Genomic DNA, 57,671 nt, shown 5'->3' with positions numbered 1-57,671 from the left:
TTTTGTCATCCAAAGATTACTTGAGCTATTAGCAAAAAACTGAAGTGCCTTGCGGGACATAAGTTTTAGGTTAAGTTTTACGTTAAGTTGACACTTATGCACACATGTGCGCCCCGACGATCTCAAAATTAAAGTCGAGATAAGTTTCCACAGATGAACTCAAGGCAGTAGCTCTGGGTAGTTCATAGATTAGAATAGGACTTGCTCATGAGGTATTAATCAACCTCTCAAGTTGAAGCTTGCACTGCGATTATGACTGATCTACCACCCAACGCTCAGAATCCCGAAGAAAATGCTACTAACGATGTGGCACAAGAATTACTGCGAAAGCTCAGGCAAAAACAAGGCAACTGGGTGGAATGGGGAATGGCGATCGCCTCGTTGCTAAAAATCGGTTACAATCCCCAAGAAATTTTTGAGGCGACTGGATTTGAGCCAATTCAACAAAATCAGGTGGTTGTTGGTTCTCAAGTTTACAATTCTTTGGAAAAGTTTGGAGCTTCCTCAGCAACGCGATCGCACTATGCCACACGCGGCAGTGATATTTTATATGAACTGCGTTTGCTTACTCAAGAAGAACGCGCCAGCGCCGCCGAACTCATTTTCCTTCAGAAAGTCGATGCCGATGAGGCGCGGGAAGTGGCCAAAGCCATTAAAGAGTTCTCCTATTTCCGCCTTTTACCAGAAGGGTTTTCTGCCCATCCTGGGGATGCAGTTGCTTACCAAGTTTGGAAACGGGCACGCCAAAATACAGATTTACAACAGCGATCGCGTCTGATCGCCAAAGGTTTACGCTTTGCTCACACGCCAGAAGCAAGGAAAAAAATCGAACAGCTACTAACTGATTTTACTACTGTTCCCCAGCGTCCAGCTCCAATTTTACCTTTTTACCGCCTGGAATCTGAAGAACAATTACCCCGAATCGTCCCGGTAGTAGGCGAGTTGCCATTGTCACGGCAAGACTTGCAAGCTGTGCCTATAGTCACAGAAATTGAACCATTTCGCATGGTGAAGTTTTCTGGAGAGCAAGCTTGGGTACCGTTACCAGGTTGGCAAGTGCTGTTGGCGGCAGAAGATCCAGTGGTAATTATCGCCAATAGCGATCGCTTCCCTATCCAAAATCAAAGCCGAATAGAACCCGTTGTAGTAGTGATAGATCGTGCCCAACGAGAATGGGATGTCTCCAATTACTTTGTCGTTGAAAATGGTGGTGAATTAGATTTTCAGTGGTTTGAAACTGAGCCGGAAATTCCTCTACTAGGACAAATTATTATCATTGTGCGTCCTAAGAAAATTCTCGATGAAGAATTAACTAAGGATTCCTGGCAGATTGACGAATAAATTCGATTTATTACAAAATTCAACTAAATTTTGTAATAACTTTTAAGAGAACGCACTGGATCAATAATCTCAACAGATGTTAAGAAAGTAGAACGGTGTTAATAATTAAAGGTTTGTAGTAATCGGCTTTAGCCCGACTTTGAAGGCTGTTGGCGTTGGCGGAGCCTCTCGTAGAGAAGCGTTCCCGCAGGGTAGCCCTCTCTAGGAGCCAACCTCTATTTTTTAATATTACTTAACATAGTTTGATTTATTCTCGCTTACTTAACTTATCATGAGAGCCAAATGCTTAAGAAATTAAGCATTCTTTGTGTGATTTTAGATTTTGCGGTATCTTCATATTTTACAAGCAGAATTATTCAGCCAAAAACAAATTCCTGGTTTTTCGATTTAGTTTCTTAACGAAATAGAATTCTGCAAAGCGGTACTAGCCTGTAATTTTGCCTTGTTCTAGGAGTTCGTCAAAAGGGGCAATTACTTAAATCGGCTTTGTGCGTATCATCATTATTGAGAAATTAAGGAGATAAATAACATGGCAATTACTTTTGGCAAGGATAGCATCCAGTCTTCTGTCACCTATACACTGGGTGCCAATTTGAAGAACTTGAAGCTACTCGGAACTAACCCGATCAACGGCACAGGTAACAATCTTAACAATTTCGTCTTTGGTAATAGTGTTAACAATACTCTGAATGGAAGAGGAGGCAATGACACCCTAGATGGTAATTTTGGTAATGATACCCTCAATGGTGGCGACGGCAATGATAGTCTCCAGGGCGGGCCGGGCAATGACTTACTCAATGGGGGTAATGGAAACGATATCCTCATCGGTGTTTATCCTGGTAGTCTGCTTCCACCTGGATTAGGGGAGCTTGATACGTTGACTGGCGGGGCTGGGGCAGATACATTTGTCCTGGGCGACGCTTTAAATGTTTTCTACGACGATAACAACGTTACAAATCCTGGTTTTGGGGACTTCGCTACTATTACTGACTTCGACTCTAGCCAAGATCGAATTCAACTCAAAGGAACTCCACAGGACTATCGTTTGCAAGCTGTTGGAGGTAACACACGAATATTCTCACAGCAAGGGGGACAGGCAGATGAGATCATCGGTATTGTGCAAGGGAAAAACAATCTCCAACTTCGTAGTGATGACTTCCTTTTCTATGAGCGGGAAAATGCTGGAGAAAGTACAAACAATACACTGGGGAATGCTGAAGGGTTAGGTACCTTGTCATCAGGCTCAAAAGTAAATATTTCAGGCGAGGTAGCAACACCTCAATCGGGGAGCAATCCCGATGTTGACTTTTTTACATTTTATTTACCAAATTCAGCAACCATCACTATCAACACAGTGACATCGGGAAAGGCAGTTATCGGACTGTTTAAGGATTATGGGACTTTAGTGACTACTCAAAAATCCTCATCAATCACCGGGTTACTGGGTGCAGGTACGTATTCCATTTCAGTGAGTAAAGATTCTTTCTTGCCTCAAAATAATGGAACTTTCTTTGGTACTAACTCTGAACCTGATTTTTCCTATACGCTAGGAGTCAGTATTAAATAAGAACGTGATCAACTTCAGAAACTACTGACGTCAGAAGGCAGATTCCAGGATACTTTTCCTGCTGAGTAGGGGGACACGTTGTTGTGTCCTCCCCAGAGCAAACACATCTAAATGGTGACAAAATAGGAAGTAGAAGTGGATTTAAAGTAGTATATATAAACTATATAATTTGTTGCGATCGCAAATAATGCTATTCTTATTCAGTAGACATAGGAGTGAAAATGACGTAGGGACAATTCATGAATTGTCCGTACTAAGGATTTCAAGCAACGCAGAATTAATTTTCACCAGATGTCTATTAGAGAATGAAGTCTGCCAAGCGTGAAACTTCAGCCTAAAATCAGAACTACCGACCACTTTGTACAGATGGAATATCTAAGTGCGATCGCTTATTCCTAACCTGCAAGAGAAGATTCTCGCAATTCGCAACAATCTACGCCCTGGACAGCAACAAATGGCTGACTGGCAATCTGGCCCTTTGGCTATTTCTGCGGTTCCTGGTGCAGGTAAATCTACTGGTATGGCGGCGGCGGCGGCGATCGCGATCGCACGTCAATATGAACGTTCATCCTCCCGCCGCCACTTGGTAGTTGTGACTTTTACTCGCTCGGCTGCTGCCAATATTAAAGCGAAAATTCGCAAATTCTTACGAGATGATTTATCGCTACCTCAGATGGGCTTTTTTGTCTATACCCTACATGGTCTAGCGTTGAACATTGCCAGCCGCCATTCTGATTTGTCAGGTTTGCAGTTAGAAAATGTCACATTAATTACACCAACTCAAAGTCACCGCTTTATCCGAACTGCTGTAGAGCAATGGATTGCAAATAATCCTGGAATATATTTGCGGTTATTAGAAGGTCATCAATTTGACGGAGAAGAGACAGAAAGATTGCGTCGCCAATCGGTGTTGCGAACAGAAGTATTACCGGAATTGGCTAATACGGTAATTCATGAAGCAAAAAGTTCGGGGATATCGCCAGAATTATTGCGGGAATGGAGTAAACAAACCACAGATGAATATGCAATTTTGAGCGTAGCGGCGGGATTGTATGAGCAATATCAAAAGTTAATGCGATCGCGTGACTTCATCGACTATGACGATATGATTTTAGCCGCACTGCGCGTTTTAGAAAACGACAGCGCCCGTCACATTGAGCAAAATCAAGTATTCGCCGTCTTTGAAGACGAAGCCCAAGATTCTAGCCCTCTTCAGACGCAGCTGTTAGAAATTTTGGCAAGTGATGGGGGAGATGATTCTTCACTCCTAACTCCTAACTCTTCACTCCTAACTTCTAACTCTTCACTCCCTAGTAGAGACGCGATTAATCGGGTCTCTCCTCACTCCCGACTCAATTTAGTAAGAGTTGGCGACCCTAACCAAGCGATTAACTCCACATTTACCCCGGCTGATCCGATTTATTTTCGGCAATTTTGCGAAGAGTGCGATCGCATCCAACGATTGGCAACGATGGATCAAGCTGGTCGTAGTACTAGAATTATCATTGAAGCTGCTAACTTTGCCCTCAAATGGATCAATAATCAATCCTTAGCAAAAACGAATAACGGACAACAGATTTCTGACAACCGACAAGTACCATTTCGCTTGCAGACAATTCGCCCTGTTGAAGTTGGTGATCCGCAAAATAACGCCAACCCCGCACCAGTAGGACGAGGACTGGAACTTTATACCCCGCGTGACATTCATCACACCGTTGAATTGTTATCTCAAAGAGTAATCGAGTTATTTGGCGAAGATCCAACACAAAATAGTGCAGCGATTTTAGTGCGAGAAAATCGCCAAGGACGATGGTTAGCAGAGGCTCTGACACCTGTGTGCAAAGAGCATAATATTACACTTTACGATGTGGGAGAACGCGATCGCCGTTCCCATGTTCCCCAAGAAATTTTAGCATTACTGCAATTTTGCGATCGCCCCCACTCCCCCGATTACCTCAAAGCCGCACTAGAAGCATTAGTACAGCGCCAATTAATACCTACCCAAGACCTCAACGCCCTTGCTAGTCTCCCAGAAGAATTTTTGTATCCTGGCCCCCTAGCAGCACCCCAGCCAGAAACAGTCCAAAAAGCTGCACGCTTGTGTCGCAATTTACTTCGCGCTCGCTTGGAATTGCCCCTATACCAGCTAATTTCCTTTCTCGCCTTGACCTTAAATTACGACCAGGCAGAATTGGCAACTGCTGACAAACTCGCAGAACGGGTAAACCAGCAGATAGCTGGTAATAGTTCGATGGGTGGAATGCTGTCAGCTTTAAGTGAAATCGTCAGTTCCGAACGATTTGAACCAGTGGAAACCGAGGATTCGGAAGAGCGTTACACTCGTCGCGGTCAACTGACCATTATTACCATGCACAAAGCCAAAGGGCTAGATTGGGACTATGTGTTTCTTCCTTTTCTCCACGAAAACTTGATTCCTGGGAGATTTTGGGTTCCTCCTCAAAGCCAATTCTTAGGGGATTTTACCTTATCAGAAGTAGCCCGCGCCCAAATTCGGGCTGCTCTCCACGGAGAATCTACCATACCAGATGTTACACAAGCATGGGAACAAGCAAAGCATTTGAAAACATCTGAAGAGTACCGTTTACTCTACGTTGCGATGACACGAGCCAAGCGTCTGGTGTGGATGTCAGCAGCGCTCAAAGCCCCCTTTACTTGGAGTAAGCCGGATAATTTACAAGAACAAGCGCCTTGTCCGGTGTTTCCGGCATTAAAGCGCCAATTCCCTGAATGTGTGATGAATTTAGCAGTAATGACCAAACAAGCGGGATCAAAACTTTTAAGAAATTGATTGGAATTTACAGTTATATCATGTCCCCATAATTAGTTATGCTAACCACAGTCATTACACCCCACCCCTAACCCCTCCCCGCTTGCGGGGAGGGGAGACAAAGCGTAGCTTTGGCGGGGTGGGGTTATTCGGGTTTAATAAGCAATCAAGCAGACATGATATTACTAGCGATCGGATTGTGAATATTTGTACGAAATAAGCTATTTAAAGTGAAAGTTGCCGTTTGAAAATTGGTGTTATAGATTGGTGCTGAGATTTTAATCAGTAATTTATTTACCAATGAAAACCCAACAGTTGACAACGACACAAGAAAATAGACCCACCAAGACTAAAAAACAGTCTTTTCCTGGTATGAATATTGGTACTCCTAAAGTACCATTCCGCCAATGCAAGAAAACAGCACAACAGTATGAGTTACTTAGTGACTGGGAACACGCGAGTTAAATTAGTGAGATACTTTTAGACCAACTTAGACTATAGTCTCGGCATGTGTGCGACTGCCGGTATCTTGTCGGACATTAACTGAGAAACTATTGAAAATTAGGAGTGCAATGGTTTTTTCGGTCTATTGCCATCAGCCAACAATCTGAGTATTCCCCTTCATGTAGCTCATGGGCGGGCAATAGCTTTACTTTCACAAAACCACATTTTTCATAGCAACGGATAGCGCGAAGATTGTCAACATGAGGATCTATGACAATTTTATCAGCTTGTCGCTGTTCAAAAAGATAACTGATAACTGCTGACAAGATTTTTGTACCAATTCCCTTGTTCCAATAGTCAGTTTCGCCTATGAATAAATCAATTGCATACACATAATCAGTTTGATCGAGATGATACAATTGTCTATCGGTTTGCGATAAGTCATTGAGCGCACAATACTGCAAATAACCAATGGGAATATTTTCATAGGAGAACAGACACGGAACAACCGGCTCATCTCCACTGATCATAGGTTTGTACGTTTCTATAATTCTTTCTAAATCAAAAGGATTATCTCTTCCTTCATAAAATTTCAAAACTTGGGCATCAGTTAACCATCTTGCCATCAACTCATAATCATCCATTTCATCTTGCATTAGACGAATAGCTATTTCGTCTTGTTGAATTAGCATATTCTGTCTATATTTTTCTAGCCAGTATTTAAATAGTTATAGTTTGTTCAAAATTTATATTATCTTGCAAAAGTTGTGAAAAAAGAAAGAGGAATTCCATGCCCGCTTCGTAAGAATGGAATTCCCTTTAAATTCTGTCTTACCTCTAACAAAAGATACCTCTGCCAAGCTTAAATTTATCTAATTCCCACCAGACACAACAGATTTATGATGTATAGCAGTGTCTTCAGGCTTTCTCTGCCATTTGCCATCGTTGCCTGGTTCGTATTCATTCTTTACACTATTCCAAGCAACATCAAGCGCACCCTCTTCACTCAAACCATTACTTTGAGCAGCATTTAATGCTGCTACAAAAATCTGCTGTGCGTGTTCAGGTAACTGTTCTGTAATTTCATTAGGCAATTCATTAATTGTTTTATCAGCCATCAGCTTACTCCGATTATCTCAACTTAAGCTCATCTTAAAAAACTTGCAGTAGAATTTCCTCTTTCTAGAAGTAGAGAAGCAAATAATCATACTTTTGGCTGAGTCAAGCGATTTTTAAATCAGCGATGCAACGATATTAATAGTCATAGCTAAAATAGTGGTGTTGAAAAAGAAGGATAATATGCTATGTAACAGAGTCAAGCGCCTCATCTCGGCTGATCTCGTCTCCACATCTGAAACTTGACTAGTCATACCAACTACAAATGAATAATATAAAAATTCCCAATAGTCTGGATGGTCGTTATCAGGGAAATCTAAACCTCCGGTGATTTCTTCACTATTATTACGAATAATATATTTGTAATAGCTGTGTGCATATTGCACTGCAAACATCGTATGCACTAGTAACCAGGAACCGACAATGGTCATAATTGAAAGTATGACATGTAGGTTAAGCAGAATTTTTGACAACCCTTTTTTATCAGTTAGTAAAAACACAATGGCTAAAACACTAGCACAAGCAGCAGCAATCACCAGCATGAATATAGCCAAATGTCCTTCATATTCACCCTCAGCATAACGGCGAATTTTTTCTGGGGTAGCCTTAATCATCTTCCACCACGTTACGGCTAAGAAAAAGTCAGCACCAAAGTTCCAAGCGCAGAGAATGCGAGTGGGTAAGTGCAGCCAACGCGGAAGGATTACTGAAACTAATAGAGCGAGTCCGACAGCAATGATTAGTCGTGGTCTGGAGTCAAAGTTTTTAAATAAATTAAGTCTCACAAATGTTGCGATCGCAAATATTATCCAGTCCAGTTTAACTAATTCGTAATTCAATTACGAATTACGAATTACTTTAACTTGGCTCTAATCGTCTCTATTCGTTGACGATTGACACCCAAATCGCTTTGACCTAAGCGTGAGGCTGAACGCACTTGGATAACATTAGCATTTCGGTCTAGATAGAATTCTACATCATCCACAAATCCCAGTAAAGCACTTTTAAATTCTGCATATAAATAATCTTTACTTTCGGTAATGATTTTGGTTCTTGGTAAGGACTGAATAATCTTTTTGAGATTAGTAATCGCTTCTTCAGGAGTAGATGTAAAAGTCAGTGGTGCAATTTTGTGGGTTGCATCTGCACTCTGACTAGAAACGCAGTTAGGGGAATTAGGGCAGGATGCTAGTTTACCGTTGTTAACACCTAAATTATTTGGTGGTTTGCCAGCAAAAACCATAATTATCTCTCCAGGTAAGTGAATAAGTATACTCACACATTTATTTGCTTGAATTACTATAATACTTTGCCGCGTAGACGCAAACGCGAGTGCGTCTGTCTGCGACACGCTATTGGCGTTCGTAGAGAAGCGGCTTGTCGTCAGACATCGCATCTTCTGGGAAATGACAGATTCACTAAAACATCGGTGATGCGTTCGCTCTATGATCCGTTAAGTATCGTCTAGGCGAAGACAGATTATGACGCAAACAATTTCAATCAACGACTCTGGGCGCTTGCAACTCACACCGCTAGAAATGCCATCGCGTTTACTGTTAGGGCCTGGGCCATCAAATGCCCATCCTACAGTTCTCCAAGCAATGAATACTTCCCCAGTTGGGCATCTTGACCCAGCTTTTCTCGCACTCATGGATGAAATTCAGTCGTTGCTACGCTACGTATGGCAAACAGAAAACCCACTCACGATTGCAGTCAGTGGTACGGGAACAGCCGCAATGGAAGCAACCATCGCCAATGCTGTAGAACCCGGTGATGTGGTTTTAATTGGTGTAGCTGGTTACTTCGGTAATCGCCTCGTGGATATGGCTGGACGTTATGGTGCGGATGTGCGAACCATTACCAAACCTTGGGGACAAGTCTTTAACCTGGATGAACTGCAAACTGCTTTAAAAACTCATCGTCCAACTATTTTAGCTCTAGTTCATGCCGAAACCTCCACCGGCGCACGTCAACCATTGGAAGGTGTCGCTGATTTGTGTGATGAATTTGGCACTTTGTTGCTAGTGGATTCAGTCACAAGTTTGGGTGGTGTCCCCTTGTTTTTGGATACTTGGGGAGTTGACTTAGCCTATAGTTGTAGCCAAAAAGGGTTGGGTTGTCCGCCTGGTGCTTCGCCTTTTACAATGAGTCCGCGTGCCGTTGAGAAATTGCAACAGCGTCAAACAAAGGTTGCAAATTGGTATTTGGATATGTTGTTACTGGGCAAGTATTGGGGCGCTGAACGCACTTATCACCACACAGCACCGATTAATTTATACTATGCATTGCGGGAAGCATTACGTTTGCTTGCAGAAGAGGGATTAGCAAACTCCTGGCAACGGCATCAAAAGAACGTAGAATATCTCTGGCAAGAGTTGGAGAATTTAGGATTGAGTATGCACGTTGAGCAAGAGTATAGACTACCAACGCTTACCACTGTCTGCATTCCAACAGGGGTAGATGGTAAAGCGATCGCTCGGCAGTTACTCAATGAACATAATATTGAAATTGGCGGTGGTCTTGGCGAACTCGCTGGTAAAGTTTGGCGCGTGGGATTGATGGGCTTTAATAGTCGTAAGGAAAGCGTTGACCAACTTGTAGCAGCACTACGACAGGTTTTGCCTAAGTAGTTTTGGTGTAATTAGGTGCGTTAACAGTAGTGTAACGCACCTGATACAAAAGGCGGGCTACGCCTACGGCATCGCGCTAACATTGTTTGAAAATTAAAGGAAAATTGATCTCTTACATTTACAGGACTTACACAAAATCATGAAAAAACGAACCGCATACTCCTATGCAGAAGGAAGTTACGCGCAGCGTCTGGCAGAGAAGGACGTAAAGGAATAAGAGTTTCAGAGAGTTATTGCGTAATATCATGTCCGCCAAATTACCCATAATAAAAGAACCCCACCCCCAACCCCTCCCCGCAAGCGGGGAGGGGAGACGAAGCGTAGCTTTGGCTCTTTGGGGTTCCGGGTATTATGCTTAATTGCCGGGACATGATATAAGTCCTAATTTACTTACTCTTTTTAGTTATCCTAAAAATTCAAGGGTAGGTTAATTTTTGCAAGTCGATGCAATGCCATTACCAGTCGATGCAATGCCATTACCAGTCGATGCAATGCCATTACCAGTCGATGCAATGCCATTACCAGTCGATGCAATGCCATTACCAGTCGATGCAATGCCATTACCAGTCGATGCAATGCCATTACCAGTCGATGCATTAACAATTCAGCAGCTTGGGTTAAGATCGCACAGCAATACAAAGTGCGACTTGTTCGCATTTGGTGAAAAACGTCGGGAGAATATATCTGTTAACTATTCCTCACTAGCTATCACTGCGATAAAAAACCAACAAAGAGTAGAGGCAAGAGTATTAGGATAGAAACAATCAAAACGAGGGTTGCTGGCTCAATTTTAATCTGGTTCTTCTGTGGATCGCGCATTTGGCACTCCATCGAACAATAAGTATATTAACTCAGCCTAAAGGATGTTTATGAGTCGTGATGCGTAAAACCCCCGGATTTATCCGGGGGATATAAGCGAATTGCTGAATTTATTCAGCATTCTTATGCTAATCGTGATAGGATAATAATGTAGTTGGTTGGTCGAATGCGAGTGCGTCTTTGCAGGAGAGCCAAATGATAATTTACGAGTTTAAAATCAAGGGAAAAGACAAGCAATATAGAGCGATAGATGACGCTATTCGTACATCTCAATTCATCCAAAACAAATGCTTAAGGCAATGGATGGATGTTAAAGGCTTGAATAAATACGACTTGAATAAGTATTGTGCTGTACTTGCTGATTTATTTCCCTTTGCGAATGAACTCAATTCAATGGCTCGGCAATCTGCGGCAGAACGTGCATGGAGCGCAATTAGTAGGTTTTACGACAACTGCAAAAAGAAGTCCAAGGGTAAAAAGGGGTTTCCTAAGTTTAAAAAACACTGTCGTTCAGTGGAATACAAAACAACTGGGTGGAAGCTCTCTACTACTCGTAAAGCCATAACTTTTTCAGACAAGAAAGGTATAGGCCGATTAAAGTTAAAAGGGACTTATGACCTTAACCACTACGACATTAAGCAAATTAAGCGAGTCCGTCTAGTGCGTCGCGCTGATGGGTATTACGCTCAGTTTGCGATAAGTGTTGACCTTCATATTGAAACTCAACCCACTGGTCAAGTGGTAGGTATTGACTTGGGATTAAAGTATTTCATTGCTGATAACAAAGGTAATGTTGAACTATCGCCCCAGTTTTATCGTTCGTCTGAGAAACAGTTAAACCGCGCTAATCGCAAAAAATCCAAGAAGTACGACTTAGCCAAGAAAAAAGATAAAAAGCCACAATCGACCAACTACCACAAAGCTAGAGTTAGGTATGCACGTAAGCATTTGAGAGTAAGTAGGCAGCGAAAAGAGTATTGCAAGAGACTAGCGTACTCCGTCATCCAATCTAACGATTTGGTAGCCTACGAAGACTTAAATGTGAAGGGGCTTGTTTGTAACCGACATCTAGCTAAATCAATATCTGATGCTGGTTGGTCAACTTTTCGCCAATGGTTAGAATATTTTGGGCATAAATATGGAAAGGTAACGGTTGCCGTGCCTCCCCACAATACAAGTCAAAACTGTTCTAACTGTGGCACTAAAGTTAAAAAGTCTCTATCTACGAGGACTCATGTTTGCCCTCAGTGCAACTATGTAGAAGATAGAGATGTGAACGCCAGTATCAATATTCTGAAACGTGGATTAACTACGGTGGGGCACACCGGAAGCTACGCTTGGGGAGATTTGCCCTCTTGGGCGGTTGGTGCAAACCTGCTGTTTAATGGCGAGTCAGGGAACCAAGAATCCCCCGTTTTATAAACGGGGGAGTGTCAATCCTTTTTCCAAGCCAATCAGGTTGAAAAATGTAAATTTTTTAAGTCCCATCAGCTTATTTCTTCCAGGGTAGTTTAGTTCCCATTTCAGTTAATGCAGAAAAAATGAGATAGAGAATGAGTAACCCAGCACCCACACAGAAAGCTAGTAAATCGTTATCCATAAATGCTGTTCTAGCTAAAACTTCGCTAATCATAGCGGAATTACTTAATATTTAGCGTTTTTCTACAGCCCTACAATCTTTGGTCTTCTGGGTGCAAACTGTACCAGCCATACCAGTGACGAACTGCTAGCCAAACGGCTGAAAGCAAACCCGCTAGGCTAAGGGTGAGTCCACTGAACGGTACTAATAATCCAAAGATGGGTAATACGGCTCCAGCAATAGTGCAGATAATAGCAGCAAGGGAAGCACTGCGGCTTGCTCCCAATCCCCATGTTAAAATTAGTAAGATGATGGAAATTAAAGTCCAAGCCAACTCAGCATTCATGACGCGAGCTAGATAGGTCAAAGTCAATAGACAAGCAAAGAAAATACTAGCAGCGATCGCAATATTTTTAAAACTCATTGGCAGTGACAAATATAACAACAATATCCACCACAAAAATATTGCTGGTGCTAGCAATAAAAGACGCGGAATTACGCCCGTATGACGAATAGGTTCGGTGTTGGTAAACACTCCAAATGGATTTTTGACTGAAACATTATCGTCAAATTTCCAAGTAAATTGTGTACTGCGTCCGTTAACTTTAATCTCATTCGGTACAACACCACTAGCAAAATCAGCCGGAGCAAAGTTAGCAATTGCTATGAGGCTAAAATTAGAAAGCAACTGTCCCGTTGCGCTATAAACCCAGCGAGGCCCTCCTTCAGCCTGATAGGTGACTCGAAAAGTGGTTTCTTCCCCTGGTTGTAGCTGGAAGGGAAAGCCATAGTCTCCCGGATTGGTTTGTTGTAACCTAGTACCATCACGTTCAACTTTGTAGCTAGCAAGAAGTGTGTAACCGTTAGGAGGCGGTACTTCAAAGAAAAAATTATTAATATCCTTGAGTTGGTTAACTACTTTATAGTCAGCAGTATAATTTGCCTGATAAACTGAGCTACGGCCTGGAACATCTACGCTTTGGTCAAGCTTGACTTGAATTTGCGAACCAGCCAACGTCAAGAAGCGGTTAATTTCTCGTGTCTCATTTACCTTGACAATCTTGCCATTGACTTGAGTGTTATAAGAGTATGGCTCTCGAATAGAGTAGCGCACTTGCGGCGCAAATTGTTCGAGCTTTTCGCCTGCAACACTTTCAGCAACTTGAGCCACCCTTGCTTGTTCCCAGTAGTGGTAGCGATTGCTTAAAGTTGAACAGAGAAAAAATCCCGGTACTAATAGAATTAATACCAGGGTTAAATGTTGTAATCCTCGCAATAGTTGAGAATAACCAACAGCCCATTCGCCGATCAATATTACTTGTTCCGGCTTGCTTCGACGGAGAGAAAAACTGATCAGTGCGATGCCTACGGCGGCAAGGTACGCAACACCCAAAGCTACGACCAAAAATACTAATAACAGTGAAGCTTTGAGCGCCTGGGTTCCAAATTGGACAAGCTCAATTGGATGCGTCAAATCGGGTAATCCGGGAATACCTTGAGCAGAAGATAACATTGGCTGATTTTTGGATAATTTGGAAAACCAGACCGATAAAATCTCTTAAAAGTTTCAAGAAAAAAGTTTTATTTGATACGCAGACAGTTTAAACAAGTGCTGCGATTGCTCTGACCCTAACTTAGACAAAACTCTCTCAAACTCTTATTTCTCTGTGTTCTCTGTGCCTCTGTGGTTCGTTTTTCCCGTACTCATCTTGGTATAAACATCAAAAGCCCAGTCTTAGTGACCAGGCTTTTGAGCGTAAACAATGGGGCTATATTCCCCGAAGGTTAGTTATAGAGGTTCAGTATAATATCGATGCTCTAATAAGTGATACCACTTTGCTGTTATCGATTCCGGAAAATTCGCTAAAAATTTTTGAGTAACCTTTATCTCCCAAAATACAGCAAGCGACTGGGGAGCATCCCAAATGTGCAAGTTATATCAAACCCAGGTTATAAATTGTCATTGCGAGCGCAACGTAGTGGAGTGTTCGCGTAGCGTCTCGAAGAGAAGCAATCCCATATCTTGCGATTGCTTCACTACGCTGTCGCAACATTTCGCAATGACAAACATGTTCTTGCAAAATTGGGATGCTCCCAGCCACTGGCAACTTCAGCGTGTAGGATTTAAAAATATTGATTTTCTGGCTTTTGCTGATGAATAATGAATTTGATAGCTGGCAAGAATGGCTGACAGTATTTACCTATCTAGGTTTTACGGTCTTTATTATCTGGCGCGTGTTTTCCACCCAGAAGAATTAAAAAAGCTGCATATAATTTCACAGACGCGATTAATCGCGTCTCTACTCAATACTCCTGTACAGACGCGATTAATCGCGTCTCTACTTTTCAGATCCCTTTAAATCCCATACCTTGTTCTAATTGAGCTGCAACTTTACGAGAAATCTGAAAGCGAATACCAACTTGGCTAAGGAATATGCCAACTAAAATCAAACTACCACCGATATATTGAGCAAAGGTAGGGACTTCACCCAATACTAAATAAGCTGCCAAAATTCCCACAATTGGAGTAAAAGAGCCAGCTAAAGAAGCCATTGACACGGTAGAAGCTCTCAAGCCCTTGAGCCAAAATGATTGACCTAAAACCACAATTACAGCAGCATAAACAAGCATCCACTGCCACAGGAAAGGTGAAAATACATCCATAAAGTGGTCGCTGCCATAGAGAACTAAAGCAGTAAAGAAAAATATTACAGTTCCTAGAGCAGTACGAAAGATACTAAAGATTCCCACTGGGATATCGGAAAGCCATCCTTTAACAATAATCGTTGAAACTACTGAAGCTACAGCTGCGATCGCCGCCAATAATTCCCCAATACCTAATTTTAAAACACCCATGTTGATCGTAGTCGTCTCTGAGGGTTGCAAAAAAATAGTTAGGGCAACCCCGACAAATGCAGCGATCGCTCCTACAACTTCCCAACGATTTACCCGTTCCCTCAGTAACCAGACTGATAAAGCTATAGCCAGAGGTGGTTCCAAGCGTCCAATCAAAATAATATTGTTGACCCCTGTTAATGCTAATGCCTGGAAAATTAAGCCAGGGACAAGCGCTCCTGATAAAATAGCGATCGCTATCAGCGCCAACCAATCTGTCTTTGACAATTGCTGCAAAGCCTTTTTGTTCCACTGTCGCCTATAAATAGGTAACATAACTATCAAGGCACATAGATTTCCTACGAATAAAACATTACATAGAGAAATCGGATTTCGACCATCCATGAAATGTTGAGCGCCAATTTGTGTCAACTTGCGGGTAACTGCACTCGAAGCTCCAAAAATCAAAATTGCTAGCCAGAGATAGCTTTGACCGGGAATTTTATAGAAAAAAGAATGCCATCTTCTCGGTCTGCTCATAATAATACTGCTGCAAAAAATACTCTTTAATATACTCAGCTAACTTGGGTAATTTAAGGTGAGATGAATCTGAGAAAACACTTGATTGAAGAAGAATTCAGGAGTCAGCAATCTTGAGCGTGGGGGACTTAAACCCAGTTATTCAGACGCGACTCGAAAATACTCGCTAACGCTACGCTATCTACTTTTTCGCACAGAATTCAATTGGAGAATTCTGGCTCCTGACTCCTGAATTCTTTCGTTAAAGCAGGCTGAGATTGAAAATATCAGAGTTTCCTGAGAATCTGCTGAGTCTAAACTAAATTTTTCTAAGGAATAAATTCAGACAATTACTAGATTGGTTTCACTTGAGCTTCAGTAGCAGATGAGATGCTTTAGTTCATCGGGAAACTTCAACACAAGGAAAAACAAATGAAAATTGCTTCTTCTCTGCTCACAGGTGTTGCTCTTGTTGGTATGCTAACAGTCTGGGATGTTCCACTTAAAATTGTAAGTCCTTCACTGGTGCAAGCATCAGCCGCAGAAAAGAAAGATGCTACAGGTTTGACTACTCAGCAAAAGATTGATTTGGTCACCAAGCATAAGGGCCAGTTTGGTGGTGGTGATGAACTACGTCGTTTCTTTTTTGGCGATCTTGAACCGCTAGGTGTTCAACCCGGTGGTGCAGGTATGGTGGTTAATCTTTACAACAAAGCCAATAATGTGACCTTTTCTTACTGTTCTACCTTTGATGTAATAGTTGCGGTTAAGAAAGGTAAAGTAACAAAGTTTGAGGCTGATGAGGTCAAGTAATCCTTAGTTAGAAGTAGGTAGGGCTATTTCATTCTCATCTAGCCCGCCTCAGAATTTATTCTGAGGCTAATAACACTCATTCGTCTAAAGACCAATACGCTTGGGTTAAGGCTAGCACTCTTTGTCAAAGTCGTTGGCTTTGCTCCAAACTCCTGAATTCTGTTCGATAAAAACTAATTTGTAACTTTTGATGAAAGGTCAGATATGGAATTTAGAGACGCTATCTTGTTGTTACATCCAGCGATCGCTGTACTCGTAGTATTTCCCTTAATTGGCGTCATTGTCAACCGCGCTTTACAAGTCCGTCAACGCCGATTGCAAACTTTGGCCATAGGTAAGAGTAAAATTCCCGCCACTGTAGGACAAGAGCATACCCAGTTGGGTCGCTGGCTAACGGGAGCAGTTGTAGGTATTGTATTAATAGCGTTTGCCTACGATATTTTTGGTAATATTTTAGAAAATCACCTTTGGATGAAAGCACCATTTAAGGTAGTATTTCTCGGATTATTGTTTGTGGCTGCGATCGCTTCTCTGTATTTACTCTATCAGGCAAAGCAGAAAAACTGGCGTGCCATATTTGCAACCCTCACAGGAATGGGATTAGTGGTGCTTGGATGTCAAGATGGGATCTACCGTAAAACTGACCAATGGTATACTTCTCACTATTATTATGGGCTAACCTCTGCTCTACTGATGATTATTTCACTCTCCATTTTGCCAGAAATTTATAAAGATAAGACCAATCGCTGGCGTAAGGTTCACATTACTATTAGTTCCCTTGCTCTATTACTATTTATCGGACAGGGGATAACAGGAACGCGAGCATTGTTAGAAGTTCCCCTCACTTGGCAGGAACGCTATATCAATATGCTTTATGAGCAAAAATGTGATACTAAATCTTGTACAATCCAGCCACAATCTCTACCTAAAAATCAATAATGAATAAAACTAAGAATATTTCCAATCCCCTAGACAAAACTAAAAGTGAAGCAACCCACAAAGATTTGGCTAAATCTTGATCCTTTTTCATTGCAATTACGCCTAACCATTGGTATTGCTACATTTTCAACTTTAATATTAGGTAGTTTTGCTGCATGGACTAGTTGGAAAATGCAGCAAATTTTGATTGATAATCGTAAGCATAATATAGAAGAAATCACTGAGCGCTTGCCGCGTGATGTGCAACTTTACAGTGAAATGATGCAACCAGAAACTGGATTGCAAAAAGCGATTAATAACTTGGCAAATACCAACATATTTTTATGGCTAAAAAGTCCTGATAATAAAATTATTATAAAATCTGCTACTTTGGATTTGTTATCTAACTCTACGGTGACTGAGTTAATGTCCCTTAGTAATATGCAGATTAAACCACAAATTTACAAAGTTAATCAAAGGTACTTTATTATCAGTAGTGGTTTTTTGCGAGTGCAGGGTAAGTATCTGGGTAAGCTATTTGTAGTACATGATATTACTCGTGAGCAGACAATGTTTATGGCAATGCTGCAAAGTTTGAATATTAGCTGTATTTTGGCAGTTATTGTAATAATAACTATAAGTGCATTTTATATTAGGCGTTCTCTGCAACCACTGCGCCAGCTAAGTCAGATGACTTCTGTTATTTCAATAGAAGATTTAGGAAAAGCACAACTATATGTTGATAATGCACCCAGTGAAGTCAAAGAATTAGCTCAAACTTTAACCATGTTGTTATCGCGCCTCTCGCAATCTTGGGAGCAAGAACGAGAATTTGTGAGTAATGTTTCTCACGAATTACGCACACCATTAACGATTGTACATGGTTACTTACAAAGCGTGTTGCGACGGCAGAATAACTTAACCGAAATTCAACAAGAAGCTTTAGAAACTGCTGCCTCAGAAGCCGAACGTACCATCCGGTTGCTACAAGATTTGCTTGATTTAGCACGAGCAGATAGTGGTTATTTGAATTTTCAGATGAAATCTTATGTGTTGAATGACTTAGTTGAAGAAGTCGTGGTGATGGCGCAAAAATATAGCGATCGCTTAATTACAATCGAGTCAGTAACTTATCCTATTGGAGTGAAAGTAGACTACAGCCGTTTTAAACAAATATTGCTCAATTTGATTGATAATGCTATTAAGTATTCTGAAGCTAGCACGCCTATACTTTTAAAGTTAAATCAGTTTCATAACAAAGCGATTATTCAAGTTTGTGACAAAGGTTATGGTATTCCTTTACAACACCAAACACGTATTTTCGAGCGATTTTACCGCGTAGATGAATCCCGCTCTCATGCTACTGGCGGTTGTGGTTTGGGTTTATCCATTGTCAAGACACTTGTAGAGGGTATGGGTGGTAGTGTATCTGTGCAATCAAAATTAGGAGAAGGGAGTGTGTTTACCATTACTCTACTTACATAGCTAGTCAGCCCCTTCTCTGCGAGACGCTACGCGAATGGGGAAGTCAAAAGTCAAAAGTCAAAAGTCAAAAATTTACCAAGCCCATAAATAAATTTACTTGCTCTGTATCTTTTTATTTCTGGTCAAAGTCAAGTTAAAGTAGCACTTTGATGTCACCCTATCCGCTTTAAAATCACAAATATGACAGCAAATATCCTCTTGGTGGAAGATGAAGTTAAACTGGCGCGATTTGTCGAACTAGAACTAAGTAGCGAAGGTTATAATATAAGCGTCGCACATGATGGCATCGCTGGTTTAACGTTAGCACGGGAGTTATCGCCAGATTTAATCATTCTTGATTGGATGCTTCCAGGGATGTCAGGCTTGGAAATCTGTCGTCGGTTGCGGGCAACTGGTATCTCCATAGCAGTAATTTTACTGACGGCAAAAGATGAAGTTAACGATCGCGTGGCAGGTTTGGATGCAGGAGCAGATGATTATGTAGTCAAACCATTTAGTATAGAGGAACTGCTAGCTAGAATCCGCGCTCATCTACGCCGCACTCAAGAAACAGACCAGGATATTTTTCAGTTTGAAGACTTGAGTTTAAATCACCGGACTCGCCAAGTTTACCGGGGTAAGCGGGCAATTGAGTTAACGGCTAAAGAATTTGACTTATTGGAATATATCCTCTCGCATCCCCGTCAGGTATTTACTAAAGACCAAATTCTACAAAAAGTTTGGGGTTACGACTTTATGGGTAATTCCAATATTATCGAAGTATACATCCGCTACTTGCGGCTAAAACTAGAGGAAAATAATGAAAAACGCTTGATTCATACGGTGCGTGGTGTGGGCTACGTACTTCGGGAATAGTCAAAATCAAAACATTTTATTTTCATTCATATCCTTGGGTTAATATCATTTACTCTTGCAGAAACGATATTAACCCAAGGATTTATTTGATGAAATCAATTTCTACACCAACTTGTTTTATAAAAAATTGCATGAACCTATCCCACTAATAATATTTTGTGAATCCAGACATAGATTGTAGTAAGGTCAATGAATGCGTAAAAGTCAACTTTTTGACGTTCCCATATTCCGACGGGACGGCGGTATTTGCATTGATACCAAGCAAAACAATGCTTAGTCTATGCTCTCAAAGAGAAGAACTTTATTTTCTGCCTCAAATAACGACGTAAAAAGTACATGAACAATTTTGAACTAATTTCTCACAAAGTCAACATCATACCCTAATACCAATTCGTAATACTCTATGTAATTGAGAAAGTCAGATTACATCTGGCTGGGTTTCCACCATTTGTATCTGTAGTCTTAATTAGTCTCCTTTTGGAGAATTGATATAAGATATGTGCAACAAAAGTCAGTCTTAAGGACGATAAAATTGCGAATAAAAACAAATTTTGAGCAATCTGGGATTGTACGCTGTTTTGCAGCAGTACTGCTTTTCGGTCAAGTGTGGCTACATTTAATTCAAGGGAAAACCTACTACCGCAAGATTCTGCAACATATGGTGACTGCTGGGCCAGTTTCTATCTCTCCAGTTCTCCTTGTGAGCGGTTTTGCAGGAATGATTTTTACTATTCAGATAGCCAGAGAATTAGCCCGATTTGGATCTGTCAATGCTGTGGGAGGCGCTTTTGCCTTAGCTTTTTGTAGAGAATTGGCTCCAATTTTGACCGCTAGTATTATGGCGGCACAAGTGGGTTCTGCTTTTGCAGCAGAAATAGGTGCAATGCGAGTCACAGAGCAAATTGACGCACTTTATATGCTCAAAACTGATCCAATTGATTATCTAGTACTTCCTAGAGTAATTGCTTGTTGTTTGATGATGCCTTTGATGACGATTTTCGCTTTAGTTACTGGTATGATCGGCGGGCTTTTTGCCGCATCAGAGTTTTACCAAATTATTCCTGAAACATTTTTAGAATCAGTCAGAAATTTGTTAGAACCGTCAGATTTGTTTATTATTTTGCTAAAAGGGTTTATTTTTGGAGTGTTGATTGCTGTCATTGGCTGTAGTTGGGGGTTAACTACTAAGGGAGGAGCAAAGGAAGTAGGAGAATCTGCAACAAAAGCAGTTGTTACTAGTTGGATATCAATTTTTATCATCGATTTTTTCCTCTCTCTACTGCTGTTTGAACAGCTGCCATATTGAACCCAAGCAAGTATTAAAAAACAAGATTACCGACTTTCTAAAAATTTGCGAATCTGAGCCGAAAAGAAAGTTGCGGGTAAGCAATACTGCTTCTGAAGCGTTGGTGCAACCCGCACTTCTCTACGAGGGCGGAGGCGAACGGCTTGGTTCAGTGACCTGTTAGCAAAATTTGGGAATAGATTAACTTGTAAATTAGCGCACCCAAAGCTAAACCTCCCAATGAAAAGATAGACGCAGTAGAAAAGGCTAGCCCTTCCCTAAGACCCACTCTTTGAAAGTCTATCCTGACTAATATAGTCGCTGAAATGATAAGTAAGGTATCAAGAAATACCCCAAACCAGGCAATCATAATAAAAAATAAGAAAGCTGCTAAGACCGCAACGCCGAAAGACCTAGTATTTGATTTAAGCAAAATACTGTAGTAATATGTCATCTTCGGCCAAGGAGCGGTCAAAGTTACTATTAAAAGCAAGATAGCAACTACAGTTACCAGCCAGACAAACAGAGGAGCATGTGTTTCAGATATTAGCCAGCCCAAAGTACTGTAACTAAGCAGTACTAGCGCCAGGGACACCCAAGGAACTCTTTTCAAAATTGACATGGGTTGATATTCTTACTATGGGGCCAAGCTATTATTCCATTACTGAATCTTATAACTATTGACTAATAGCTAAACAATCATTTTCTGCCCACCAAGCGTAGATGGGCGTGTCGCGGTCTGGTAAACCCCCAAAAGTATTAGGTTGTAGCACATTTATGCTAATGCCATTTGTTAATTCCACAACATAATTAACGTGTGTGCCCAAATACATAACATTCACAAGCCGTCCTTCAAAGCAGTTAGCTGGCAAATTGGGTGGATAAAGCGAAAGCTGTATTTTTTCTGGGCGCACACTCACTACCACCGCTTGTGATAATTCAGATGGTGTATCTTCAGCGCGACTAATGACAATTGAGAGTCCCGTTTTGGTCGAAATTTGCACATTAGAGGAGTCTACCCCGACAATTTCACCACTGAATAAATTAGTATCGCCAATAAAATCAGCAACAAAAGCTGTGCAGGGACGTTCGTAAATTTGGCTGGGAGTGCCAACTTGTTCAATTTTACCTTGGTTCATCACGGCAATGCGATCGCTCAAAGACAATGCTTCTTCTTGGTCGTGTGTCACCATTACAAAGGTCACTCCCAAGCCTTTGTGTAAATTTGATAACTCAACCTGCATTTCTTTACGCAGTTTTAAATCTAACGCCCCTAAAGGTTCATCCAATAGTACGACGGTGGGACGGTTGACTAAAGCCCTTGCTAAAGCTACACGTTGCTGTTGACCACCAGAAAGTTGATTGGGAAAGCGCGATCGCAAACTTTCCATTTTCACGAGTTTTAAAGCTTCTTGGACTCTAGCTTCAATTTGCGATTTGGGTATTTTTTTTAACCTCAGTCCAAAGGCGATGTTATCCCAGACATTCAGGTGGTTAAAAAGAGCGTAACTTTGAAACACAGTATTGACCGGTCGGCGGTAAGGCGGCACATTAGTCATAGACTGACCTTGAATCAACACTTTGCCAGCGTCAGCGATTTCAAACCCAGCAATTAAGCGCAGTGTTGTTGTTTTACCACAACCGGAGGGGCCTAAAATACTAAAAAATTCTCCTTGTCTGACATCCAAATCGATTCCATGTACTGCTGGCTCTTGGTTAAAAAACTTGAAGACGTTACGCAGTTCAACATCAAGTGGCTGAAAAGTTGTTATCCCCCTTTGATCCTGCATGACAATTTGAGCCATAATCCTCAGTAGAATGCCCTGATTTTACGTGATTTTGTCAATTGATCTAGTCTATGGGGCAGACTAGATTTGACACTTTGGTTTATTGTATCCGCCAAAAACAATTGTTCAAGAATATACTCGCCCGATTCCTTTATACCCATTACTGAGGATGATCTTACGGCAACTGTATATACTTGTGCTGCTACTTAGACATTCTGTGATTAACCTAACATGTATTAAAATTACATGTTAGCAATAGCTCAAAGCTAGCTAGTAGGATTGCGTTTATTCATTTTGAATTTTGAATTGTTTATGTTCCCATCATTTGGCAACAAAAAAGATACACGTACAGTTGGACATGGTTCCCAATCAATATTTTTAATCGTATTTACCCTATTAATGACCGTTGGGATTGAGGCACGTTTGGCATATTTGCAAATTGTTGAAGGGCCAAAACTCCGCCAAAGAGCCGAGGCGAACCGAATTCGGATGATTCTCAAACAACCGGAACGGGGCAATATTTTTGACCGGAATGGCAAACTTTTAGCCAGTACTCGTTATCCTAGCTCTGTATATTTGTGGCCGATGGCACATACTAAGCCTTCCTGGTCTGTAGTCGGCCCGCGTCTAGCGCAAATTCTCAACATTTCGCAAGATGAGATGGAAAAGAAATTAGAACAAGCAGGTGCTAATTCTTCTTCACTCATCCGGGTTGCTCGTGATCTAAATGAAGCAGAAATCACGGCATTAAAGGAGTATAAAAATGAACTCCCGGAAGTGGAAATCAATACAGATTCTGTGCGTTATTATCCCCACGGCAAGCAATTAGCGCATGTACTAGGTTATACGCGGGAGTTAACTGCCGACCAGTTAAACGATAAGAAGCAGTCAGGCTACCGACTGGGAGATGTAATCGGTCAGATGGGGGTGGAAAAGGCTTATGAGAAAACTCTACGGGGCGAATGGGGCGGTCAGCGTGTGGAAGTAGATGGTGCGGGTAGACCAATCCGGGTTTTGGGAGAGAAACAGGCAAAAGCTGGTAACGATTTGCACCTGACGATAGATTTGGATGTGCAAAAGGCAGCAGAAAAAGCTTTGGGAAATCACCGAGGCGCGATCGCCGCAATTGATCCAAAGAATGGTGCAGTTTTAGCAATGGTATCTTACCCCACCTTTGACCCAAATATTTTCTCCAAACAAAAACTCTCCCAGAAAGATTGGGAAAGCGTGCAAGGTAAAGAGCATCCCTTGATCAATCGTGCCCTGAGTGCCTTTCCACCTGCCAGTACCTTCAAAATCGTCACTACGACAGCTGGACTGGAATCGGGTAAATTCTCTCCAGACTCAATATTACAGACCTTTGGTTCGTTGACTGTTGGGGGAGTGACTTTTGGTGAGTGGAACCACGCCGGATTCGGGCCATTAGGATTTCCCAGAGCGATCGCTATGAGTAGTGATACTTTCTTCTATCAAGTTGGTAGAAAAGTCGGTGGCCCAACTTTAATCGAATGGAGTCGCAAATACGGATTTGGTCAAAAAACTGGCATTGAATTTCCCAACGAAGAATCAAAAGGCTTGGTTCCAGATGAAACATGGAAGCAGAGAGTTTTGAAAACGCCTTGGACTGTCGGTGATACCATTAATATGTCAATTGGTCAAGGGGCTTTGCAAGTCACACCTCTGCAATCGGCGATTATGTTTTCTGTCCCTGCTAATGGTGGGTATCGAGTTCAGCCGCATTTACTCAAAGACAACGAAGAAGCAAAAAGTTGGCGCTCATCCTTAAATATGAAGCCGGAAACTATCAAAGTTCTCCGTGAGGGACTGCGGAAGGTGGTGAGTGAGGGTACAGGTAAGAGCTTGAACGTGCCCACAATTCCCCCAGCGTCTGGAAAGAGTGGCACTGCTGAAGCTGGTGGTGGTCGCCCAAATCATACTTGGTTTGGTGCTTATGCGCCTAGTAATAAGCCGGAAATTGCGGTTGTGGCCTTTGGGGAAAATACTGGCGAGCATGGTGGTACTATCTGTGGGCCGATGGTTTTACAAGTATTGGAAGCTTATTTTCAGCATAAGTATCCAGGTAAGTATAAAAAATCTCAGCCTGATCCATCAGAAGCTAAAACCCCCAATTCAGGACATGTAACTGGAGACTAAAAGAAGGAGGCGGAAGTCAAAATTCAAAAGGAGCCAGTGCGTTGGCGGTGCCGTCAGTTCTGCCTAGTCTTGGGCAACGTGCAGAAAATTGTTTGTATTTTCCAAATAGCGATTCAATAACATCAGAAGTCGCTAAAAATATCTTCTTCAGGACTTACGCATTTATAGATCCCCCAACCCCCTTAAAAAGGGGGCTTTCAAGTTCCCCGCTTTTTAAGGGGGGTTAGGGGGGACTGCGCTTCGCGCACGCTACGCGAACGAGGTTTCAAGTTTTGATTGTGTAAGTCCTGTTCATCAATATAAGAACTTTGAGTGACCACGGAATTACAAATATGTTGCTGAAAATTTAATAGTTCACTATCGACTTCAAACTTCAAAACCTAAAATTGTCAGTCTTTGAATTTTCGTGTGTGATTGAATTTTGCAGCAGCACGAACAATTCTATTACCATCTTTTTCTAAATCTTCCAAAACATCAACAGGAGTATTTATATTTTGAGCGATCGCATATCTTTCCAGCCAAGATAAAGAAGAACTGTTTGATACTAGAACTGATTCTTCGGCATAATCGCTGAGAAAAACAGCTAAACGAGCTGGACATGGTTTTTCGTGAATCTTAGCTAACCTATTTAAAATTGCTTTTTTCTTTTCCAAACTATAATTAGCTTTGCTGGTAGCTGCTCGGAATTGATTCCTGAGTTTACGAATATTTTCATAAGCAATTCTGCGAACAGCCTCATCTTCATCTGAGGCTAGCTGTTGAAGTAAAGTATAGGTATATTAGGGTTACTAGCAACAGTACAACGAATTTCATAACATTTTTCAGTGGCTAGTTTTTCAAGTATATCCAAGGGAGTATGAGGGTGAATTATCACAGAACGAAGAACATCGTCAAAATAATATCTTTTATCATCCTCGCTATAGCAACGACTAGCTAAAAGTCGAAGTATGGATGAAGAACTGCTAGGGTTACTAGCTAACTTAGCAAGAATATATGGATTGCTTGCACTACTAGCTAATTCTTCAAGAATATTAAGAGGTGTGCTGGGGTTTTGAGCTAAAGTATAGCGAATTAAACCATCATTCTCGCTCTGATTAAATGCTTGAATTAATAAATTAACAGGAGCGTTTGGATTCTTAATTACACCTAAGTAAACCTCAGAAGATTTATCCTTGGCAAGTTGTTCGAGTAGAGCAATGGGAGTATTAGGATTCTGGGCTACACTAGAACGAATTTCCCAGTACTCATACGTAGCTAACTGTTCTAGTAGGTATATGGGAGTTTTAGGATTAATAGCTACCGCTTGACAAATGTGATGTTTATCAGTTGCTAAATCTTCAAGCGTAGTATCTGGTGTATTCGGATTTAATGCTAGATGTTGAAGAACACAGTCAAATTTGCTATTGGATAATGCTTGCAAAACGCGAGTAGGAGTATTTGGGTTTTGAGCTAAATTCTCGCAAATCCGCTCGCTTCCCTTTGTAGCCAAATCTATGACAATTTCTTCAACCAACTCCTTGGGTGTACTAGAGTTTAAAGCAACAATATCACGTAGTCTAATTTTATCAATTGGACCAATAGCAGCTAGCTTTTCTACCATAGGGACTGGTGTATTGGTGGCTATTCTTTGGCGAACATCTATACGGTTTATGATGACATCTGGAAGTAAATCAAGTAATTCCGATAAGTTTTTGAAACTCTCTATTTCCTCCCAATAATAAATATTTTTTAATGCCTCTTCAGCAATTCCTTGCCATCCATCGGTTATTTCTCCTGCAAATTTGACATGAAGTTTTGCGGCTTCTGCTATCTCTTGATCTCCATTACGAGTCAGAATTTCTAACAAAGATGTCGAAATATCTTCTTTTTTGAGTAGTTCATGATAGCTATCTACAGGTATCCTTCTTTGTAAACAGGTATTTCCTAATAGTAATAAATCAAAAACAGGATTATTTAATAGCTCATTGGGGAAAGCTTTACCTAATTCCAACAATAATTCGTGAGGGGTGTTGGGATTAGAAGCTACAGCTTTGCGAACTTCAATATCGGAATCATTAGCTAATTTTTGCAAAAGCTGAGTTGGTGCAGAGGGATTTTTTGCAACTAGTGTTTTTGCTGTAATACTTGTTTGAGCTAATACCTCCAAACGTTTTGCAGAAGTGCTTGTTTGTTGTGCTTCTATCTCCCATTCCTTCATAAACTCATTTCAATTTATTTACTCATATTTCTCGATTTTAACCTTTTGATAGACAAACTCCACCCAGGCTCTAAAATTGGGCAAAACATGGCGATCGCTCGGATAAACCATATAAATTTCCCGCGATTTTAATTGCCAATCATCAAATAACTGCTCCTTTATAAAAAGATAGTAATCCCTAGATTAACTTTTATTAAGGTATCTTAGCGGGTTTCAAATTTCTGGCTTTGTAGAACATTTCCAAACTATCGCGATCGCCGACGAAACGCCAGTGCCAAGGCTCATAACTCACACCTTGAACATTATCTTTAGGAAATGACATTTCAAAGCTGAAACGTGCTGCATTTGCTTGCAGCCACCGATAAGCCTTGGTATTGTCAAAGTTAGTTTGGAGATTAGTTGCTGGTACTGCTCCGTCTCCAACATCCACAGCATAACCTGTGTGATGTTCGCTATGACCAGGAGGAGCGCTGAGGGCGGCTCGTTGTGCTGGCGTCTGATTTCGTTGGGCACCGACAGCAAAAAATAACTGCTCTTGGTCTTTGACTGAGCGAAAGCCAGAAATTGGTACTAAAATTACACCTGTACTCCGGGCTGCTGCTACCATCTCCTCAAACTTTTGGGCAGCAGCTTTTCGCATTCTAATGCCCCTATTTGCGGAGATGGTTACTAGTTCTGATTCAGGAGCTTCTGGGTATGGAAAATGCCCTAACACAGTATTGACATTACCAGATTCTGTAGTCGGTGTAGCTGTAGAACTAGTGACCAAGGGTTGAGAATCGGCGGTTTTTTTGGATGCAGTGACGAAAAACAAAAAACCGCTAATTAAAGCCAGCAGGACAAATCCCGTTACTCCCGCAATCAGGACAATTCGGGGTTGCAACCAAATTTTCGCTGTTGCATCAGGGGTATCGCGTACAGCGACTGGAATATCATCACCAAGGTCATTCGATGAGTTTTGCGGTCTTCCAGAAAACCCAGCCTTATTCAAGGGTAAACTCCTGTTTTTGTGGGATAGCTATAACAGATTTTGCACTGGACAAAAGTAGACGTAACAGCTAGCATTTTACATCTGTGGTTTTTAGGCGTAATCTTGACAAACCTTTTAGAACTATACGTCAAGCTGGGAGGATTAGTCCTGGTAGGTTTTATTCTGGGACGCAAACTAACTGTGACAGTTCCTACACGTTTGGGACAGTTTCTGTTTTGGGTGGGAGTACCCATCAGCATAGTGTCGTTTTTGCATCAATCTAGCTTGTCGGGGCAAATTTGGATTGCACCTGCGATCGCTTACCTAGCGATTTTACTAGGAGGATTTTTAGCTTGGCTAGGAATTAAAGGACAAGCCTATTTTAAAAATACCGTCCCCCAACAATCAACTCAGGCTAGCTTGATATTAGCAGCAATGTTAGGTAATACAGGTTATCTTGGCTTTCCCATTACCTTAGCAATGGTAGGCAAGGAATACTTTGCTTGGGCGCTATTTTACGATTTGCTAGGTTCATTCCCAGGAACTTATGGCTTGGGTGTGTTACTAGCAGTGCGTTTTGGTGGCGGTGTACATAATCATTGGCAGACTGCTAGGGCGATCTTAATTAATCCTGCACTGTGGGGTTTCGGATTTGGCTTGCTGTTTCGCCAGGTGACAATTCCCACAGTTGCGGAATTCTGGTTAGAGAAATTTGCTTGGAGTGTCGTAGCTTTATCTTTGATGTTAATTGGAATGCGACTGGCACTACTCAAGTCTTGGGGTAGCCTACCACAAGCAGGGATGAGCTTGGGAATCAAAATGCTGCTAGTTCCCTTGATATTGGGGAGTATTTTACCACTGTTTGGATTAACTGGAGCGATCGCAAAGGTAATCGTCTTACAAATGGCCATGCCTCCAGCTTTCGCCACACTGGTAATTGCTGAGACATTCAATCTCGATCGCGATCTGGCTGTTACTGCCTTAGCTGCTGGGGCTATAGTATTGCTGGTTACTCTCCCACTTTGGCTGTGGCTGTTTTAGAATAATGCCATCATTGGTAAAATAGCTAATGCTCCTAAATTAAGTTCTTTAGGTGCTTCAGCTAACCTAATTAGTTTATTAACTAGAAGACTTGTTCCTAGTAAGGGTATGCACCAACCATTACTCAAGTATATTAAAGTAATAAAAGTTATGCACCCTCTACTGGATGTTGCCCATAATATGGTAAAGCCTCTGACCAATTAGGACACTTGCCCTCTTGCCAATCAAGATTAGCTAATTCCAAAATACTTGTCACCGTTGCTGCTAACCCAGATTGGGCTTGAATCAACTGATAATTAGTGTTCCAATTCGCTAAAGTTTCCTGCCATGCTTCTGGTGTGAATACTCTATCTGACAAACACGCTCTTAGTTTAGAAGTATCTGGCTCAAACTGATAAATAGCAGCAAAAACTTGACCTCGTTGTGCTGGCATTTCCACAGCAAAAGTTTTGGGATTTTGACTTTTGCCTAGTTCTGACCAAGCTACCGCAGCCAAAGTTGAAATCGCAAATACAGGGATATCTAATTGTTGCCCCAAAGTCCGAGCAGTGACAACGCCAATCCGAGTTCCCGTAAAACCGCCAGGGCCTTTTGCAACTGCGATAAAGGAAAAATCTGCCCAAGTTTGTGGTTTGACAAATTCAATTAAATATTGATGTATTAAGCTAGATAAATCACGCCCCAAATTCCAAACTTGAGAGCGAGTTTCACCAGCAAAATTACTAATTGCCAAACCCAATTCGGGAGTGGTGGTGTGTAGTGCCAAGGCGTATTTATTTATTGCAAAGTTTTCTAGTTTTGTTGTCAAAGTTACTTAAAATATCTATTTTTATAGAGTTAACGTGATTTATTTAAGCATATAACATAGTGGTTCTCGGTTGAATGAGGTACTGAACCCCACCCCCAACCCCCTAAGAGCAAGCGAGGAGGGGGCTAAGATGTACCTGATGTGATTAGGAAACGCCATAACATAGCGGTTATTAATTGAATAGACTAGACTTCTTTTGTTGTGCTATGCACAGAAGTCTCAGGGCAAACACGCTTAATTTTAAGATTTTTAAATGTTTTGCTGATGAAAGCAAAATCAGAAGGCGATCGCAAATAATTAAATAATAAATAAGTTGAGTAGCAATCAGTCAAACAGTCTTGCTGCAACGTTTCTGAGAGCCAATGCTGTTCATTTTCTCCCTAGCGATCGCAACTAAGATGGGGGATTTGGATTACCGCCTTGCTGTCTCAATAGATAGTCTAAAACTCGGTCAATTCGCTCTAAAGCAGCACCCGTAGTGAGTTTAAACTCCTGAAACTGAGATTTTTGTTCCTCATAGTTTCGATCAAGCTTTAGCATGAGTGCTTCTAATCGCTCAGTTCGTGCCTTTGTTTCCTCTATCTCACTGCCTGTCTTTGTAAATAGGCGTTGCGTGTGAGTGATAAAACTATCAACCTTATCAGAAACTTGGTCAACCTTTCCCCCTATCTGGTCAACACTTACCCCTAGCTGGTCAAGGTGAGATTGGGTACGGTCTTGTTTTACGGTCAACTCGTCAAGGTGAGATTGGGTACGGTCTTGTTTTACGGTCAACTGGTCAAGGTGAGATTGGGTACGGTCTTGTTTTATGCTCAACTCATCAAGGTGAGATTGGGTACGGTCTTGTTTTATGCTCAACTCGTCAAGGTGAAATTGGGTACGGTCTTGTTTTATGCTCAACTCGTCAAGGTGAGATTGGGTAAGGTCTTGTTTTATGCTCAACTCGTCAAGCCGCCTGCTTGATGATTCTGCGTAGCTAGCAGTAGACACTAGCAATCGCTTAACGGTTTCGAGTTCATCTTCTACATGGTCTAGTCGCTGTGCGTTGGTCATGCTGTTTTTTCTTGGCTAGCTTCTTTATCTTCTGCGATCGCCTTATCGCCTTCCTAAGAATAACTTTTGTTAATTGTGCAACGCTTAAAAATTCTCTTGCCGCCCATCGTTATCCCCATCTGTATCATACCTTTGTGTCTCGCTGTCTTTTACCTTATCAGGATGAAAGATTTCAGATAATCTCAGAAATGTCTGACGAATTTTTCTAGATTCATCTGTTCTGGGTAAAGATGGAGATTCTATAGACTGTGTTAATTAAAATATTGATTTTTTAGAGTTGACTTGATTCATCTATTCAATCACATCATCTTGCGTCCGAATGTTGACATTGATAGAAAGTTCATTCGGATCAAAATTTTCCAAATTTAGATCCCCGACTTCTTTAAGAAATCGGGGATCTGGACATAGGATTGCTATATGTTGAGTTTTAACCCATTTGACAAGACTCTAATTTTCTTAACTTGACACCAATGGGAAGATGCCCAATCCCACAAGAGATACTTCTACCATTCTCTTTCCCGGAACGCCGGATATCAATACCGCCCTTTAATCTTCTGGGGTACGAAGCCTGGGATATCAGTAGTGTCAATTGCAAAGACGAAAAACTTGTTTGGGTTGTCAATACCTGCTGGATGGTAAGTGTCCGGCGTTATGCTACCAATGAAGTCGTTATCGTTGCTGATGAAAAGCGTATGCTTGATTACACCGTTGATAACCACATCTGATCCGAAAGCCAAACCTTCAAGCTTGGCAGGTATGTCCTCTGTTTTAATCCCATTCTTAATGAGCGTAGCTACTACATCAAGGAACAGGGTCTTGCTAACTGCCTTACCAGCAAGGTTCTTTTCCCCGGTGATATTGCTTACTTCTTGAGCATTGGTCAGATCGATACGGTATATCTTCTTGAAGGCAGCCTGAGAGCCGTCGCCTAACCCCTTGCCATCTCGTTCGTCTACCAGGAATTCGCGATCGCTGATCGCCAAAATCTCACTTACTGTCGGGTATTTCGGTTTAGCTGCGGTGCCGATATTATCTAGCTTATAGGCGTATTCCTGGGTGGCACCTGTTGCAATGTCGATCTTAACAATTCTGGTGTAAGCGCCATTAGTACCGCCGTCCTGGAGCAACGGACTCTGCATGATGCCGACTAGAGTCTTGCCATCAGGGGTAATCGCCAGACCTTCCATACCCTTGTTTGCAACACGTCCAGACGTGTTACTGCTAATCTCTGTATCACCAACAGGATTTAGGTTTTTGACTGCGAACTTGCTGTCGAGCGTAAAGACCTTGATGCGCTTACCTGTCTGGCGGTTGAATTGGTACACATAGGGGCCGTATTCATCGGAGATAAAGATGGACTCACCGTCATTGGATACACGCACGCCTTCAGGATCGAAGCGGGCATTATTCGGATTGGTCGATATCTGGGTGGGGTCGAAGTTGTCTGAGCGCCCAGTGAAATAGTAGGTATTCTTGGCATTCAGTGCAGGGACACCGCTAGGCACTCCCAGCCCCACCCCAGTACCGTAGTAGAGAGGTTTCTTGCTCGATAGCAGGGTTGTGTCAATTAGAGAAGGAGTAAGAGTAAAAGGTAACGCTGAACCAAAGCGGCTTGGTTCGAGTTTCAGACGGATGGTTTGGAAGCGGTTAATATAGGATGTTGTGTCATCCACAGCGCTATTGTATGCCTTGGCATTCGGCCCCCGATCTGGGATAGCGATGAAGGTGTTACGGCCAGCGTAGGCTAGTCCTGACCCAAAACCACCGAGGAGGTTTCCCGGAACACCACTTTCGAGCGGAGCGGAGGTTTTGCTGGAGAGATCGCTGATGTTACCACTCAGGCTTCCAATTGCGACCAGCTTAACCTCTGCGTTGGCGGCGGGGGCAGCAAAAAATGACGCTAACAAGAACACAATTAGATTTCTCTTGAGCATATCAGTATTTCTAATAGAGACAATATTTACTGAGGGATATTGTATTTTTTTTCACTTTGTCATTATCTATGCCTAATGATTAAGCTATCTTTAAGCAAAGATTAATTCAAAGTTAATGCAGGAATGGCTGATGCCTACCAGTATCAGACGGGGCAGAAGAAGGCAAAGGAGAGTACAAACTTTTTACCCGCATTTCTGACTTGGGAGAGATGCGGGTAAAGTTGCCCTTATAGTTCATAAGAAAAATATTTACGACTACTGCTGTTTAGTGCAGTAGTCACCTTAAAGATACACCAATCATTTTCTATCAAGTCGGCACTAATTCACCAGGACGCAACTTCGACCACTTACCCGTTTCCCGCTTAAAGCTCAGACAACCAACAACATCCCATTCCATTTCAATTACATCCTCTTGAGTCCGAATGTTGACATTGATCGAAGGTTCATTGGGATCAAAATTTGGTGTTTCGGTCAAGTGAGGCTGTTGGTGCTGCCCTTCTACGGCATGATAGGTAACACATCTGTCTACATAGTGGCAGTTCACGCAAATACACATAATAGAACCAACTCCAGGGGCCTTTATTGTTAATCTAGCTTAAGCCCAACTGTTATTCATGAGTTGCTAGGTTGATTTTTATTACAATGCTTGAAGAAGAATTCAGAATTCAGAAGTCAGAAGTCAGAATTCAGGAGCAAAGCAAGGAAAGTCCGCCTTCTGTGAAAATCAATAGCGTGGGGGATTCAGATCCGCCACTGAGAGCGTAGCCTCTATTTCTCTACAAGATGCTACTCGTAGCTTGCTTCACCGTAGGAGTACACAATCTAAAATCTAAAATCTAAAATCCAAAATGGTATTAGCTCCCGAAAATTGGCCTTTTAGCTTGGAATTCCTGCCACAACCCGCTTACATGGTAGGTGGCGCTGTCCGAGATGCGATCCTTGGCAGAACTCGTGAATATCTGGATCTAGATTTTGTTATACCATCTAAGGCGGTAAAGGTAGCCAGAGCGATCGCTCATCATTATAAAGCTGGTTTTGTGTTACTCGATGCCAAACGACAAATTGCCCGCGTGGTTTTTCCCCACGCTACAGCTGACTTTGCCCAACAGGAAGGAAATAGTTTAGAAGTTGATTTGCACAGACGAGATTTTACAGTAAATGCGATCGCTTATAATCCCCATACACAAGAAATTATGGATCCTCTGCAAGGTTATGTAGACTTACAACAGGGGATTTTGCGAATGGTATCACCACAGAACCTAGAAGATGACCCTTTGCGGTTAATGCGAGCTTATCGCCAAGCCGCCCAACTAGGTTTTAGGATTGAGCCAGTTACCCAAGCCGCAATTCGTTCTTTGGCATCACATATCAGCAAAGTTGCAGCCGAACGAGTTAGGGTAGAAATTGGCTATCTCCTCAGCAATTCTCAGGCTACTCCTTGGATTACAAGTGCTTGGGAAGATGGTTTACTTGCCCCTTTCTTCAAAAATGCCACCCGTGAAAGCTTGCTCAAACTTGCAACAGTTGACAATGCAGCTGCCTTACTCACCCAAAATTGGCCACAATTAGGGACACAACTGCAAGAGTATGTCCGCGATAGTATCAAAACCACTTGGTTAGGTATTGCCAAACTTGCTTGTCTTGTCAACCCAGATCCAGAATTAGCAGAAATAGAGCTACAGAAACTAACTTATAGTCGTGCCGAAATCCGGGGTGTAACCACTGCCCTCAAACTGTTACCGCAGTTTCAAGTAGTCGATATGTTACCGCAGTTTCAAGTAGTCGATATGTCCTTACGAGAACAATACTTTTTGTTCCATGACGCAGATATGGTGTTTCCCGCTACGGCAGTGCTAGCTGTAGCACTTAATAATTTGGTAGAGGCGATGTCTGGTGACAAGCCACTACACTCAGCAGTCGCTACAACAGAGGAAACCAAAGCAAGAGGCTACCAAGTCTTGGCACCTTTGATCAACCGCTACCTGAACCCTGATGATCTGGTCGCTCATCCCACTCCACTAGTAAGCGGGAAGGAGTTGATTATAGCATTAGATATTCCAGCTTCGTCAATCATCGGCCAACTGTTGACAGAAATTGGTGTAGCACAAGCTGAGGGGAAAGTCTCAACATCAACAGAGGCGATCGCTTTTGCACGTCAGTTACTTGAGGGGTGAACTACCCAAATTTGAGGAAGGTAAAAGTTGTTAATCGGAATAATATAGCCCTGTTCATCCAAATGGTCATCAATGGTGGCGGTATATAGGGGCACATTTAGTATGCCAAAAAGTGAACGTGGATTAAATAAAAAAATTAAACAACGCTATTTTTTGGCTTGCTCCTGGAAACCTCGTTTTGTTTTGGCATAGTCATTAGTTTTTATGGATTATTAGTCACTATGGTTCTGTCAACTACCTTTAGCGAGTTTTTCTTTTAAATGGTATCTTAATGACTAACTATTTATGATTCTAGATGTCGAGTATGGTATTAGTCATATTACTGAATACAAGAAAGAACACAGTAAATTCATAATTAGCAATTAATCACCGCAAATTTAAAGATGACTTTAAAAATGATTTAATCCATATATTTTGTGAGAAAGTTAATACAAAGGTATATTCACTGATCTCAAATTCATGGATTCTTTATCTATTAATTCCTTACTTGAAGAATTGAAAAACCCGGATGCCACAGTCCGGGAAAAGGCAACTAGAAAAATCTGGCGAATCTGGTTTCAGCAAAAGGGAATCTATGGGCTGGAAATAATTGATCGCAGTCAAAAGTTACTGGATGCAGGTGAAATTACTCAAGCCCAAACAGCCCTGACGGCACTAATAAAAGAGCAGCCAGATTTTGCCGAAGCTTGGAATCGCCGTGCTTTCCTCTATTACAGTATTGGTGATTATCAAAAATCTCTGCTAGATTGTCAGATGGTTGTGCAGATAAATCCAATACATTTTGGAGCGCTTCACGGTATGGGCTTGTGTTATGCGGCACTAGGAGAGTATAGTCAAGCGATCCGAGCTTTTCAAAGTGCTCTAGAAATTCAGCCTTATTCGCTAGTCAATCAAAAGTTGATTCTAGAATGTACATTTAGATTCAGCTACAACAGCAGATAAGCAATTCAAAATGTTCAAGGAATGCTATCGGGTAAGCATCCTGCTGGTAGTCGGCTAGATGCGAATTCGAGCAAAGACAGTTAAAACAGAGAATTATACTGTTTTATGAATCTGTCATCACCCTCATGAACAGCGATTCATCGCCTTAGTCGCCGCAATTTTATTCAATACGGTTCTATCTGGATTGATAGTAGCGTTATTGCTGCTTGTACTAACAGCAACCAACCGTCAAATAGCAATTCTCGGTTGGATAAAGTTAGCTTTAGTACAAACTGGATAGCATAAGCAGAACACGGCAGATTTTACCAGGGAACCGCCACGGATATCTACAAAGACTACGGTTTAAATGTCACGATCCAAATCGGTGGTCTCTAGATTCCCAGTGGTAGTTAATTGTTGATGGGGGTGCGGTAGATTTCTTTATAGGTTATGGCAAAATTGCGATCGCTTGTTATAGTCAGCAAGAAACTCTTTTGTAAATAGCTCGACCAAGCTGCTATTTCAGGATAGATATTGGAAATCTGCGTTACTTTTAATACAATTTTTTCGCAGAGATGAATGATCTTCACCTCCGCCTTGAGTTTATCTCTACAGTCCGTCACTTTTCTCAACATTTAAAAAGAAAAACAGTCATTGTACGGTAGTTAGAATATGTTGTATAAATTGCTTACGACTCACTAACGTATTTATTTTGCGATCGCTGCCTTTTTAGTGTTCTTGATGAACACTGGTTTTTGTAACTTATTTTATCCTATGAAAATTTTATGGTTAAAGGATTGAGAGTTAGTATACTGCTATTGGCAGTTCTGGGAAATCTGGCATGGTCATGTAGTGCCAAGGCAAATTTTAACGGCAAACTCACCGTGGAAATTGATGGCTTGAAGAATAAACAAGGACAAGTCTGTGCCAGTATATTTGCAAGCAGCGAAGGATTTCCTAGCGATCGCGATCGCGCCTTACAAAAGCAGTGTAGTAAGATTACTGAGACTCCCTTAAACATTACCTTTGAGAACTTGAAAGCAGGTAGTTATGCCGTTGCTGTCTTCCACGATCAAAATAATGACGGCACTCTCAATAGCAATATTTTTGGTATACCAAAGGAAGGCTTTGGATTTTCCAGCAACCCAGAAATTCGCACAAGTGCGCCCAAATTTAGCGAAGCGGCATTTTTAGTCGCAGGCCCGAACACCAATATCCAAATCCAGTTGAAAAATTTTTAGATTTATTGTGGTGAATCGTTGTGCGAATCTTCCGGTAGACTCTGTTGTTCTGGCAAGCCACGCATTCGATTCATCTGAGTCAAAGCATATCGTGCAGTTGCTTGCACTTCAGCATCTGGGTCTTCCAGCGCATGGCACAACATTTGACTCATTTGACCCATCATGTCATAAACGCGCGTCAGGTCACGGATCGCATTTTGCCGCACTTGTGGACTTTCATCTTGGATTGAAACTGCTAAAGCACGGTTCATCGGTTTGAGTGTGCGGATGCCAATTTCTGCCAAAGCTGCCAAAATTAAGCTGCTTTCTTGAGAATCAGCATCAATCATCAGGTCAACCATAGGCTGAATTGCCCGCGAATCTCCCTGCTGACCCAAATCCCAAATAGCCTTGCGCCGCTTCGCTGGGTCAGAACTGTGTAAGTCTTGAATTAATTCGTCAACGATATTGAGTTTAGCAAGCCGCGAGGTTTTTTCTGGTAGCAGTAATCGTGTGGTGACTGCTGGCGTAGCTGTTTGTGGACTAGTTACAGTCTCTGGTGAGGATGGTGTCATCGGGTCTATCTTAGCTTCACTCAAACTTTTAGTATTTGATATTTCAGACTTTTGCACTTGTTTGACCTGACGAAACCACCTCAGCAGGTAAATAAGTGCGCCAATACTTCCTAGAACTCCGATGGCAAATATTAACCACCAGGCAAAACCTCTCTCGATTGGCTTGGGTGTTGCAGTTGATTTGGAAGTCGGAGCAAAAGAGGTGACTATTGGAGAGGTGATAATCTGATTTTTGGCCTCCATTGCTGCTTGGAGTCTCCCTCTAGTCCCTAGACCCGTAATGCCATCTACTTTTAAACCCTTTGCTTTCTGGAATTTAGCTACAGCGATTTCCGTACTGGCGTTGTACTGTCCATCGACCACGCCACTGTAGTATCCCAACTGCTTTAATTGAGTTTGTAGTCTCTGCACATCTGACCCTTGACTACCGAGACTCAAAACAGCCGGACTAGCAGAAACTGTTGAACTGGCTTGTGCAAGTTCTAAAATTTCAGGTGCTAGGTTAGGTGTAGCTGTACTTGCAGGATTTGGGTAAAAACCCAGGCAAGAAAAACAGGTAAATATCAAGATTGAGGAAGGGCGTAGCCTCATATTGCAAGTTTCAGCCTGAACGTGCTTTTGAAGTCTTCGATACCACAATAACAATTCATAATTCAAAATTAAAGAGACTTACTACTTATGGCACAATTTCTGGTTCAGATTCTCTGACTGCTAGGGTTATGGGATTCAATTTTTTAGCAGATGGTTCTAAGACAGGTTGCTGTGTATTAGCAATTTCGCCGACAGTAACTGTGTCGTTTTGTCCTGCTAAAGTATCACGTTGGTTAATCAGATAGATACTGATTAAAGTGAGGAAAACACCGACCCACTGCAACGGGCTGAGGACTTCCGAGAGGAAGAGATTGCCGAATAGTAGGGCAAATACGGGTGTGAGGAAGGTGAGGGAACTAAGACTAGTGAGACTGCCGCTAGAGGCAAAGTAGAAGAATAATCCGTAGGCGATCGCACTGCCAAATACGGTAGCATAACTCAAAGCCACTAAATCAGATGTTCCTAAATTCTCCCACTGCTGGGATTCCACAACTGATGAAATTCCCCATAGTGGCAATCCACCTAAAATCATGTGCCATCCCGTAGCGCTTACTGGGTCAGCATGTCGGCAGACAAACCGAATCAACACTGTTCCCACTGCCATTGATAGCGCTGCTAACAGCATTAACCACTCGCCACTAGCAAACAAATCTTGCCAGTTGCCAACTGTGATATTTGCGCCTGAGTCGAGAAAATGTAAAATCCACTCATCAGGTAAGCCAATTAAACTAATGCCTGTGACTCCCAAACCTAGACCCAGCCATCCCCAAAAACCAATGTGTTCTTGGAATAGCCACAACGACAGCAAGGCAACAGCCAAGGGTTGCGAGTCAATCATCACAGACCCTAACCCCGCACTGGTTCTGACTAATCCCTCTGCCAAAAAGCCTTGAAACAGCGTCCCATCTATCAGGGCAAATAAGGCAATCCACAGCCATGCAGCCCAACCCTTCGGCTGAGGTTTACCCATGAATGCTGCTGCAATCAGAATTAACACCCCTGCTGGTATCAAACGCACTCCCGCCATGAATAGCGGTGTGGTGTGGGGTATCACTCCTTTCATGGCTACCATTGCCGTCCCCCATAGGAAAAAGGGGGCAATTAACAGGAGGGGGGCGAAGGGAAGTTTAGATGCACTGAGTTTCAGTTGCATGGGTTTGCTAATGCCTTTGTTTAACAAGCGCAAAAATTGCTTTACCCAATTTTACCGAATTATGTAGTTTTGCGATCGCATAGCCTCTGGAAGAAAAGAAAAGAATACTCAGGTGTAGCCAAGGTTACAGGAGGCTGAAGATTTTAATGAGATAGGTAGATTTAAGAAGCTTTATAGCGCTTTTCATTTGTATGCAATAGACTCTGACCTCTCTCCAAACCTCTCTCCTAAAAGGAGAGAGGCTTTGAATCTTACTCCCCTTACCTTGTAGGGAAGGGGCTGTTCTTGTTAGGTCTGTATTGGACTCAACCGAGAAGCGCTATAAGTAGCTAGACAAAAATATTTACTGTCATTGTGTAATTAATTCTGTTCGAGTACTTATCAGCTAACAAGTACAAACGCTTTCAATCAGGCAAATAGACAGTAGTATTTATACGTAAAAATACTACTGTAAAAGTGTGTGTTTTAGCGAATAATGTAGGTGATTGATCTCTCAGACCAGTTGACTCAATTTAGGAGCGTCGAATGCCTGTAGGATTGCCTGAATTCGTTGAAAATCCAGAAAATCGTTGCCCTGTAATTCTCTTACTCGATACTTCTGGCTCTATGTCAGGTCAGCCTATCCAAGAGTTAAATCAAGGACTTGCTGCTTTCAAAGAAGATGTACTAAAAGATTCCCAAGCATCGCTGAGTGTGGAAGTAGCCATGATTACATTTGGCCCCATAGTTAAACTCACGCAAGACTTTGTAACGATTGACCAATTTACACCGCCTAGATTAGAAGTAGATGGTGTTACCCCAATGGGTGGGGCGATTGAGTATGCCTTGGATTTTCTAGAAAGCCGGAAACAGACTTATAAAGACAACGGTATTCTCTATTATCGCCCGTGGGTGTTTTTGATTACAGATGGAGCGCCAACTGATTCATGGAATTCAGCAGCGCAAAGATTGAGACAAGCAGAAGCACAAAGCCGACTGTCATTTTTTGCGGTTGGTGTACAGGGTGCTGATATGAATATCCTTAAACAAATTTCTCCACCTGAACGTCCACCAGTTACGCTAAATGGCTTAAATTTTCGTGATTTGTTCGTCTGGCTTTCTGCTTCGATGAAACGAGTTTCTAGTGGCAAAGTGGGGCAAGCTGTAGCTTTACCGTCTATGGGATGGGGTCAAATTAGCAGTTAGGAGGAAATTTTGTGAATTGGAAAGCTGTTGCGGGTTCTGCGATCGGAACAAGTCATGAAAACCAGGGTATAGTTTGTCAAGATTATGGGAAATATTGCACCTTTAAGGATGTGATTGTAGGCGCGGTTGCTGATGGTGCTGGTAGTGCTAAATATTCTGATGTTGGTTCTGAGTTGGCGGTAGAAACGGCACTTAAATATCTCTCAAAAATTAGTGAATATCTTCGCAAGCGTCAACATTGGTGGCAAAAAGTTTCTCAAGCACTTTCGCAACCAGAAGCCGAGAGATTATTTACTAAAACTGTAAATAAGGTAATTGCTGAGTTAGGCAAAAAAGCAGAGAAAGAAAATTATTCTGTCAATGATTTAGCTTGTACATTGTTGGTTTTCGTAGCAACTCCTGACTGGGTTGCAGCTATGCAAATTGGCGATGGATTTATTGTAAGGCGTTCCCAAGAGTCAGAATATCAACTGTTGTTTCAGCCAGATAAAGGTGAGTTTGCTAATGAAACGACTTTTATCACTTCAGCAAATGCAGTAAAAGAAATGCAGGTAAAAGTTATTTCCGAAAAACAAGAGTTTATTTGTGCTTCCACTGATGGACTAGAGAAAGTAGCAATTCGCTTGAGCGACTGGAAACCCTTCTCACCTTTCTTTAAACCTTTGGAGGAATACTTGCACGAACCTGTTAATGAAGAGGAGAAAGATAAATATCTGATGGAATTCCTCAACTCTGAACGGCTAAATTCTCGCACTGACGATGATAAAACCTTACTTTTGTGCTTCTTTGATAGAGAGTAAAATTCGATGACAGTTTTCACCTGTGCCAGTACGGGTCAATCGATTACTCTGTTGGGTGAACCTAAAAATAGTGGTGAAGCGAAGGTTTGGCAAACTAATCGCAATGGTTACTTAGCAAAAATTTATCATGACCAAAAACCTGAGCGTGTGCAAAAGTTGGCGGTGATGATAGCGCACCGCCCCAAAGAGCCAAACTCTCATCTCAATCATATTTCTTTTGCTTGGCCTAAGTCGTTACTGAAAGATGCTCAGGGTGATTGTGTGGGCTTTTTGATGCCGGAAATTAAGGAAGGCAAAGAACTTATTGATATATACAACCCCCAACTTCGGAAGCGGCTAAAACTTGAGGTTGATTGGCGTTTTCTCCACACAACGGCGCTGAATATCGCCTCAATTATTGAAGCAATTCACATTTCTGACTATGTTTTGGGTGACATCAAGCCGCAAAATATTCTTGTTAACGATCGCGCCTTACCTTCAATTATTGATACTGATTCTTTTCAGGTTCGGAATCCGAAAAATAATAAGGTTTATCGTTGTTCAGTTGGTTCAGATGGCTTTACACCACCGGAACTCATTGGCAAAGATTTTGATAGCATTGATCAAACGGAAGTACACGATCGCTTCCGGTTAGCAGTGATTATCTATCAGTTGTTGTTTGGTGGTCAAACTCCTTTTGCGGGAAAGTGGACAGGTACGGGAGACACACCACTACCTAATGAACTTATCCGTCACGGTTTTTGGCTGTATGCACCAAACAATTTGATTCAACCTGTAGAAAGGACAATTCCTCTTGAGATTGTTCACCCAGAGGTTCAGCGATGTTTTCTCAAATGCTTTAATGATGGTTATCAAAATCCTAACTTACGCCCAACTGCTGAGGATTGGGTAAAGGCGCTCAGACTTGCTGTTAATGAGTTAACTATCTGTGGAAAGGTAGACAGCCACTACTACAGCCAAACTTATGGTAAGTGTTATTGGTGCGATCGCTTTACAAAACTTCATATTGATATATTTCCTGGCTTTGCTAGACCAAAACAACAATCTGCTTTTGCTGTATCAACATCACAACCTAAAGCTTTTGCCGCAGATAAAACTTTAGAAAATGTCGCAATAGGAGGGCAAATCCATACCTTACAAGGGCATTCCAACTCTGTTAATTCGGTAGCTTTCAGTCCAAATGGCAAAACTCTTGCAAGTGGGAGTAATGACAATACTATCAAGTTGTGGGATGTCGGCACGGGAAGAGAAATTTACACCCTTCAGGGGCATTTCTCAAACGTTTATTCCGTAGCTTTCAGCCCAGATGGCAAAATCCTTGCCAGTGGGAGTGATGACACGAATATCAAACTGTGGGATGTGACAACAAGAGGGCAAATACGCACTCTCCAAGCACATTCCGCCTGGGTTCTTTCGGTTGCCTTTAGCCCAGATGGCAAAATCCTTGCCAGTGGGAGTTGTGACAGGACTATCAAACTGTGGGATGTCACAACAGGACGGCAAATCCGCACTCTGCAAGTGCATTCCTCCAACGTTAATTCCGTAGCTTTCAGCCCAGATGGCAAAATCCTTGCCAGTGGGAGTAATGACACGACTATCAAACTCTGGGATGTCACAACAGGACGGCAAATCCGCACTTTCCAAGCACATTCCGACTGGGTTCGTTTGGTTGCCTTTAGCCCAGATGGCAAAATCCTTGCCAGTGGGAGTGATGACAAGACTATCAAACTCTGGGATGTCACAACAGGAGGGCAAATCCGCACTCTCCAAGGGCATTCCGACTGGGTTCGTTCAGTTGCCTTCAGTCCAGATGGCAAAACCCTTGCCAGTGCAAGCTTTGACAATACTATCAAACTATGGGATGTAGGCACGGCAAGAGAAATCTACACCCTTAAGGGGCATTCCTCCTATGTTTATTCCGTAGCTTTTAGCCCAGATGGCAAAATCCTTGCCAGTGCAAGCTTTGACAAAACTATCAATATTTGGCAGCTTGCATCATCAAGCAATACAGCTACTTCATCACTAATTAAGCCAACTCAATCTAATATTTCTCAACCAGCAGCTTCTACACCTCATATTCAACCCGTAATAACCCAACCATCGGCAACACATACCACTACAACTACTTTAAATTCTGATGTGAACGTTTTGGTAGTGGTTATTGTTGGGATTGGATTATTTTTTTGTTTGCTTGGTTGGTCTGCTTTCCTTGCTTGGTTTGCTTTTTTTTGGTATTGCGTTGCTATTGCTTTGCTTTGGTTTGACTCCTGGCGGGGTCACAAAAACCCTAGACTATAGCATTTTAACAATAGCCTTCAAAAATTCATCTAGTAGTCGTGATAAGTAAGGAGAAATACATGAGTGAATTTCTAAATGTTTCAATAGACGCAAAACAAGGCATACGTGAAACAGTGGAACAAATACCCGCAGAACCAGGAACTAAAGTTTTTTATCTTGATGGTAAAAAAATTAATAGCAAAGAAACATTTTTAAGTAAAGCTGCTGAAGCAATCCAATTTCCTACATACTTTAGTGCAAACTGGGATGCTTTTGATGAATGTATCACCGATTTAACATGGTGTCCGGCTGAGAGATACGTCATATTGTATGATCATGCTGATATCTTTGCTCAAGCTGACCCTACACAGTACCAAATAGCATTGGATATTTTAAATTCAGCCAAAGAATACTGGGAAGCTAATAATATTACTCTGAAGTTTTTAACTATAAACAAATAGGTTAAATTAACCTTGATAAGAATTAAGATATAGTCCAAGACGGTTCAGTTAAGCATTTCTTCCTTCTGTTCCTTTGCGTCCTTTACGTTTCCTTAAAAAATTTGGCTTTGACAACAGAGTTTTAGCCTTAACTGAATCGTATTAAGATATAGTCCAATCTTCAAAACGCAAATTAGGCACTTTTTCAAAATCCTTGCGGTTGCGGGTTACTAAAATCCCATTCACTGACAGCGTAATTGCCGCAATGCGTAAATCTTGAGTACCAATGCGAATTCTTTGACGAATCAAATCTTCATAACAATTGATAGCATACTGGTCAAATCCTAGCGATCGCACATTTTTGAAAAACTCTAAGGTAGCCTGTAGGTTTGCATAAGCTAATACCAATGTATCAGATGAGGAAGCCTTTCTGATTACATTAAACCTCCCACGCAGTTGTTCTTCAACTGTAATTATTGTTACAGCAATGTCTTCACGATTGACTGCATTGATACGCTGCGTGACAACTGGATGCCTTTGTTGAAAAAGTGAGACGTGATCTGTATCAAGTATCCATATCACTTAGTTTCATTCTCCGCATCAAGTTGCCGATAATGTTCCTCCATTTTTGCGTCAAGTTCACGGCGATCAGCTTCTATATATGCCAGCATCTCGTCAAATTGCGGATCATCTTTGAACATACCCGCAAATTTCATCCAAGGGTTTTCTACTTTGGGCGCTTCAATTTCTAAAGTCACAATTTTGGCTGTTTCTAACCGAGTTTGCAAACTTTGACTGAGTTTCTCTATTGCTTCCGTTTCCGTATTTCCTAAACCTTGGCAGTCTGGTAAACCTAGCAATGTTGCTTTAACTGTACCATCTGCTTGATTTTCAATCAGCACATCATAAGTTAACTTAGGTGCAGTTGTCGCAGAGGTAGTTTTTACAGCTATATTCATAATATTTTGATTTTTCAAGTTGAATATTTATAATAACATTAATCAATAATTAAGTCGTAACCGAAAAGATAAGTGATGTGTATCTAATATCCACACAACACTCACTTTGTCTCATTCTCCAAGCCAATTTGACTGCGTTCAGCTTCTATATATGCCAGCATCTCCTCAAATTACGGTTCATCTTTGAACATACCCGCAAATTTCATCCAAGGATGTTCGGTTTGGGGAGGTTCAATTTTCAAAGTCACTATTTCTGGAGAACCGAGCAATTGAGCCTGCTTTATTGAAATTTTATATAAGGATATCTAAGTTTTCCCGGCTTAGATATCCAATAGCAACATAACCTACATTAAATAGATTGTTAACTATATTATAATTACTAATTTTTATTTTTAAATGCTTCTTAGGACAGTTTATAAATTGATCCTTAAGTATGATGCAAAAATTAGCTAAGAGGTTGACTTTAATTTTGAAAGCATATTTAGATAAAAAGTCTTGTTCTCTAATAAGGTATTTTTTGCTAATTATAGCCCATTTAACACCTCCCGCATAAATTTATTTGATTTTTACCTCAAGCTTTTATATTGATTGAGCCTAATTTCTCAAGGTGATAAATTATCACAATCATAGACTACAAACTATGTACAGGTGCGTTACACTGCGTTAACGCACCCTACTTTCTAAGATAAGTTAGCAACGCTAGATTTTTCTAAACTCGCTACTAATTTCACTCCAAATTCTTCCTCAAATACTCCTTTCTTGTAATCTAAACTCCAGAGTTCTAAAGCACAGTCATCATCAGATTTAGATGGAAAGATTAGCAAGTTTACCTGCCGAAATTGTTCATAATACTCACATTGCACTTGAGCGATCGCACCAATTTTTCGTCTATCCAATGCCACTGCCAATCTTAAAATTGCACTCAATTGACTAACCATTTGTCGCTGGTGTTTAGTCAGCAAATTCTGGTACTCTTCATGTTTTTTCTTGGGCGGCGATTTGCGATGATAACGCGCTAAATTGGCAATGATTTCAATCTCGGTTTCTGTATAACCGAGTAATTCACCATTGCGAATTAGATAGTAAGAGTGCTTGTGGTGAGACGAATGACTCACATAATGACCGCAATTATGTAATATTGCAGCTGCCCACAGCAGTTGTCGCTCGTCAGATCCCCAGTGGTGTAGGGTACCTTGAGTTTGGTCAAATAAACTCTCGGTAAATTTTGCCACGCGATCGCTATATTCTAAATTGACATGGTACTTATTAGCAAGTTTTAGAACATTCCGTTCTCGAACTGAACTTTGGTAACGTAGCTTATCTTCAATTAAACCGTGGGTTAACATCCAATCTACGATTACGCCTTCCCTGAGAGAACGCTCACAAACTGTAACCGATTCACTACCCAAAAGGGTCATTACTTCCTGTAATATGACTGCGCCAGCCAGTATAACTTCCGCCCGCTTCTCTGGCATCCCAGGTATGGCAGCCGTTTCGGAGTTACTCAGCTTCCGCAAGCGATTTACCAACTCTCGCAAGTCTTTAAGACTAAACTGGTAGCCATTGAGAGTGGAAGGAATAACACCCGACTTTTCTCGTGCATCAATCATCGCCAGGGTTTCAATCGTGCCAGAGGTACCCACCAAACGCGGAGATTCCCCAAGCTGAAGGTTTGCTAATACTTCATCCACGGAACGTTCTAACATCCCGCGTGCATAGGCTTGCAGCTGCTGAAACTCCGTGTTGCTGATCGGGTCAGTGGTGATTAACTCGCTAGTGAGTCGTACTGCACCGACTTTGGTACTAGTAAGAGTGCGCGGTTCGTTACTGTCGCCTAAAATCAATTCTGTGGAACCACCGCCAATATCAACAATCATGTGAGGCTGGTTGTTAAATTCCATCCCCGACAGAACGCCAAGGTAGATTCGTCGCGCTTCTTCTTGACCAGAAATCAAGTCAACGCTTAAACCCAACTCCGTTTCTACTATCTGCAAAAAATCTTTACCATTGGGGGCTTCCCGTACAGCACTAGTTGCCACAGCGATGATAGTTTCAGCGTTGATAGTTTTGGCAACTTCTTGGAAGCGTCTTAAAGCAGCGATCGCCGTTTTAATGATCTCCGGTTTGAGTTCCCCAGTAGTTAGATTGCGATCGCCAAGTCTCACGGTTTCTTTTTCTTTGGCGATAATGCTGAAAGCTGGTAGTGTGGGGTCAATCTTGACTACTACCATGTGTAGAGAATTTGTTCCCAGGTCAATGGCAGCAATAATCCGATGTTGGTTAGGTGGTTGAGTTGGAACACTCTCCCCGCTAGCCGAAGCTACTAAATTCAGCATCTAGTTTTCTCTCTTTATAAGAAATGATGGCAAACGGTGGTATGTCGGGGTAGCTGGCACTGATATTTGTTGCAACATACTTGCTCTGAGATTAACCGTAGGTCGAGGGTAACTGAGCTAAGTATATTCACCCTAATGTTTCTAACCGTAGTGACTATTTAAAAATATTTAAAGTTACCACTTGAGGTTATGTTTTTACAAATAACAAATAACGTTATTCTATAAATATAAAGATGTGTGAATTAGGGCATGGGGCATGGCGCATAGGGCATGGAAGAAATAACTAATTCCCAATGTCCAATTCCCAATGCCCTGTTTGCCCAATGCCCAATGCCCAATCCCCAATGAATACTATGTTAACAACGCCAGAACACCCCCACAAACCAATTTGGCTTGTGATTATCCGGCTTTTGCGCTGGCATAAACCAGAAGGACGGTTAATTTTAATGATTCCTGCTCTTTGGGCTGTGTTTTTGGCAGCTTCTGGGAAACCGCCTTTACCTCTGGTTGGTGTGATTATATTGGGTACTCTGGCCACGAGTGCGGCGGGGTGTGTTGTCAATGATTTGTGGGATCGGGATATTGATCCACAAGTGGAGAGAACACGCGATCGCCCCCTGGCTTCTCGCGCCCTGTCTTTGAAAGTTGGGATTGTAGTCGCGATCGTATCGCTAGCATGTGCAGCAGTCCTGGCCTTTTATCTTAACCCCCTGAGTTTCTGGTTATCTGTGGCAGCTGTGCCTGTAATTCTGCTCTATCCAGGTGCAAAACGGGTGTTTCCCGTACCACAACTGGTGCTTTCTATCGCTTGGGGTTTTGGGGTATTGATTAGCTGGAGTGCAGTCACACAAACTATCTCCCAACCAACTTGGTTACTTTGGGGTGCGACTATATTGTGGACATTGGGATTTGATACAGTTTATGCTATGAGCGACAAGGAAGACGATCGCCGCATTGGTGTTAATTCTAGCGCCCTATTTTTTGGGAATTATGCCCCCGTAGCTATTGGAATTTTCTTTGCTGGCACAATCTTGTTATTGGCTTGGTTAGGTGTACTCATACATCTGCACTTAGCTTTCTGGATTAGCCTTGCACTTGCTACTATCGGATGGGTTTGGCAGTCTCTGCGATTAAGAAAGCAAGATTTACCTAATCCTGTTTATGGTGAGATGTTCCGGCAAAACGTGTGGATTGGTTTTATTTTACTTGCTGGGATGATTGCTGGATCTTTTTAATAAGTAAAAAGTAATGTATAGAATCCCCTTGAAGAAGTATTTATTTATGAGTTTTTGTATGGATATATTCTTTAATTGTTTTAGTGCCTTCTTTCAGCATCTACGTACTTGGACAGCAATAGGTTTGCTATGTTTGGTTGTCACCTGGTCATTTCCTGCACAAGCTAACAGTAAGATTGATCCGCAGTTGGAACAGCAAGTATTACAAATTATCCGCGAACACCCAGAGGCAATTATTGAATCTGTTCAAGCCTATCAGCAGCAACAACAACAGAAAGTAAACCAAGCACAGCAAGCATTTTTACAGGATTTAAAAACGAATCCTCAAATAGTAATTGGCGATTCTCCCACCACAGGTTCAACTAAATCAAAAACTTTGCTAATAGAATTTTCAGATTTTCAATGTCCCTATTGTGCTGAGGCGCATAAAACCTTGAAACAATTGTTAGCAAATTATCCAGATAAACTGAGATTAGTTTACAAGAATTTACCTCTTACTTCAATTCATGCTGAAGCATTGCCATCTGCGACAGCAGCTTGGGCGGCACATCAGCAGGGCAAATTTTGGCAATATCATGATGCGCTATTTACTAATCAAAAGCAACTGGGTCAGGCGTTATATTTAGATATTGCTAAAAAACTAAATCTGGATTTGGGTAAATTTAAACGCGATCTTACTCTTGCTACTCCCGCAATTAAGAAAGATATCGAGCTAGCTGAGAAATTGGCTGTTTCTGGTACACCTTTCTTTATAATTAATAGTCCAGCTTTTTCAGGAGTGGTGCAGCTAGCAGACATCAAAAGCATATTGACTGATGCTAAGTAAATTGGTGATTTAGTCTTAACCCAAGCGTATTACTTTATAAATGGTCTTTCAGAATCCCTTTTTGATCCTCTAAATATTTCTTCTGTAATTCCTCTGGAATGGGAATAAGACGATTATCTTGCAAACTGACAAAACCACCCTTCTGGGTAGCCACTGCTGCTAACTCATTGTTAGATAAAATTTCAGCTTGCACAGTCCACTTCAGCCGTCCTAATTTACTCAGCCATAAACGTCCAATTACTTGATCAATAATCTTTATCGGACGTTTATATTCAATTTCAGTTCCAGCTAGAATCGGTGTATATCCTTGCTCAATTTGTTGATTGAGTTGCCAATGTTCATCTAAAAACTTTAAACGTAAATCCTCTAGCCATCTGATATACACAATATTACTAACGATTCCCATAAAGTCAATGTCATAAGTTCTTACAGGAATTGCTAATATTATCTCGAATGGTCTATGCAAATTGTTATTTACTAGCATTTTTATCTCGATAAATTGTTTTTAAGACTGATGGGTATGCTAAATATTAAAATTATCGAACATAATTCAGGAGTCAGGAGTCAGAATTCAGTTGGGTATTCTGTACGACTGGCGGATGAATAATCGGCGTTTTTGCACCCCCACCAAATTTTCAATTTGGTGGTCTTCTCCCAAGGGGAGACGCCAAAGGCGAACAATCAGTCGCGGGTCTGAATCCCCGACTGATTGATTCTGACTCCTGAATTCTGACTTCTGAATTCTTCTTCAATTACTTCTTTTAAGTACGGGTAATTATTAATTGTCTAATAACCGATTACCCATAATAATTTTAAACTTCTACTTTGTAGTTTACAATTAACTCATCGCCAGGTAAACCTCTAATTCCCCAGTTATATTTAGGCGTTTCAAAAATTGTGATTTCAATATCGTACACAGAAATATTCAACTGAGCATTAATATTTTTAATCAGCAGGCGAATCAACTGTTTTTTTGTTTCCACCGAGCGTCCATCAAACATACTAATTTCAACGATCAGATAATTCTCTGATCTATCAGATGGATAGTAAAAATCTGATTTATCCAGTGGAAAAAAACGGTGAAATCTTTTTTCAGGCGTAAGCTGTAAAACCTCAATAACAGAGGTATGGATTATATTTGATAGCTCCGTTTTAAGAGGATTTAATTTGTCTGCTAAACCATATACCTTGATTTGTACCATACATTTAAAGGTGAGTTTCCAAATATTGATTCAGGTGATTAATTACCCTATGCATGTGAATTGAATCTCCATAAAGCTTGCTCATCATTATGGCTCCTTCCAGCGTTGCAATTATGATGGTAGCGATTTCATCAGCACTAATTTCCGGGCGAATTTCACCCTTTTCAATTCCCGTTTCAATAATTCGACGAATCAGATGCAGCCAAGAGTTCATCGCCTGTTGAGCACGTTCTCGCAACGCCGGATGAGCATCATCACTCTCCACAGCAGTATTCAGTAGTGGACACCCTCCCTTGATAGGTGGATTTTCTGCGAAGCTACTAAATACGCCAATGATTGCTTGCAGGCGTTCTACTGCGTGGCGTTTGCTTCGTAATGCAAATCTAGTATGCTGTTTGATGCGAGCGATCGCAAAGTCAAAAGCCTGTAGCGCCAGATCATCCTTGCTTTGAAAGTGATTGTAAATTCCTCCTTTCTGCAATCCAGTGACACGCATGATATCTGACATCGATGAGCCTGCATAACCCTGTTGATTAAACAGTTCGGCTGCTTGGTAGAGAATTCTGCTTTTTGTTTCTTCGCCTTTAGACATCAATTTTTTCCGACCGAATGGCCTGATTTAGACTATCATGATCAATTCCTCACAGTCAATATATTTGAATTAATTATTAAATACAAATTATTAGCTTTTCTTGCAATAAGGTTAGTTATGACTCCTAGCGCTAACTGCTTGCGCGGTAAAGCAAGCCAACGCAGACTTCACCTAGTCATAAACACCGTTAGTTTTGATGCTACCCCCACCGTAAGTAATCAGGATTTTGGCATTAGCAGAAATTTCAGCAGCAATTTTGGCGATTTGACCTTTGCCAAACAAAATTTAGACTAGGGAATCGGATTTGACTTTGAGTATTGTAATCACTTTCACGGCGTTACCAAATTGTAAGCTGTTCCACATCTAGTTTACATATCTAAATTTAATTAAAATCTTGTGGGGTGGGCCGGAAAGCCCGCCCTAATGGGAGCAAGTTAAATGTGGAACAGCTTAGTATCAATCCAGACGTAGAGACGCGATATATCTTTTCTACAAGGTTTTGAATTATCCCTATGGTTCTTAACTTGTAAGTAATTTTTTTAGCAACCAGTCCTCAGAAGTTTAACCGACTGCGGTGTATTATCCAGAGAATTTAACGATATACAACGCGAATACGCTGGACGTTTGCTCATGCTTACAAGTAAAATACGGTAAGTGCATCGCCTTACGTGCTTTTACATGTAAAACCGCAAAAAAACCAGTTAGAAGTTGAGTTTAGCAGAGCAACTGACCCATAAGCAGTTATCAAAGCCTGTTTCAGCTAAATGCCTGTTGTCATGCTGACAAAAAGTTCCAGACAGGTTTTAAGTTGTCCAGGAATCCTCTGCCCTAACCTTTAGCTGGATAACCTTTGTGTCACTCATCCCTTGAGAAACACAATAACTTGCCATCACTAGCTCCGTCTATCACTGGGCTATAGTTTGGCTGCTCTCTAGCGGTGAAGCTTTAGCTAACTTTCGCTTCTAGCTGCTCGTAGTTAAGTCAGTGAACAGTTATCAAGGCTTCCTTTGGGGATATTAAACCCTAACCGACGCCTCACTTATAGAAGTGGGAGACTCAACAGGATGATAACTGATAACTCAATTGTTGAAACACCCGAAGAGTATGCACTATTTATTACTACCGCTCTTAAGCTTTTTTGTTGGCATCATCGTTGGTTTGACGGGAATTGGCGGAGCCTCTCTCATCACCCCAATGTTAATTTTTGTTTTTCAGGTTCCACCTTCCATCGCTGTGAGTTCTGATGTTGTGGCTGCCACATTGATGAAAATTGTTGGTAGCGTTAAGCATTGGGAACAGAAAACTCTTGACACAGAAGTTGTCAAATGGCTGGCATTTGGGAGTGTTCCAGGTTCACTGTTCGGGGTGGGGATTTTGCACTTCATTAAACGTACAGGTGAATATAACCTGGATAACATCTTGCTTCGTTTGCTTGGCGCGATGATTTTGTTAGTCACAGTGTTAGCACTAGTGCAATTGTTGTTATTGACTTTTTTCCCCAAGTTTAATTTACCCGAACTGCCAAAGTTCGACTTAGAAAATAATTTTGGTCGCTTCCTAACAATCACTGTGGGAGCAATTTTAGGCTGTTTGGTTGGTCTAACAAGCGTCTCATCAGGTTCAATGTTTGCCCTAGTGCTGATTGGGTTTTTCCGCCTTGATGCACGCAAGTTAGTGGGTACTGATATTTCACACGCAGCAATTTTACTGCTGTTTACAGCCCTCGGTCATCTCAGCTTGGGAACAGTTGATTGGAGTTTGGTACTGCCTATCTGGCTAGGCTCTGTGCCAGGGGTGTTACTAGGTGCTAAAATCTGCCAAGTAGCTCCGCAACGACCACTACGGTTTATCATTTATGCGATTTTGATGATGGTAAGTTGGAAATTAGTTCATCAGGTGTGAGCAATTTGAGATTTTCAATTTTAAATCCAGCATCCAACATTGATTAACTCCTCACCCAAGGTAGTAGAGTAAATGTACCTCGTTCATACATAATGAACAGACCCAAGCCAATTAACACAAAAGGTACGACAGCTTGACCGTAGCGACTTAAAATATCAGCAATGCTAGGTTGACGGCTTAAAAAATAAGCGATCGCACACCAAACCCCTACCATGACAAAAAATATACTTAAAATTACTCCCAAGCTGCTAAGATCGTGACCAGCGAATAAAGGGATATATATACTAATATTGTCACCACCATTAGCGATCGTTACTGCCGCTACTTTATAGGTTTGGGGGTGCAAAATACTCAAAATAAAAGACAATACAGGGTTACTAGGTGTGGACTGCGTAAAATCACTACTGACTGTCTGAACTGTTGTAGTTTCTTCTTTTCTAGATACTAGTTGCTGAAGACCAATTGCTATTGGTAGCAATCCTAACAATCCTATCCATTCTCGCTGGACGACCAATCCACCAAAAAATCCTGGTAAGCTAGCGATGATAATGGCTGTAAAACCGAGATACTGACCAAGTAAGATATGCCGCCGTCGAAAATTAACATCTACCTGTGAAAAAAATATTAATAAAATAATGATGTCATCTATGTTAGTGGCTATGAAGGCAATTATCCCTTCACTGAAGGCTGTCCCTAACTTACTCATGCTGGATTTTTAGAACCTACGATTTATCACCATACCAAATTAACCTTCTGGCACAACTAAGCTTTAAAATAGACAAGTAATTATTCAAGGAATTTCAACGATTCACCAGATTTATTGCAAAAATTAAGATTTAGCGTTTGGCATTGCAGATAAACACAGATAATTTAGGGCGTGTATCTGTTGTTGAATTTCTTTGCATTCTTCTCTTTGGGATGCTTCTCTACCAGAGGCTTTGCTAATGCGAACGCGGTAGCTGCTACAAGATAAAAGCAAATCTATGTTTCTCTTAAAATATGAACGAGTTAGTTACTGCAATTACTACAGGGGCGATCGCGTTCATTGCCACTAACATTGATGATATTGTGATTCTATTGTTGTTTTTTTCTCAAATAAATGCTAGTTTTCGCCCCCGGCATATAATAGCTGGTCAGTTTCTCGGTTTTACGGTTCTATTAATCCTTAGTCTTCCTGGTTTATTTGGTGGATTAGTTTTATCAAAAAGCTGGATTGGATTACTTGGTTTACTACCAATGTCCATAGGTATCAGTAGCTTAGTGAATCGGGAAGAAGATTCATCAAAAGAAGTCGTAGCTGTAACAGAAGAAGCTGAAGCATCAACAATTACTAGTTTTTTTTCTCCCCAAGCTTATAGTGTGGCAGCCGTTACAATTGCCAATGGTAGCGATAATATTAGCATCTACGTGCCTTTATTTGCTAGCAGTAACTTAGAGAGCTTTTTGTTAATTATCGGAATATTCTTTTTATTGTTAGGAGTTTGGTGCTACGCTGCATACAAATTAATTAACAACAGAGTTATAGCTGATGTATTAACTCGTTACCTTAATAATCTTGTGCCTTTTGTCCTGATAGGATTAGGCGCTTTTATTGTATTAAAAAGTGAAGCTTTAAGCTTAATAAAGCTAGCTGCTAGTTGTTTCTGTTTGATGATTTTGGTGAAAAATAATCAAAGTGCCGATAAAATTGGCGAAACTTATAATAAATAACCAAGCCAATTTTAGATTTTAGATTTTTGATCTAAAATCTAAAATTAGTATATTGGATCAAACTTTACTCAACCACTCATTTTCCTCTGGGTCTTTGAACAGTGAGGTACTGAGGTAGCGTTCGCCGAAGCTAGGCTGTATCATGACGATTAGGCGACCGGCATTTTCTGGACGTTGTGCCACTTGAATAGCCGCATATAAAGCAGCGCCAGTAGAAATCCCCGATAGTAATCCTTCTTCTTTTGCTAGGCGACGGCTGTAAGCGATCGCCTCCTCATCTGCTACCTGAATCACTTCATCTACCAGTTCTGGACGGTAAATTGCTGGGATAAATCCCGCGCCGATACCCTGAATTTTGTGAGGCCCCGATTTACCACCTGCTAACACCGGACTGCTGCTTGGTTCAACTGCGATCGCTTGAAAACTCGGCTTCCGCGCTTTAATAACTTCTGAAACTCCCGTAATCGTCCCACCAGTACCGACTCCCGCCACAAGAATATCCACCTCTCCATCGGTGTCATCCCAAATTTCTTCTGCTGTGGTTTCGGCGTGAACTTTCGTGTTAGCGGGGTTACGGAACTGCTGCAACATATAAGCATTGGGCGTTTGAGCTAAAATCTGCTCTGCACGACCGATCGCTCCTCGCATCCCTTCTACCCCTGGCGTTAACTCTAGTTGAGCGCCATAAGCTTTGAGCATCAATCGTCTTTCCTGGCTCATTGTGTCAGGCATCGTTAGAATAAGATGATAACCCTTAGCGGCCGCCACCATCGCCAGCGCAATTCCTGTATTTCCAGAAGTCGGCTCTACTAAAACGGTTTTTCCGGGGTGAATCAAGCCTGCTTCTTCTGCCGCTTCCACCATACTCGCGCCAATCCGGTCTTTTACAGAAGATGCTGGGTTCATGCTTTCTAGCTTCACCACAATCTGAGCAACCGCTCCCGAAGCTTGGGGAATCTTATTTAATTGAACTAAAGGAGTTCGTCCGATTAACTCTGTGATATCTTTCGCTATCCGCATGTGGGTACTCCGTCGTGTCTAAATATAATACATCGGACTCTGCTGTGCGCGAGTTTCTCTTTCGTCGCACAAGTTTTGGAGTGTATAGCTACCCAAAACTTCAATTGAGGCAGCGTTAGCTTGCTCCCAAACTTCATAAACCAGAGTCTTTTCCAGAGTCGGAGAGTCAGAGGTATCTTTCTCTTTCCGCTCGCCTTCTACCAAAGTGACAATTTCAAGTATTGTAATCTGCCAAGGTTCACGAACTAAAACGAAACCTCCTTTAGAGCCGCGTTGACTCTGCACGACACCAGCACGCCGGAGGTTCGTCAAAATTTGTTCCAGATAGCGTTCAGGTATGGGTTGCTTGGCGGTGATCTCGCTCATGGTTAGAGGAAGTTTTTTTCCGTGGTGGCTTGCCAGTTCTAAGAGTGCCAGCAGCGCGTATTCCACTTTGGAAGACAGATCCAAGAGAGCGTAGTTTTGGCTATTCAAGACTGTACTCAATATAATACTACGGTGAATTGGGGGACTTATCGCAGTTTATGCGAAATTAATTTTTTCCAAGTGTGGAATGTGATAGCATCCCACTTACTACCCAGGAAAACACTTTACTCTATCGATTTACCGTAGATTATTATCTTACACAATTCCCATGAATGAGCTGATCCTTTTGTGGGAATTATCCTGAGTTTCTGTTTTCAGAGCCTCACCTAACAACAAAAATCCCAACAGAGTATGCTACTAACTGATTTGCGAACCATTTTTGAGCGTGACCCAGCAGCCCGTAACTGGCTAGAAGTATTGTTCTGTTACCCTGGACTTCATGCCCTAGTGTTTCATCGATTGGCACACTGGCTGCATAAAATGGGAATTCCCTTTATACCTCGATTTATCTCTCATATTAGTCGCTTTTTAACCGGAATTGAAATCCATCCTGGGGCATTAATTGGTCAGGGTGTTTTTATTGACCACGGTATGGGAGTAGTGATTGGTGAGACAGCGATAGTGGGTGATTATGCCCTAATTTATCAAGGTGTCACCCTTGGCGGGACTGGGAAAGAAACCGGCAAACGCCATCCTACTTTAGGCTCTCATGTAGTTGTAGGAACGGGTGCGAAGGTCTTGGGAAATATTCAAATAGGCGATCGCGTCCGTATTGGAGCCGGTTCTGTAGTGCTGCGAGATGTGCCCAGTAACACTACTGTAGTCGGGATTCCAGGGCGCGTGACTCGTCAGAACAACTTGGCTACCAATGTTCTGGATCATGATAAAGTACGCGACGTAGAAGCTGAAGTAATCCGCGCTTTATTTGAACGCGTCAAGTCTCTAGAGAAACAGTTCGAGCAGTTGGAAGAATCAAGTTTGTCCCCAACTGAGCTTGGCGAGGAACCAACCGACAAACCTAAGAGCAAAAATTCTGATGGCATGATTGAAGATTTTCTTGATGGTGCCGGAATTTAATTTTGGGCATGGGGCAATTCAATTTTGGATTTTGGATTTTAGATTTTGGATTAAATTTCAATTCTTTAATCCAAAATCTAAAATCTAAAATTCTTACTCCCCACCCCACTCCTAACTCCTAACTCCTAACTCCTAACTCCCCACTCCCCACTCCCCACTCCCCACTCCCCAC

General features: G+C 41.6%; 55 protein-coding genes and 1 pseudogene. 27 read left to right on the top strand and 29 right to left on the bottom strand.

The annotated features are described in order from the left end of the window. Positions 1 to 252 precede the first annotated feature (252 nt). From HWQ23_RS12305 to HWQ23_RS12290, 4 genes are all read left to right on the top strand, one after another. Positions 253 to 1,341 (top strand): RuBisCO accumulation factor 1, encoded by a 1,089-nt coding sequence (locus tag HWQ23_RS12305; RefSeq protein WP_292828441.1) that lies wholly within the window; start codon positions 253 to 255, stop codon positions 1,339 to 1,341. Between the two features lie 529 nt (positions 1,342 to 1,870). Beyond that, a complete protein-coding gene (locus tag HWQ23_RS12300; protein WP_292828438.1) occupies positions 1,871 to 2,908 on the top strand; it encodes a calcium-binding protein in 1,038 nt (345 codons plus the stop codon). Positions 2,909 to 3,287: 379 nt separating this feature from the next. Then, on the top strand, positions 3,288 to 5,717 hold the full coding sequence (locus HWQ23_RS12295; RefSeq protein WP_292828435.1) for an ATP-dependent helicase: 2,430 nt from the start codon (positions 3,288 to 3,290) through the stop codon (positions 5,715 to 5,717). A gap of 279 nt (positions 5,718 to 5,996) precedes the next feature. Continuing rightward, complete coding sequence (locus HWQ23_RS12290; RefSeq protein ID WP_292828432.1) at positions 5,997 to 6,161, top strand: hypothetical protein; 165 nt, start codon at positions 5,997 to 5,999, stop codon at positions 6,159 to 6,161. Between the two features lie 86 nt (positions 6,162 to 6,247). Here the strand turns inward: HWQ23_RS12290 and HWQ23_RS12285 are convergent, their stop codons facing one another. From HWQ23_RS12285 to HWQ23_RS12270, 4 genes are all read right to left on the bottom strand, one after another. Continuing rightward, complete coding sequence (locus HWQ23_RS12285; protein WP_292828429.1) at positions 6,248 to 6,832, bottom strand: GNAT family N-acetyltransferase; 585 nt, start codon at positions 6,830 to 6,832, stop codon at positions 6,248 to 6,250. Positions 6,833 to 7,012: 180 nt separating this feature from the next. Continuing rightward, positions 7,013 to 7,258 carry a ChaB family protein gene (locus tag HWQ23_RS12280; protein WP_292828426.1) on the bottom strand — a complete coding sequence of 82 codons (246 nt, stop codon included), beginning with the start codon at positions 7,256 to 7,258 and terminating at the stop codon, positions 7,013 to 7,015. A 114-nt stretch (positions 7,259 to 7,372) separates the two neighbouring features. Beyond that, a complete protein-coding gene (locus HWQ23_RS12275) occupies positions 7,373 to 8,095 on the bottom strand; it encodes a DUF1345 domain-containing protein (RefSeq protein ID WP_292828423.1) in 723 nt (240 codons plus the stop codon). Positions 8,096 to 8,109: 14 nt separating this feature from the next. Continuing rightward, positions 8,110 to 8,499: a DUF1499 domain-containing protein gene (locus HWQ23_RS12270; protein ID WP_292828420.1), complete on the bottom strand. Its 390-nt coding sequence runs from the start codon at positions 8,497 to 8,499 to the stop codon at positions 8,110 to 8,112. A 238-nt stretch (positions 8,500 to 8,737) separates the two neighbouring features. On the opposite strand from HWQ23_RS12270, the gene HWQ23_RS12265 reads away from it, so the two are divergent. From HWQ23_RS12265 to HWQ23_RS12255, 3 genes are all read left to right on the top strand, one after another. Further along, on the top strand, positions 8,738 to 9,886 hold the full coding sequence (locus HWQ23_RS12265) for an alanine--glyoxylate aminotransferase family protein (RefSeq protein WP_292828417.1): 1,149 nt from the start codon (positions 8,738 to 8,740) through the stop codon (positions 9,884 to 9,886). A gap of 434 nt (positions 9,887 to 10,320) precedes the next feature. Continuing rightward, positions 10,321 to 10,644, top strand: coding sequence for a hypothetical protein (locus HWQ23_RS12260; protein WP_292828414.1), 324 nt, complete (start codon positions 10,321 to 10,323; stop codon positions 10,642 to 10,644). A 256-nt stretch (positions 10,645 to 10,900) separates the two neighbouring features. After that, positions 10,901 to 12,127, top strand: a complete 1,227-nt coding sequence (locus HWQ23_RS12255; protein ID WP_292828411.1) for an RNA-guided endonuclease InsQ/TnpB family protein — start codon at positions 10,901 to 10,903, stop codon at positions 12,125 to 12,127. 70 nt (positions 12,128 to 12,197) lie between these two features. Here the strand turns inward: HWQ23_RS12255 and HWQ23_RS12250 are convergent, their stop codons facing one another. From HWQ23_RS12250 to HWQ23_RS12240, 3 genes are all read right to left on the bottom strand, one after another. Next, positions 12,198 to 12,338, bottom strand: a complete 141-nt coding sequence (locus HWQ23_RS12250) for a hypothetical protein (protein WP_292828408.1) — start codon at positions 12,336 to 12,338, stop codon at positions 12,198 to 12,200. A gap of 37 nt (positions 12,339 to 12,375) precedes the next feature. After that, positions 12,376 to 13,797, bottom strand: coding sequence for a hypothetical protein (locus tag HWQ23_RS12245; protein ID WP_292828405.1), 1,422 nt, complete (start codon positions 13,795 to 13,797; stop codon positions 12,376 to 12,378). 833 nt (positions 13,798 to 14,630) lie between these two features. After that, positions 14,631 to 15,659 (bottom strand): DMT family transporter, encoded by a 1,029-nt coding sequence (locus HWQ23_RS12240; RefSeq protein WP_292828402.1) that lies wholly within the window; start codon positions 15,657 to 15,659, stop codon positions 14,631 to 14,633. A 411-nt stretch (positions 15,660 to 16,070) separates the two neighbouring features. Between HWQ23_RS12240 and HWQ23_RS12235 the strand changes: the two genes are divergently transcribed. The 5 genes from HWQ23_RS12235 (at position 16,071) to HWQ23_RS12215 (ending at position 21,015) form a co-directional block, all read left to right on the top strand. Continuing rightward, a complete protein-coding gene (locus HWQ23_RS12235; protein WP_292828399.1) occupies positions 16,071 to 16,451 on the top strand; it encodes a hypothetical protein in 381 nt (126 codons plus the stop codon). Positions 16,452 to 16,655: 204 nt separating this feature from the next. Beyond that, the gene (locus HWQ23_RS12230; RefSeq protein WP_292828396.1) at positions 16,656 to 17,390 is read left to right on the top strand and encodes a DUF4079 domain-containing protein; all 735 of its coding nucleotides are present in this window, start codon (positions 16,656 to 16,658) and stop codon (positions 17,388 to 17,390) included. Positions 17,391 to 17,435: 45 nt separating this feature from the next. Further along, on the top strand, positions 17,436 to 18,854 hold the full coding sequence (locus tag HWQ23_RS12225; RefSeq protein WP_292828393.1) for a sensor histidine kinase: 1,419 nt from the start codon (positions 17,436 to 17,438) through the stop codon (positions 18,852 to 18,854). Positions 18,855 to 19,034: 180 nt separating this feature from the next. Then, a complete protein-coding gene (locus tag HWQ23_RS12220) occupies positions 19,035 to 19,709 on the top strand; it encodes a response regulator transcription factor (RefSeq protein ID WP_292828390.1) in 675 nt (224 codons plus the stop codon). Between the two features lie 532 nt (positions 19,710 to 20,241). Next, the gene (locus HWQ23_RS12215; RefSeq protein WP_292828387.1) at positions 20,242 to 21,015 is read left to right on the top strand and encodes an MlaE family lipid ABC transporter permease subunit; all 774 of its coding nucleotides are present in this window, start codon (positions 20,242 to 20,244) and stop codon (positions 21,013 to 21,015) included. 148 nt (positions 21,016 to 21,163) lie between these two features. Here the strand turns inward: HWQ23_RS12215 and HWQ23_RS12210 are convergent, their stop codons facing one another. Both HWQ23_RS12210 and HWQ23_RS12205 read right to left on the bottom strand, forming a co-directional pair. Next, positions 21,164 to 21,616 (bottom strand): hypothetical protein, encoded by a 453-nt coding sequence (locus HWQ23_RS12210; protein ID WP_292828384.1) that lies wholly within the window; start codon positions 21,614 to 21,616, stop codon positions 21,164 to 21,166. A 55-nt stretch (positions 21,617 to 21,671) separates the two neighbouring features. After that, positions 21,672 to 22,799 (bottom strand): ABC transporter ATP-binding protein, encoded by a 1,128-nt coding sequence (locus HWQ23_RS12205; RefSeq protein ID WP_292828381.1) that lies wholly within the window; start codon positions 22,797 to 22,799, stop codon positions 21,672 to 21,674. A gap of 294 nt (positions 22,800 to 23,093) precedes the next feature. Here HWQ23_RS12205 and mrdA point away from each other — a divergent pair, with 294 nt between their 5' ends. Then, on the top strand, positions 23,094 to 24,935 hold the full coding sequence (gene mrdA, locus HWQ23_RS12200) for a penicillin-binding protein 2 (RefSeq protein ID WP_292828378.1): 1,842 nt from the start codon (positions 23,094 to 23,096) through the stop codon (positions 24,933 to 24,935). A gap of 389 nt (positions 24,936 to 25,324) precedes the next feature. Here the strand turns inward: mrdA and HWQ23_RS12195 are convergent, their stop codons facing one another. The 3 genes from HWQ23_RS12195 to HWQ23_RS12185 form a co-directional block, all read right to left on the bottom strand. Next, positions 25,325 to 25,588: a hypothetical protein gene (locus tag HWQ23_RS12195; RefSeq protein ID WP_292828375.1), complete on the bottom strand. Its 264-nt coding sequence runs from the start codon at positions 25,586 to 25,588 to the stop codon at positions 25,325 to 25,327. A gap of 98 nt (positions 25,589 to 25,686) precedes the next feature. After that, positions 25,687 to 27,132, bottom strand: a complete 1,446-nt coding sequence (locus HWQ23_RS12190; RefSeq protein ID WP_292828373.1) for a hypothetical protein — start codon at positions 27,130 to 27,132, stop codon at positions 25,687 to 25,689. Positions 27,133 to 27,325: 193 nt separating this feature from the next. Beyond that, positions 27,326 to 28,123: a M15 family metallopeptidase gene (locus HWQ23_RS12185; protein WP_292828370.1), complete on the bottom strand. Its 798-nt coding sequence runs from the start codon at positions 28,121 to 28,123 to the stop codon at positions 27,326 to 27,328. 102 nt (positions 28,124 to 28,225) lie between these two features. Here HWQ23_RS12185 and HWQ23_RS12180 point away from each other — a divergent pair, with 102 nt between their 5' ends. After that, positions 28,226 to 29,143, top strand: a complete 918-nt coding sequence (locus HWQ23_RS12180; protein ID WP_292828527.1) for an AEC family transporter — start codon at positions 28,226 to 28,228, stop codon at positions 29,141 to 29,143. Between the two features lie 148 nt (positions 29,144 to 29,291). Here HWQ23_RS12180 and tsaB read toward each other — a convergent pair whose 3' ends face one another. The 5 genes and pseudogenes from tsaB to HWQ23_RS12160 all read right to left on the bottom strand — a co-directional run bounded on the left by tsaB (position 29,292) and on the right by HWQ23_RS12160 (position 33,494). Continuing rightward, complete coding sequence (gene tsaB, locus HWQ23_RS12175) at positions 29,292 to 29,951, bottom strand: tRNA (adenosine(37)-N6)-threonylcarbamoyltransferase complex dimerization subunit type 1 TsaB (protein WP_292828367.1); 660 nt, start codon at positions 29,949 to 29,951, stop codon at positions 29,292 to 29,294. Between the two features lie 393 nt (positions 29,952 to 30,344). After that, positions 30,345 to 31,004, bottom strand: a complete 660-nt coding sequence (locus tag HWQ23_RS12170) for a 6-aminohexanoate hydrolase (protein ID WP_292828364.1) — start codon at positions 31,002 to 31,004, stop codon at positions 30,345 to 30,347. Between the two features lie 117 nt (positions 31,005 to 31,121). Then, a pseudogene (locus HWQ23_RS33655) lies at positions 31,122 to 31,229 on the bottom strand (molecular chaperone DnaJ); the annotation flags it as partial. A 308-nt stretch (positions 31,230 to 31,537) separates the two neighbouring features. Then, positions 31,538 to 32,938 (bottom strand): esterase-like activity of phytase family protein, encoded by a 1,401-nt coding sequence (locus tag HWQ23_RS12165; protein ID WP_292828361.1) that lies wholly within the window; start codon positions 32,936 to 32,938, stop codon positions 31,538 to 31,540. Positions 32,939 to 33,245: 307 nt separating this feature from the next. Continuing rightward, a complete protein-coding gene (locus HWQ23_RS12160) occupies positions 33,246 to 33,494 on the bottom strand; it encodes a Ycf34 family protein (protein WP_292828359.1) in 249 nt (82 codons plus the stop codon). A 292-nt stretch (positions 33,495 to 33,786) separates the two neighbouring features. Here HWQ23_RS12160 and HWQ23_RS12155 point away from each other — a divergent pair, with 292 nt between their 5' ends. Next, positions 33,787 to 35,112, top strand: a complete 1,326-nt coding sequence (locus HWQ23_RS12155) for a tRNA nucleotidyltransferase/poly(A) polymerase-related protein (RefSeq protein ID WP_292828356.1) — start codon at positions 33,787 to 33,789, stop codon at positions 35,110 to 35,112. A gap of 459 nt (positions 35,113 to 35,571) precedes the next feature. Beyond that, on the top strand, positions 35,572 to 36,054 hold the full coding sequence (locus tag HWQ23_RS12150) for a tetratricopeptide repeat protein (RefSeq protein ID WP_292828353.1): 483 nt from the start codon (positions 35,572 to 35,574) through the stop codon (positions 36,052 to 36,054). A gap of 389 nt (positions 36,055 to 36,443) precedes the next feature. Here the strand turns inward: HWQ23_RS12150 and HWQ23_RS12145 are convergent, their stop codons facing one another. After that, positions 36,444 to 36,656 (bottom strand): hypothetical protein, encoded by a 213-nt coding sequence (locus HWQ23_RS12145; RefSeq protein WP_292828350.1) that lies wholly within the window; start codon positions 36,654 to 36,656, stop codon positions 36,444 to 36,446. Positions 36,657 to 36,818: 162 nt separating this feature from the next. Between HWQ23_RS12145 and HWQ23_RS12140 the strand changes: the two genes are divergently transcribed. Next, entirely contained in the window at positions 36,819 to 37,274 is a 456-nt protein-coding gene (locus tag HWQ23_RS12140) for a DUF2141 domain-containing protein (RefSeq protein ID WP_292828347.1), read from the top strand. Between the two features lie 2 nt (positions 37,275 to 37,276). On the opposite strand, the gene HWQ23_RS12135 is transcribed toward HWQ23_RS12140, so the two are convergent. Next, on the bottom strand, positions 37,277 to 38,419 hold the full coding sequence (locus HWQ23_RS12135; protein ID WP_292828344.1) for a peptidoglycan-binding protein: 1,143 nt from the start codon (positions 38,417 to 38,419) through the stop codon (positions 37,277 to 37,279). A gap of 85 nt (positions 38,420 to 38,504) precedes the next feature. After that, entirely contained in the window at positions 38,505 to 39,572 is a 1,068-nt protein-coding gene (locus HWQ23_RS12130; protein WP_292828341.1) for a DMT family transporter, read from the bottom strand. A 525-nt stretch (positions 39,573 to 40,097) separates the two neighbouring features. On the opposite strand from HWQ23_RS12130, the gene HWQ23_RS12125 reads away from it, so the two are divergent. The 4 genes from HWQ23_RS12125 to HWQ23_RS12110 are packed head-to-tail and all read left to right on the top strand — an operon-like array spanning position 40,098 to position 44,295. After that, entirely contained in the window at positions 40,098 to 40,757 is a 660-nt protein-coding gene (locus HWQ23_RS12125; RefSeq protein ID WP_292828338.1) for a vWA domain-containing protein, read from the top strand. Positions 40,758 to 40,768: 11 nt separating this feature from the next. Further along, positions 40,769 to 41,557, top strand: coding sequence for a PP2C family serine/threonine-protein phosphatase (locus tag HWQ23_RS12120; protein WP_292828335.1), 789 nt, complete (start codon positions 40,769 to 40,771; stop codon positions 41,555 to 41,557). A gap of 6 nt (positions 41,558 to 41,563) precedes the next feature. Then, a complete protein-coding gene (locus HWQ23_RS12115) occupies positions 41,564 to 43,855 on the top strand; it encodes a WD40 domain-containing protein (protein WP_292828332.1) in 2,292 nt (763 codons plus the stop codon). A gap of 59 nt (positions 43,856 to 43,914) precedes the next feature. Continuing rightward, entirely contained in the window at positions 43,915 to 44,295 is a 381-nt protein-coding gene (locus HWQ23_RS12110) for a barstar family protein (protein WP_292828329.1), read from the top strand. A 141-nt stretch (positions 44,296 to 44,436) separates the two neighbouring features. Here HWQ23_RS12110 and HWQ23_RS12105 read toward each other — a convergent pair whose 3' ends face one another. The 3 genes from HWQ23_RS12105 to HWQ23_RS12095 all read right to left on the bottom strand — a co-directional run bounded on the left by HWQ23_RS12105 (position 44,437) and on the right by HWQ23_RS12095 (position 47,569). Then, entirely contained in the window at positions 44,437 to 44,856 is a 420-nt protein-coding gene (locus HWQ23_RS12105) for a type II toxin-antitoxin system VapC family toxin (RefSeq protein ID WP_292828327.1), read from the bottom strand. After that, entirely contained in the window at positions 44,853 to 45,233 is a 381-nt protein-coding gene (locus HWQ23_RS12100) for a type II toxin-antitoxin system HicB family antitoxin (RefSeq protein ID WP_292828324.1), read from the bottom strand. The genes HWQ23_RS12105 and HWQ23_RS12100 overlap by 4 nt, the downstream gene beginning before the upstream one ends. A 680-nt stretch (positions 45,234 to 45,913) precedes the next feature. Further along, the gene (locus tag HWQ23_RS12095; protein WP_292828322.1) at positions 45,914 to 47,569 is read right to left on the bottom strand and encodes a Ppx/GppA phosphatase family protein; all 1,656 of its coding nucleotides are present in this window, start codon (positions 47,567 to 47,569) and stop codon (positions 45,914 to 45,916) included. Between the two features lie 353 nt (positions 47,570 to 47,922). On the opposite strand from HWQ23_RS12095, the gene HWQ23_RS12090 reads away from it, so the two are divergent. Together HWQ23_RS12090 and HWQ23_RS12085 are read left to right on the top strand one after the other, a co-directional pair. Then, positions 47,923 to 48,804: a 4-hydroxybenzoate solanesyltransferase gene (locus HWQ23_RS12090; protein WP_292828524.1), complete on the top strand. Its 882-nt coding sequence runs from the start codon at positions 47,923 to 47,925 to the stop codon at positions 48,802 to 48,804. 58 nt (positions 48,805 to 48,862) lie between these two features. Then, positions 48,863 to 49,630, top strand: a complete 768-nt coding sequence (locus tag HWQ23_RS12085; protein WP_292828319.1) for a DsbA family protein — start codon at positions 48,863 to 48,865, stop codon at positions 49,628 to 49,630. A gap of 34 nt (positions 49,631 to 49,664) precedes the next feature. On the opposite strand, the gene HWQ23_RS12080 is transcribed toward HWQ23_RS12085, so the two are convergent. The 3 genes from HWQ23_RS12080 to HWQ23_RS12070 all read right to left on the bottom strand — a co-directional run bounded on the left by HWQ23_RS12080 (position 49,665) and on the right by HWQ23_RS12070 (position 51,424). After that, positions 49,665 to 50,114, bottom strand: coding sequence for an acyl-CoA thioesterase (locus HWQ23_RS12080; protein ID WP_292828316.1), 450 nt, complete (start codon positions 50,112 to 50,114; stop codon positions 49,665 to 49,667). 328 nt (positions 50,115 to 50,442) lie between these two features. Then, the gene (locus tag HWQ23_RS12075; protein WP_292828313.1) at positions 50,443 to 50,832 is read right to left on the bottom strand and encodes a tautomerase family protein; all 390 of its coding nucleotides are present in this window, start codon (positions 50,830 to 50,832) and stop codon (positions 50,443 to 50,445) included. A gap of 4 nt (positions 50,833 to 50,836) precedes the next feature. Continuing rightward, positions 50,837 to 51,424: a TetR/AcrR family transcriptional regulator gene (locus tag HWQ23_RS12070; RefSeq protein ID WP_292828310.1), complete on the bottom strand. Its 588-nt coding sequence runs from the start codon at positions 51,422 to 51,424 to the stop codon at positions 50,837 to 50,839. A gap of 117 nt (positions 51,425 to 51,541) precedes the next feature. Between HWQ23_RS12070 and HWQ23_RS12065 the strand changes: the two genes are divergently transcribed. Both HWQ23_RS12065 and HWQ23_RS12060 read left to right on the top strand, forming a co-directional pair. Then, positions 51,542 to 51,718, top strand: coding sequence for a hypothetical protein (locus HWQ23_RS12065; protein ID WP_292828307.1), 177 nt, complete (start codon positions 51,542 to 51,544; stop codon positions 51,716 to 51,718). Positions 51,719 to 52,528: 810 nt separating this feature from the next. Next, positions 52,529 to 53,326 carry a sulfite exporter TauE/SafE family protein gene (locus tag HWQ23_RS12060; RefSeq protein WP_292828305.1) on the top strand — a complete coding sequence of 266 codons (798 nt, stop codon included), beginning with the start codon at positions 52,529 to 52,531 and terminating at the stop codon, positions 53,324 to 53,326. A gap of 43 nt (positions 53,327 to 53,369) precedes the next feature. On the opposite strand, the gene HWQ23_RS12055 is transcribed toward HWQ23_RS12060, so the two are convergent. Further along, positions 53,370 to 54,032, bottom strand: coding sequence for a cadmium resistance transporter (locus HWQ23_RS12055; protein ID WP_292828301.1), 663 nt, complete (start codon positions 54,030 to 54,032; stop codon positions 53,370 to 53,372). A 293-nt stretch (positions 54,033 to 54,325) separates the two neighbouring features. Between HWQ23_RS12055 and HWQ23_RS12050 the strand changes: the two genes are divergently transcribed. After that, on the top strand, positions 54,326 to 55,036 hold the full coding sequence (locus HWQ23_RS12050) for a cadmium resistance transporter (RefSeq protein ID WP_292828297.1): 711 nt from the start codon (positions 54,326 to 54,328) through the stop codon (positions 55,034 to 55,036). A 57-nt stretch (positions 55,037 to 55,093) separates the two neighbouring features. Here the strand turns inward: HWQ23_RS12050 and cysK are convergent, their stop codons facing one another. Beyond that, positions 55,094 to 56,056 carry a cysteine synthase A gene (cysK, locus tag HWQ23_RS12045; RefSeq protein WP_292828294.1) on the bottom strand — a complete coding sequence of 321 codons (963 nt, stop codon included), beginning with the start codon at positions 56,054 to 56,056 and terminating at the stop codon, positions 55,094 to 55,096. Positions 56,057 to 56,074: 18 nt separating this feature from the next. Continuing rightward, positions 56,075 to 56,530: an RrF2 family transcriptional regulator gene (locus HWQ23_RS12040; RefSeq protein WP_292828291.1), complete on the bottom strand. Its 456-nt coding sequence runs from the start codon at positions 56,528 to 56,530 to the stop codon at positions 56,075 to 56,077. Between the two features lie 243 nt (positions 56,531 to 56,773). On the opposite strand from HWQ23_RS12040, the gene cysE reads away from it, so the two are divergent. After that, positions 56,774 to 57,499 carry a serine O-acetyltransferase gene (gene cysE, locus HWQ23_RS12035; RefSeq protein ID WP_292828288.1) on the top strand — a complete coding sequence of 242 codons (726 nt, stop codon included), beginning with the start codon at positions 56,774 to 56,776 and terminating at the stop codon, positions 57,497 to 57,499. Positions 57,500 to 57,671 lie beyond the last annotated feature (172 nt).

The sequence above is a fragment of the Nostoc sp. JL33 genome (assembly GCF_017114985.1).
In the GTDB taxonomy this organism is placed as follows: Bacteria; Cyanobacteriota; Cyanobacteriia; order Cyanobacteriales; family Nostocaceae; genus Nostoc.
The sequence above is the reverse complement of the archived record's forward strand: the minus strand, read 5'-3'. Positions and strand labels throughout refer to the sequence as shown.

Coding starts and splice junctions, on each gene's coding strand:
- HWQ23_RS12270 (WP_292828420.1), bottom strand. CDS start 8,499: ATGGTTTTTGCTGGCAAACCACCAAATAATTTAGGTGTTAACAACGGT.
- HWQ23_RS12060 (WP_292828305.1), top strand. CDS start 52,529: ATGCACTATTTATTACTACCGCTCTTAAGCTTTTTTGTTGGCATCATC.
- HWQ23_RS12125 (WP_292828338.1), top strand. CDS start 40,098: ATGCCTGTAGGATTGCCTGAATTCGTTGAAAATCCAGAAAATCGTTGC.
- HWQ23_RS12140 (WP_292828347.1), top strand. CDS start 36,819: ATGGTTAAAGGATTGAGAGTTAGTATACTGCTATTGGCAGTTCTGGGA.
- HWQ23_RS12160 (WP_292828359.1), bottom strand. CDS start 33,494: ATGTGTATTTGCGTGAACTGCCACTATGTAGACAGATGTGTTACCTAT.
- HWQ23_RS12095 (WP_292828322.1), bottom strand. CDS start 47,569: ATGCTGAATTTAGTAGCTTCGGCTAGCGGGGAGAGTGTTCCAACTCAA.
- HWQ23_RS12245 (WP_292828405.1), bottom strand. CDS start 13,797: ATGTTATCTTCTGCTCAAGGTATTCCCGGATTACCCGATTTGACGCAT.
- HWQ23_RS12265 (WP_292828417.1), top strand. CDS start 8,738: ATGACGCAAACAATTTCAATCAACGACTCTGGGCGCTTGCAACTCACA.
- HWQ23_RS12155 (WP_292828356.1), top strand. CDS start 33,787: ATGGTATTAGCTCCCGAAAATTGGCCTTTTAGCTTGGAATTCCTGCCA.
- HWQ23_RS12210 (WP_292828384.1), bottom strand. CDS start 21,616: ATGTCAATTTTGAAAAGAGTTCCTTGGGTGTCCCTGGCGCTAGTACTG.
- HWQ23_RS12100 (WP_292828324.1), bottom strand. CDS start 45,233: ATGAATATAGCTGTAAAAACTACCTCTGCGACAACTGCACCTAAGTTA.
- HWQ23_RS12110 (WP_292828329.1), top strand. CDS start 43,915: ATGAGTGAATTTCTAAATGTTTCAATAGACGCAAAACAAGGCATACGT.
- HWQ23_RS12135 (WP_292828344.1), bottom strand. CDS start 38,419: ATGAGGCTACGCCCTTCCTCAATCTTGATATTTACCTGTTTTTCTTGC.
- HWQ23_RS12065 (WP_292828307.1), top strand. CDS start 51,542: ATGACTCCTAGCGCTAACTGCTTGCGCGGTAAAGCAAGCCAACGCAGA.
- HWQ23_RS12300 (WP_292828438.1), top strand. CDS start 1,871: ATGGCAATTACTTTTGGCAAGGATAGCATCCAGTCTTCTGTCACCTAT.
- HWQ23_RS12080 (WP_292828316.1), bottom strand. CDS start 50,114: ATGCTAGTAAATAACAATTTGCATAGACCATTCGAGATAATATTAGCA.
- HWQ23_RS12090 (WP_292828524.1), top strand. CDS start 47,923: ATGTTAACAACGCCAGAACACCCCCACAAACCAATTTGGCTTGTGATT.
- cysK (WP_292828294.1), bottom strand. CDS start 56,056: ATGCGGATAGCGAAAGATATCACAGAGTTAATCGGACGAACTCCTTTA.
- HWQ23_RS12220 (WP_292828390.1), top strand. CDS start 19,035: ATGACAGCAAATATCCTCTTGGTGGAAGATGAAGTTAAACTGGCGCGA.
- HWQ23_RS12055 (WP_292828301.1), bottom strand. CDS start 54,032: ATGAGTAAGTTAGGGACAGCCTTCAGTGAAGGGATAATTGCCTTCATA.
- HWQ23_RS12190 (WP_292828373.1), bottom strand. CDS start 27,132: ATGAAGGAATGGGAGATAGAAGCACAACAAACAAGCACTTCTGCAAAA.
- HWQ23_RS12165 (WP_292828361.1), bottom strand. CDS start 32,938: ATGCTCAAGAGAAATCTAATTGTGTTCTTGTTAGCGTCATTTTTTGCT.
- mrdA (WP_292828378.1), top strand. CDS start 23,094: ATGTTCCCATCATTTGGCAACAAAAAAGATACACGTACAGTTGGACAT.
- HWQ23_RS12255 (WP_292828411.1), top strand. CDS start 10,901: ATGATAATTTACGAGTTTAAAATCAAGGGAAAAGACAAGCAATATAGA.
- HWQ23_RS12075 (WP_292828313.1), bottom strand. CDS start 50,832: ATGGTACAAATCAAGGTATATGGTTTAGCAGACAAATTAAATCCTCTT.
- HWQ23_RS12305 (WP_292828441.1), top strand. CDS start 253: ATGACTGATCTACCACCCAACGCTCAGAATCCCGAAGAAAATGCTACT.
- HWQ23_RS12230 (WP_292828396.1), top strand. CDS start 16,656: ATGGAATTTAGAGACGCTATCTTGTTGTTACATCCAGCGATCGCTGTA.
- HWQ23_RS12150 (WP_292828353.1), top strand. CDS start 35,572: ATGGATTCTTTATCTATTAATTCCTTACTTGAAGAATTGAAAAACCCG.
- HWQ23_RS12280 (WP_292828426.1), bottom strand. CDS start 7,258: ATGGCTGATAAAACAATTAATGAATTGCCTAATGAAATTACAGAACAG.
- HWQ23_RS12240 (WP_292828402.1), bottom strand. CDS start 15,659: ATGAGCAGACCGAGAAGATGGCATTCTTTTTTCTATAAAATTCCCGGT.
- HWQ23_RS12115 (WP_292828332.1), top strand. CDS start 41,564: ATGACAGTTTTCACCTGTGCCAGTACGGGTCAATCGATTACTCTGTTG.
- HWQ23_RS12285 (WP_292828429.1), bottom strand. CDS start 6,832: ATGCTAATTCAACAAGACGAAATAGCTATTCGTCTAATGCAAGATGAA.
- HWQ23_RS12130 (WP_292828341.1), bottom strand. CDS start 39,572: ATGCAACTGAAACTCAGTGCATCTAAACTTCCCTTCGCCCCCCTCCTG.
- HWQ23_RS12235 (WP_292828399.1), top strand. CDS start 16,071: ATGAAAATTGCTTCTTCTCTGCTCACAGGTGTTGCTCTTGTTGGTATG.
- HWQ23_RS12170 (WP_292828364.1), bottom strand. CDS start 31,004: ATGACCAACGCACAGCGACTAGACCATGTAGAAGATGAACTCGAAACC.
- HWQ23_RS12250 (WP_292828408.1), bottom strand. CDS start 12,338: ATGATTAGCGAAGTTTTAGCTAGAACAGCATTTATGGATAACGATTTA.
- HWQ23_RS12070 (WP_292828310.1), bottom strand. CDS start 51,424: ATGTCTAAAGGCGAAGAAACAAAAAGCAGAATTCTCTACCAAGCAGCC.
- HWQ23_RS12205 (WP_292828381.1), bottom strand. CDS start 22,799: ATGGCTCAAATTGTCATGCAGGATCAAAGGGGGATAACAACTTTTCAG.
- HWQ23_RS12050 (WP_292828297.1), top strand. CDS start 54,326: ATGAACGAGTTAGTTACTGCAATTACTACAGGGGCGATCGCGTTCATT.
- HWQ23_RS12085 (WP_292828319.1), top strand. CDS start 48,863: ATGGATATATTCTTTAATTGTTTTAGTGCCTTCTTTCAGCATCTACGT.
- HWQ23_RS12290 (WP_292828432.1), top strand. CDS start 5,997: ATGAAAACCCAACAGTTGACAACGACACAAGAAAATAGACCCACCAAG.
- cysE (WP_292828288.1), top strand. CDS start 56,774: ATGCTACTAACTGATTTGCGAACCATTTTTGAGCGTGACCCAGCAGCC.